At 63.9% G+C, this 56450-nt stretch carries 56 protein-coding genes and 1 tRNA gene (1 of these 57 only partly in view); 33 read left to right on the top strand and 24 right to left on the bottom strand.

The window, feature by feature from the left end; all coding sequences use genetic code 11:
• Positions 1-95: 95 nt before the first annotated feature.
• Positions 96-467, top strand: coding sequence for a phasin family protein (locus BMI87_RS08435; protein ID WP_165756948.1), 372 nt, complete (start codon positions 96-98; stop codon positions 465-467).
• Between the two features lie 130 nt (positions 468-597).
• Here BMI87_RS08435 and mnmA read toward each other — a convergent pair whose 3' ends face one another.
• A complete protein-coding gene (mnmA, locus tag BMI87_RS08430; protein ID WP_078520741.1) occupies positions 598-1734 on the bottom strand; it encodes a tRNA 2-thiouridine(34) synthase MnmA in 1137 nt (378 codons plus the stop codon).
• Positions 1735-1865: 131 nt separating this feature from the next.
• Between mnmA and BMI87_RS08425 the strand changes: the two genes are divergently transcribed.
• The 5 genes from BMI87_RS08425 to BMI87_RS22920 all read left to right on the top strand — a co-directional run bounded on the left by BMI87_RS08425 (position 1866) and on the right by BMI87_RS22920 (position 7489).
• Complete coding sequence (locus tag BMI87_RS08425) at positions 1866-2144, top strand: DUF1153 domain-containing protein (protein WP_078520740.1); 279 nt, start codon at positions 1866-1868, stop codon at positions 2142-2144.
• A 95-nt stretch (positions 2145-2239) separates the two neighbouring features.
• Positions 2240-2953: a response regulator transcription factor CtrA gene (gene ctrA / locus BMI87_RS08420; RefSeq protein WP_078520739.1), complete on the top strand. Its 714-nt coding sequence runs from the start codon at positions 2240-2242 to the stop codon at positions 2951-2953.
• Between the two features lie 90 nt (positions 2954-3043).
• A complete protein-coding gene (gene ligA / locus BMI87_RS08415; RefSeq protein WP_078520738.1) occupies positions 3044-5167 on the top strand; it encodes an NAD-dependent DNA ligase LigA in 2124 nt (707 codons plus the stop codon).
• The gene (gene recG / locus BMI87_RS08410) at positions 5164-7254 is read left to right on the top strand and encodes an ATP-dependent DNA helicase RecG (RefSeq protein WP_078521033.1); all 2091 of its coding nucleotides are present in this window, start codon (positions 5164-5166) and stop codon (positions 7252-7254) included. The genes ligA and recG overlap by 4 nt, the downstream gene beginning before the upstream one ends.
• A 112-nt stretch (positions 7255-7366) precedes the next feature.
• Positions 7367-7489, top strand: a complete 123-nt coding sequence (locus BMI87_RS22920) for a hypothetical protein (RefSeq protein ID WP_255266459.1) — start codon at positions 7367-7369, stop codon at positions 7487-7489.
• Between the two features lie 168 nt (positions 7490-7657).
• Here the strand turns inward: BMI87_RS22920 and BMI87_RS08405 are convergent, their stop codons facing one another.
• Positions 7658-8086: an iron-sulfur cluster assembly scaffold protein gene (locus BMI87_RS08405; RefSeq protein ID WP_078520737.1), complete on the bottom strand. Its 429-nt coding sequence runs from the start codon at positions 8084-8086 to the stop codon at positions 7658-7660.
• 61 nt (positions 8087-8147) lie between these two features.
• Between BMI87_RS08405 and hisI the strand changes: the two genes are divergently transcribed.
• Positions 8148-8510 (top strand): phosphoribosyl-AMP cyclohydrolase, encoded by a 363-nt coding sequence (gene hisI, locus BMI87_RS08400; protein WP_078520736.1) that lies wholly within the window; start codon positions 8148-8150, stop codon positions 8508-8510.
• Between the two features lie 28 nt (positions 8511-8538).
• On the opposite strand, the gene gluQRS is transcribed toward hisI, so the two are convergent.
• From gluQRS to BMI87_RS08375, 5 genes are all read right to left on the bottom strand, one after another.
• Positions 8539-9387 carry a tRNA glutamyl-Q(34) synthetase GluQRS gene (gene gluQRS, locus BMI87_RS08395; RefSeq protein ID WP_078520735.1) on the bottom strand — a complete coding sequence of 283 codons (849 nt, stop codon included), beginning with the start codon at positions 9385-9387 and terminating at the stop codon, positions 8539-8541.
• Positions 9388-9408: 21 nt separating this feature from the next.
• Positions 9409-9603 carry a hypothetical protein gene (locus BMI87_RS08390; protein ID WP_078520734.1) on the bottom strand — a complete coding sequence of 65 codons (195 nt, stop codon included), beginning with the start codon at positions 9601-9603 and terminating at the stop codon, positions 9409-9411.
• A complete protein-coding gene (trmFO, locus tag BMI87_RS08385; RefSeq protein ID WP_078520733.1) occupies positions 9600-10949 on the bottom strand; it encodes a methylenetetrahydrofolate--tRNA-(uracil(54)-C(5))-methyltransferase (FADH(2)-oxidizing) TrmFO in 1350 nt (449 codons plus the stop codon). Before trmFO ends, BMI87_RS08390 begins: the two co-directional genes overlap by 4 nt.
• A 52-nt stretch (positions 10950-11001) precedes the next feature.
• Positions 11002-11778 (bottom strand): hypothetical protein, encoded by a 777-nt coding sequence (locus tag BMI87_RS08380; protein WP_078520732.1) that lies wholly within the window; start codon positions 11776-11778, stop codon positions 11002-11004.
• Positions 11779-11975: 197 nt separating this feature from the next.
• A complete protein-coding gene (locus BMI87_RS08375) occupies positions 11976-13586 on the bottom strand; it encodes a BCCT family transporter (protein ID WP_078520731.1) in 1611 nt (536 codons plus the stop codon).
• Here BMI87_RS08375 and BMI87_RS22035 point away from each other — a divergent pair.
• Entirely contained in the window at positions 13585-13860 is a 276-nt protein-coding gene (locus tag BMI87_RS22035; RefSeq protein ID WP_146681538.1) for a hypothetical protein, read from the top strand. The genes BMI87_RS08375 and BMI87_RS22035 overlap by 2 nt on opposite strands.
• Before the next feature lie 50 nt (positions 13861-13910).
• Here BMI87_RS22035 and gyrA read toward each other — a convergent pair whose 3' ends face one another.
• From gyrA to BMI87_RS08350, 5 genes are all read right to left on the bottom strand, one after another.
• On the bottom strand, positions 13911-16727 hold the full coding sequence (gyrA, locus tag BMI87_RS08370; protein WP_078520730.1) for a DNA gyrase subunit A: 2817 nt from the start codon (positions 16725-16727) through the stop codon (positions 13911-13913).
• Between the two features lie 148 nt (positions 16728-16875).
• Positions 16876-18693, bottom strand: a complete 1818-nt coding sequence (gene typA / locus BMI87_RS08365; protein ID WP_078520729.1) for a translational GTPase TypA — start codon at positions 18691-18693, stop codon at positions 16876-16878.
• 98 nt (positions 18694-18791) lie between these two features.
• Complete coding sequence (locus tag BMI87_RS08360; protein WP_078520728.1) at positions 18792-19127, bottom strand: multidrug efflux SMR transporter; 336 nt, start codon at positions 19125-19127, stop codon at positions 18792-18794.
• Positions 19128-19145: 18 nt separating this feature from the next.
• Positions 19146-19811 carry a YitT family protein gene (locus BMI87_RS08355; RefSeq protein WP_246832668.1) on the bottom strand — a complete coding sequence of 222 codons (666 nt, stop codon included), beginning with the start codon at positions 19809-19811 and terminating at the stop codon, positions 19146-19148.
• 101 nt (positions 19812-19912) lie between these two features.
• Positions 19913-20515 (bottom strand): YitT family protein, encoded by a 603-nt coding sequence (locus tag BMI87_RS08350; protein ID WP_078520727.1) that lies wholly within the window; start codon positions 20513-20515, stop codon positions 19913-19915.
• A 441-nt stretch (positions 20516-20956) separates the two neighbouring features.
• Between BMI87_RS08350 and BMI87_RS08345 the strand changes: the two genes are divergently transcribed.
• Positions 20957-21178, top strand: a complete 222-nt coding sequence (locus tag BMI87_RS08345; protein WP_078520726.1) for a hypothetical protein — start codon at positions 20957-20959, stop codon at positions 21176-21178.
• A gap of 274 nt (positions 21179-21452) precedes the next feature.
• Here the strand turns inward: BMI87_RS08345 and BMI87_RS08340 are convergent, their stop codons facing one another.
• The 6 genes from BMI87_RS08340 to BMI87_RS08315 form a co-directional block, all read right to left on the bottom strand.
• Positions 21453-22667: an NADP-dependent isocitrate dehydrogenase gene (locus BMI87_RS08340; protein WP_078520725.1), complete on the bottom strand. Its 1215-nt coding sequence runs from the start codon at positions 22665-22667 to the stop codon at positions 21453-21455.
• 91 nt (positions 22668-22758) lie between these two features.
• Positions 22759-24963 carry an NADP-dependent isocitrate dehydrogenase gene (locus BMI87_RS08335; protein ID WP_078520724.1) on the bottom strand — a complete coding sequence of 735 codons (2205 nt, stop codon included), beginning with the start codon at positions 24961-24963 and terminating at the stop codon, positions 22759-22761.
• A 146-nt stretch (positions 24964-25109) separates the two neighbouring features.
• Positions 25110-25700 carry an HD family hydrolase gene (locus BMI87_RS08330; RefSeq protein ID WP_078520723.1) on the bottom strand — a complete coding sequence of 197 codons (591 nt, stop codon included), beginning with the start codon at positions 25698-25700 and terminating at the stop codon, positions 25110-25112.
• Positions 25697-26134 carry a hypothetical protein gene (locus tag BMI87_RS08325; RefSeq protein ID WP_078520722.1) on the bottom strand — a complete coding sequence of 146 codons (438 nt, stop codon included), beginning with the start codon at positions 26132-26134 and terminating at the stop codon, positions 25697-25699. Before BMI87_RS08325 ends, BMI87_RS08330 begins: the two co-directional genes overlap by 4 nt.
• Positions 26131-26394, bottom strand: coding sequence for a hypothetical protein (locus BMI87_RS08320; RefSeq protein ID WP_198453180.1), 264 nt, complete (start codon positions 26392-26394; stop codon positions 26131-26133). The genes BMI87_RS08325 and BMI87_RS08320 overlap by 4 nt, the downstream gene beginning before the upstream one ends.
• Positions 26394-27071 carry an alpha/beta hydrolase gene (locus BMI87_RS08315; RefSeq protein ID WP_078520721.1) on the bottom strand — a complete coding sequence of 226 codons (678 nt, stop codon included), beginning with the start codon at positions 27069-27071 and terminating at the stop codon, positions 26394-26396. Before BMI87_RS08315 ends, BMI87_RS08320 begins: the two co-directional genes overlap by 1 nt.
• A 255-nt stretch (positions 27072-27326) precedes the next feature.
• Between BMI87_RS08315 and BMI87_RS08310 the strand changes: the two genes are divergently transcribed.
• From BMI87_RS08310 to BMI87_RS08260, 11 genes are all read left to right on the top strand, one after another.
• Positions 27327-27785, top strand: a complete 459-nt coding sequence (locus tag BMI87_RS08310; protein ID WP_078520720.1) for an Rrf2 family transcriptional regulator — start codon at positions 27327-27329, stop codon at positions 27783-27785.
• A gap of 143 nt (positions 27786-27928) precedes the next feature.
• Positions 27929-28972, top strand: coding sequence for a cysteine desulfurase family protein (locus BMI87_RS08305; RefSeq protein WP_078520719.1), 1044 nt, complete (start codon positions 27929-27931; stop codon positions 28970-28972).
• Between the two features lie 18 nt (positions 28973-28990).
• Positions 28991-30511, top strand: a complete 1521-nt coding sequence (gene sufB, locus BMI87_RS08300; protein ID WP_078520718.1) for a Fe-S cluster assembly protein SufB — start codon at positions 28991-28993, stop codon at positions 30509-30511.
• Positions 30512-30610: 99 nt separating this feature from the next.
• Positions 30611-31144 carry a hypothetical protein gene (locus BMI87_RS08295; RefSeq protein WP_078520717.1) on the top strand — a complete coding sequence of 178 codons (534 nt, stop codon included), beginning with the start codon at positions 30611-30613 and terminating at the stop codon, positions 31142-31144.
• A 52-nt stretch (positions 31145-31196) separates the two neighbouring features.
• Positions 31197-31511, top strand: a complete 315-nt coding sequence (locus BMI87_RS08290; protein WP_078520716.1) for a heavy metal-binding domain-containing protein — start codon at positions 31197-31199, stop codon at positions 31509-31511.
• A 9-nt stretch (positions 31512-31520) separates the two neighbouring features.
• Positions 31521-32294, top strand: coding sequence for a Fe-S cluster assembly ATPase SufC (sufC, locus tag BMI87_RS08285; RefSeq protein WP_075774850.1), 774 nt, complete (start codon positions 31521-31523; stop codon positions 32292-32294).
• Positions 32294-33571 (top strand): Fe-S cluster assembly protein SufD, encoded by a 1278-nt coding sequence (sufD, locus tag BMI87_RS08280; RefSeq protein ID WP_078520715.1) that lies wholly within the window; start codon positions 32294-32296, stop codon positions 33569-33571. The genes sufC and sufD overlap by 1 nt, the downstream gene beginning before the upstream one ends.
• 9 nt (positions 33572-33580) lie before the next feature.
• Positions 33581-34072, top strand: coding sequence for a Yip1 family protein (locus BMI87_RS08275; RefSeq protein WP_078520714.1), 492 nt, complete (start codon positions 33581-33583; stop codon positions 34070-34072).
• Positions 34072-34665, top strand: coding sequence for a YIP1 family protein (locus BMI87_RS08270; protein WP_168175177.1), 594 nt, complete (start codon positions 34072-34074; stop codon positions 34663-34665). Before BMI87_RS08275 ends, BMI87_RS08270 begins: the two co-directional genes overlap by 1 nt.
• A gap of 8 nt (positions 34666-34673) precedes the next feature.
• On the top strand, positions 34674-35894 hold the full coding sequence (locus tag BMI87_RS08265; protein WP_078520712.1) for a cysteine desulfurase: 1221 nt from the start codon (positions 34674-34676) through the stop codon (positions 35892-35894).
• A gap of 86 nt (positions 35895-35980) precedes the next feature.
• On the top strand, positions 35981-37018 hold the full coding sequence (locus BMI87_RS08260; protein WP_078520711.1) for a patatin-like phospholipase family protein: 1038 nt from the start codon (positions 35981-35983) through the stop codon (positions 37016-37018).
• On the opposite strand, the gene BMI87_RS08255 is transcribed toward BMI87_RS08260, so the two are convergent.
• The 5 genes from BMI87_RS08255 to BMI87_RS08235 form a co-directional block, all read right to left on the bottom strand.
• Positions 37000-37701 carry a DUF502 domain-containing protein gene (locus BMI87_RS08255; protein WP_078520710.1) on the bottom strand — a complete coding sequence of 234 codons (702 nt, stop codon included), beginning with the start codon at positions 37699-37701 and terminating at the stop codon, positions 37000-37002. The genes BMI87_RS08260 and BMI87_RS08255 overlap by 19 nt on opposite strands.
• A 78-nt stretch (positions 37702-37779) precedes the next feature.
• Positions 37780-38700, bottom strand: coding sequence for a pseudouridine-5'-phosphate glycosidase (locus BMI87_RS08250; protein ID WP_078520709.1), 921 nt, complete (start codon positions 38698-38700; stop codon positions 37780-37782).
• Positions 38697-39599 (bottom strand): PfkB family carbohydrate kinase, encoded by a 903-nt coding sequence (locus BMI87_RS08245; RefSeq protein ID WP_078520708.1) that lies wholly within the window; start codon positions 39597-39599, stop codon positions 38697-38699. Before BMI87_RS08245 ends, BMI87_RS08250 begins: the two co-directional genes overlap by 4 nt.
• 51 nt (positions 39600-39650) lie before the next feature.
• On the bottom strand, positions 39651-40145 hold the full coding sequence (locus tag BMI87_RS08240; protein WP_232621596.1) for a disulfide bond formation protein B: 495 nt from the start codon (positions 40143-40145) through the stop codon (positions 39651-39653).
• Between the two features lie 8 nt (positions 40146-40153).
• Positions 40154-40732: a YqaA family protein gene (locus tag BMI87_RS08235; protein WP_078520707.1), complete on the bottom strand. Its 579-nt coding sequence runs from the start codon at positions 40730-40732 to the stop codon at positions 40154-40156.
• Positions 40733-40867: 135 nt separating this feature from the next.
• Here BMI87_RS08235 and BMI87_RS08230 point away from each other — a divergent pair, with 135 nt between their 5' ends.
• The 4 genes from BMI87_RS08230 (at position 40868) to BMI87_RS08215 (ending at position 45958) form a co-directional block, all read left to right on the top strand.
• On the top strand, positions 40868-41734 hold the full coding sequence (locus BMI87_RS08230; protein WP_078520706.1) for a neutral zinc metallopeptidase: 867 nt from the start codon (positions 40868-40870) through the stop codon (positions 41732-41734).
• Between the two features lie 46 nt (positions 41735-41780).
• Positions 41781-41864, top strand: a tRNA-Leu gene (locus BMI87_RS08225).
• A gap of 869 nt (positions 41865-42733) precedes the next feature.
• Complete coding sequence (locus BMI87_RS08220) at positions 42734-45010, top strand: Hint domain-containing protein (RefSeq protein WP_078520705.1); 2277 nt, start codon at positions 42734-42736, stop codon at positions 45008-45010.
• Positions 45011-45220: 210 nt separating this feature from the next.
• A complete protein-coding gene (locus BMI87_RS08215; RefSeq protein ID WP_078520704.1) occupies positions 45221-45958 on the top strand; it encodes a Hint domain-containing protein in 738 nt (245 codons plus the stop codon).
• Positions 45959-46045: 87 nt separating this feature from the next.
• Here the strand turns inward: BMI87_RS08215 and BMI87_RS22030 are convergent, their stop codons facing one another.
• Positions 46046-46291 carry a DUF1127 domain-containing protein gene (locus BMI87_RS22030; protein WP_246831909.1) on the bottom strand — a complete coding sequence of 82 codons (246 nt, stop codon included), beginning with the start codon at positions 46289-46291 and terminating at the stop codon, positions 46046-46048.
• Positions 46292-46321: 30 nt separating this feature from the next.
• On the opposite strand from BMI87_RS22030, the gene BMI87_RS08205 reads away from it, so the two are divergent.
• The 9 genes from BMI87_RS08205 to rpsB all read left to right on the top strand — a co-directional run.
• Complete coding sequence (locus BMI87_RS08205; RefSeq protein WP_078520702.1) at positions 46322-47740, top strand: PLP-dependent aminotransferase family protein; 1419 nt, start codon at positions 46322-46324, stop codon at positions 47738-47740.
• A 163-nt stretch (positions 47741-47903) separates the two neighbouring features.
• On the top strand, positions 47904-48800 hold the full coding sequence (locus BMI87_RS08200) for an ABC transporter permease (protein ID WP_078520701.1): 897 nt from the start codon (positions 47904-47906) through the stop codon (positions 48798-48800).
• 7 nt (positions 48801-48807) lie between these two features.
• Positions 48808-49617 carry an ABC transporter permease gene (locus BMI87_RS08195; protein WP_078520700.1) on the top strand — a complete coding sequence of 270 codons (810 nt, stop codon included), beginning with the start codon at positions 48808-48810 and terminating at the stop codon, positions 49615-49617.
• A gap of 11 nt (positions 49618-49628) precedes the next feature.
• Positions 49629-50705 (top strand): ABC transporter ATP-binding protein, encoded by a 1077-nt coding sequence (locus BMI87_RS08190; RefSeq protein WP_078521030.1) that lies wholly within the window; start codon positions 49629-49631, stop codon positions 50703-50705.
• A 218-nt stretch (positions 50706-50923) separates the two neighbouring features.
• Entirely contained in the window at positions 50924-52300 is a 1377-nt protein-coding gene (gene trkA, locus BMI87_RS08185) for a Trk system potassium transporter TrkA (RefSeq protein ID WP_078520699.1), read from the top strand.
• Between the two features lie 13 nt (positions 52301-52313).
• Positions 52314-53837: a TrkH family potassium uptake protein gene (locus BMI87_RS08180; RefSeq protein WP_078520698.1), complete on the top strand. Its 1524-nt coding sequence runs from the start codon at positions 52314-52316 to the stop codon at positions 53835-53837.
• A gap of 149 nt (positions 53838-53986) precedes the next feature.
• Positions 53987-54220 carry an RNA chaperone Hfq gene (hfq, locus tag BMI87_RS08175; RefSeq protein ID WP_078521029.1) on the top strand — a complete coding sequence of 78 codons (234 nt, stop codon included), beginning with the start codon at positions 53987-53989 and terminating at the stop codon, positions 54218-54220.
• A 33-nt stretch (positions 54221-54253) separates the two neighbouring features.
• Positions 54254-55540, top strand: a complete 1287-nt coding sequence (gene hflX / locus BMI87_RS08170; protein WP_078520697.1) for a GTPase HflX — start codon at positions 54254-54256, stop codon at positions 55538-55540.
• A gap of 336 nt (positions 55541-55876) precedes the next feature.
• A protein-coding gene (gene rpsB, locus BMI87_RS08165; RefSeq protein WP_078520696.1) for a 30S ribosomal protein S2 crosses the window boundary here: on the top strand, positions 55877-56450 show its 5' portion. The gene runs 194 nt beyond the window's last position; the window shows 574 of its 768 coding nt (coding positions 1-574); the start codon lies at positions 55877-55879; the stop codon falls past the right edge of the window.

Below are 56450 nucleotides of genomic sequence, written 5' to 3'. Positions count from 1 at the left end.
TGAGCCAAGCTTTTCGCGCTACGATTGTTCCAAATCAAACGCTGTGCGCCGTACCCATGCTAGTCTCGCGCCATCCAGTCACAAGGGAGGCTGACATGGCACAGAAGAAATCCGCACCCGGGATGAACATGGCTGGCTGCATGCCAGTGCCGGATATGGGGTCGGTAAGCTCGGTGATGGCGCCGCAGCTCAAGATGATGGAATCGATGATTGCGCAGAATATCGAGTTGCTCGAGTTTCTGAAGACCCGCTTCGAGCGCGATCAGGAGATGGTCACCCAGTTGGCGGAAACGCCCGATCCGATGCGCGCGATGAGCCTCTGGGGCGAATTCTGGCAGCGCACGGCCAGCGATTACACCGCCGAGATGACGAAGCTCGCGACCTCGATGACGGGGATTGCGGAACGCGCAGTGCGCTCGGCCACCGAAGAGGGCGAAGCGCTCGCCAAGGCGGTCGGAAAAAAGTGACGACTCGGGTCGGCAAGCACGGGGTGAGCCTCGGAGACGTGCCGGTCTGAGTGACCCGACAGATAGTTAGGCGCGGCAAGCCAGAGGGGCTCGCCGCGCGCAGTGCTGTCTGTGGGGCTGTTTGCGGGCGTTACTTCTTGTAGATCCAGCCGCCGCCGAAGATGCGGCTGTGTTCGGGCGCGTAGAACACGCAGGCCTGACCGGGGCTGACGCCTTCCTCCGGCACGACCAGCTCGACTTCAGCCTCGGTCTCCGAGATCGGCCGGATGATCGCTTCGCGCGGCGGACGGGTCGAGCGGACCTTGACCTTCAGGTGCCATTCCTTGCGCGAGGTGAAGGGCTCGTCGCCCAGCCAGTTGATCTCGCGCACCGGGATGGTTCGGGTGGAGAGCGCCTCTTTCGGGCCGACGACCACATGGCGGGTGTCCGGATCGAGCTTCACCACGTAAAGCGGGTCTTCGAGACCGCCGATACCGAGGCCCCGCCGCTGACCGATCGTGTAGTGGATCACGCCCCGATGCTGGCCGAGCACATTGCCCTCCATATCCACGATATCGCCGGGATCGGCCGCGCCGGGGCGCAGCTTCTCGATGACGCTCGCGTAATTCCCGTTCGGCACGAAGCAGATATCCTGACTGTCGGGCTTGTCGGCCACCGCCAGCCCGTATTTCGCCGCCAGCTCCCGCGTCGCATCCTTCGAGGGCAGGTGACCCAGCGGGAAGCGCAGGTAATCGAGCTGCTCGGGCGTGGTCGAAAACAGGAAATAGCTCTGGTCGCGGTTCGCATCGGCTGCGCAATGCAGCTCGGGCCCGGCCGCGCCGTCCTTGCGCTGGATGTAATGGCCCGTCGCCATGCAATCGGCATCGAGGTCCTTCGCCGTCTCCAGCAGGTCCTTGAACTTCACGCGCTCGTTGCAGCGGATGCAGGGCACCGGCGTCGCGCCGCCAAGATAGGCGTCGGCGAATTCGTCGATCACCGCCTCGCGGAAAGTGTTCTCGTAATCGAGCACGTAATGCGGAAAGCCCATTTCCTCGGCCACGCGGCGCGCGTCGTGGATGTCCTGCCCGGCGCAGCACGCGCCTTTCTTGGCCAGCGCCGCGCCATGGTCGTAAAGCTGCAGCGTCACGCCCACCACGTCATAGCCTTCCTCGGCCAGTTTGGCGGCCACGACCGAGCTATCGACGCCGCCCGACATGGCGACGACGACGCGGGTGTCCGCGGGCGGTTTGGCGAAACCGAGCGAATTGAGCGGCAAATCCTTGGGCATGATGAAGCGTCCTTTAACGAGACGTGCAACAATATAGGAAAATGCGACCCACTCTCAACCCCGCGTTTCACGCAGTGTTAAGGGCCCGCGCGCCAGTGTGGCCGGCGTGAAGAGCTTGAAGGGGTGAGCCCATGTATCTCAAGAAAGTCGATGGTCCGCGCGCGGTGACCCTCGCCGACGGCACGATCCTGACGCGCGCGGATCTGCCCTCTCCGAAAACCCGACGATGGGTGGCGAGCCGGAAAGCGGTGATCGTGCAGGCGGTCGCGCATGGGTTGATCGCCCGCGACGAGGTTCTGGAGCGCTATGCGCTCTCTGATGAGGAATTGGATCTCTGGATCGAGGGTGTCGAAAGGCACGGGATTCAAGGTCTTAAAGTCACCGCGATCCAGAAATTGAAACAACTTTAGATTGCGATGTAACGGAAACGTGACAAGGTAACCCGGTGTTAACCATTTGGTGTAAGTCTCGACCCCGATCGAGGGATTAATGCGGAGAACCCAGGATGCGGATTTTATTGGTGGAAGACGACCCGACGACGTCGCGCAGTATCGAATTGATGCTGACGCACGCGAATCTCAACGTCTACTGCACCGATCTGGGGGAGGAAGGAATCGATCTCGCGAAGCTCTACGATTACGATCTGATCCTGCTCGACCTCAATCTTCCCGACATGAACGGGCACGAGGTGCTACGGCAATTGCGTCTGGCCAGGATCGACACGCCGATCCTGATTCTCACCGGCGCGGACGACACCGAGAACAAGATCAAGGGATTCGGCTTCGGCGCCGATGACTACATGACCAAGCCGTTTCATCGCGAGGAATTGGTGGCGCGCATTCACGCGATCATCCGCCGGTCCAAAGGTCATGCCCAATCGATCATCCGCACCGGCAAGATCTCGGTCAATCTCGATGCGAAGACGGTCGAGGTCGATGGCAAGCCGGTGCATCTCACCGGCAAGGAATATCAGATGCTCGAACTGCTCAGCCTCCGGAAGGGCACGACCCTCACGAAGGAGATGTTCCTGAACCATCTGTATGGCGGCATGGATGAGCCCGAATTGAAGATCATCGACGTCTTCATCTGCAAACTGCGCAAGAAGCTCGCCGATGCCACCGAGGGTGAGAATTACATCGAAACCGTCTGGGGCCGCGGCTATGTGCTGCGCGATCCCGACCCGTCCGAGTTGGAGCGGCGCATCGCGATGGGTGCCTGACGTCCCGAAAGCCGATGATCTCCGTCGTCACGGCTCTTTACGCCCCCTCGGTGCTTGCCTAAACCAAGGTCAGCACGAGGGGGTCTTTTTATGTCCGAGCCAAGCCGCACCGAGATCGACGCGCTGAGCGAGGCCGAGGCCCGCGCTGAGCTGCCCGAGCTGATCGCGAAGATCGCGGCGGCCAATACCGCCTACCACACCCATGACGCACCCGAGATTTCGGATGCGGAGTACGACGCGCTCAAGCAGCGCCTCGCGGTGATCGAGGCGAAATTCCCCGCGCTGAAATCGGAGCAATCGCCCAGCGAACAGGTCGGCGGGCAGCTCGCCGAAGGCTTCGGCAAGATCACCCATGCGATCCGCATGATGAGCCTCGCCAACGCGTTCTCCGACGAGGACGTGACCGAATTCGATGAGAGCATCCGCAGCTTCCTCGGCCTGAAATCCGACGCGCCGCTCAACTACACGGCCGAGCCGAAGATCGACGGGCTCTCGCTGTCGATCCGCTACGAACACGGCAAGCTGATCCACGCGGCCACGCGCGGTGATGGCGCGGTCGGCGAAAACGTCACCGAAAATGCCCGCACCATCGACGATATTCCGACGTCGATCGCGGACGCGCCGGACGTGCTGGAAGTCCGCGGCGAGGTCTATATGAGCCACGCCGATTTCGAGGCGCTCAATACCCGCAACGAGGCCGCGGGCGAGAAGCGTTTCGCCAATCCGCGTAACGCCGCCGCCGGATCGCTCCGCCAGCTCGACCCGAAAGTCACCGCGTCGCGCCCGCTGAAATTCTTCGCCTATGCCTGGGGCGAGCTGTCCGCGCCACTGGCCGACACCCAGATCGACGCCATCGCGCGGCTGCAATCTCTCGGCTTTCAGACCAACCCGATGACTGAGCTGTGCGACGGCCCCGCCGATATGCTTAGCCATTACCGCGAGATCGAGGCCAAGCGCGCCACGCTCGGCTACGATATCGACGGCGTCGTCTACAAGGTGAACGACCTCGCGCTGCAGCGCCGCCTCGGGTTCCGCTCGACCACGCCGCGTTGGGCGATCGCGCATAAATTCCCCGCCGAGCTTGCGTGGACGCAGCTCGAAGGGATCGACATTCAGGTCGGTCGCACCGGGGCGCTCTCGCCGGTCGCGCGGCTGACGCCGGTGACCGTGGGCGGCGTCGTCGTGTCGAACGCGACGCTGCATAACGAGGATTACATCGCCGGGCGCGATTCCAAGGGCGCCGAGATCCGCGGCGGCAAGGATATCCGCATCGGCGATTGGGTGCAGGTCTATCGCGCGGGGGACGTGATCCCGAAGATCGCCGATGTGGACCTCACGCGTCGTCCCGACGATGCGGTGCCCTACGACTTTCCGACCCATTGCCCGCGCTGCGGATCCGAGGCGATCCGCGAAGAAGGCGATGCGGTGCGCCGCTGCACGGGCGGTCTGATCTGCCCCGCGCAAGCCGTGGAAAAGCTGAAACATTTCGTTTCCCGCGCGGCGTTCGACATCGAAGGGCTCGGCGCGAAACAGGTCGAGCAATTCTACGAGGATGGCTGGATCAAGGAGCCCGCCGACATCTTCACTCTGGAAGAGCGCTACGGGCAGGGCCTCCAGCAACTCAAGAACCGCGAGGGCTGGGGGGAGAAATCCGCGCGCAACCTCTTTGCCGCGATCGCCGAGAAACGCACGATCCCGCTGCAACGGCTGATCTTCGCGCTCGGCATCCGCCATGTCGGCGAAACCAGCGCCGGAATGCTCGCGACTCATTACGGCACGTGGGAGGCGTTCGAGACCGCGATGACCCAGGCCGAGTGCGGGCAGGGCCAGGAATGGGACGATCTGATCTCGATCGACGGGGTCGGCGAGACGCTCGCAACATCCGTCGTGACAACCTTCCAGCAAGAGGCCGAGCGCGCCTCGATCGACCGTCTCACCGCGCATCTAACTGTCGAGGAGGCCGAGAAGCCGAAATCCGACAGCCCGGTTTCGGGCCTCACCGTCGTCTTTACCGGCACGCTGGAGAAGATGACGCGGGCCGAGGCGAAGGCGCGGGCCGAGGCGCTTGGTGCCAAGGTTTCGGGCTCGGTCAGCGCGAAGACCGACCTGCTCGTGGCTGGCCCCGGCGCGGGCTCGAAAGCCAAGAAAGCGGCCGAATTGAACATCCGCGTCATCGACGAGGATGAATGGATCGCGCTCGCGGGGGGCGCATGAGCACGCGGCCCGCAGAGCTTTTCGAGCTTTTTGCCGAGCTCGACAGTCTTGCGGGCGTTGGCCCGAAAACGGCCAAACATTTCGAGGGGTTGGGGATCACCCGCCCGCGCGATGTCCTGTTCACCTTGCCCTATTCGGTGATCGACCGCCGCCCCGTCGCGACCGTGCAAGGCGTGCCCGCGGGCACTACCGTCACCGTCGAAGTGACCATCGGCGCTCATAGCCCCGCACGCAAACAAGGCGCACCCGATCGGGTTCTGTGCCATGACGCGCAGGGCGACATCACGCTGGTCTTCTTCCGGGCGCGCGGCGACTGGCTCGCGAAACAGATGCCCAACGGGGCGCGGCGGATCATTTCGGGCAAGCTCGAAATCTACGACGGGCAGGCGCAGATCGTGCATCCCGACTACATACTTCCGCCCGAAAATGCGGACGAGATGCCCCGGTTCGAGCCGGTCTATCCGCTCACCGCGGGCGTCACGCAAAAGCTGATGGCGAAGGCGGCGGAGGGGGCCTTGGCGCGCGCGCCCGACCTGCCGGAATGGATCGACGATGCGCTGAAGCGCCGCGAGGGTTGGCCGGATTGGCAGGACGCGGTGCGAGCGGCGCATCACCCTGAAAAGATTGACGATCTTTCGTCCACTGCGCCGGCACGCGCGCGTCTCGCCTATGACGAGCTTTTCGCCCACCAGATGACGCTCGCGCTCGCGCGGCGCCAGTCGCGGCGCAAGAAGGGGCGGGTGACGCGTGGCACGGGCAAGCTCTCGGCGCAGGTGCTGGCCAGCCTGCCTTACAAGCCGACCGGCGCACAGACCCGCGCGATTGCGGAGATCGCGGGCGATCTGGGATCCGAGCGGCGGATGAACCGGCTGCTGCAGGGCGATGTCGGCGCCGGCAAGACGCTGGTCGCCTTCATGGCGCTGCTGACCGCGGTCGAGGCTGGCGGGCAGGGCGTGATGATGGCGCCCACGGAAATTCTCGCGCGTCAGCATCTCGAAGGTCTGGCGCCGCTGGCCGAGGCGGCGGGCGTTCGGCTGGAGATCCTGACCGGGCGCGACAAGGGGGCGGAGCGGGCGCGTAAGCTCGCCGATCTGGCCTCGGGCGCGATCGGCATCCTCGTCGGCACCCATGCGGTTTTTCAGAAAGACGTGGAATTTCAGGATTTGCGGCTTTCCGTGATCGACGAACAGCATCGCTTCGGCGTCGCGCAGCGGATGGAGCTGGGCGCCAAGGGGCAGGCGGTCGACGTGCTGGTGATGACCGCCACACCGATCCCGCGCTCGCTCGCGCTGGCGCAATATGGCGACATGGATGTGAGCCTCTTGGACGAGAAGCCGCCGGGCCGGACGCCGGTCAAGACCGCGCTCGTCGCGATGGAGCGGATGGGCGAGGTGGTCGAACATCTGCGCAAAGCGGTGGCCGAGGGGCGGCAGGCCTATTGGGTCTGCCCGCTGGTCGAAGAGAGCGAGCGTGTCGATCTGAGCTCTGCGACCGACCGTTTTCTGGCGTTGCGCGCGGCGCTTGGCGACGATGTCGTGGGGCTGGTTCACGGCCAGATGCCGTCGGCCGAAAAAGACGCCGCGATGGCGGCCTTCGTGAAGGGGCAGACCCGCGTTCTGGTCGCGACGACGGTGATCGAGGTGGGCGTGAACGTGCCCAACGCGTCGATCATGGTGATCGAGCGGGCCGAGAGCTTCGGTCTCGCGCAGCTGCACCAGTTGCGCGGGCGGGTCGGGCGTGGGGCTGCTGCCTCGACCTGCCTGATGATCTACCAGACGCCCTTGAGCGAGACGGCCGAACGGCGCCTGTCGATCCTGCGCGAAAGCGAGGACGGGTTCCGCATCGCGGAGGAAGACCTCGCCATGCGCGGGGCGGGCGATGTGATCGGCACGGCGCAGTCTGGCCTGCCGCGGTTCCGCGTGGCTGACCTCGAACGCCAGGCCGGTCTGATGGCGGTGGCGCAGTCGGATGCGCGCAAGCTCCTGTCCGACGATCCCGAGTTGAGCGGCCCACGTGGACAGGCGGCGCGAGTGCTGCTGTGGCTGATGGAACAGGACCGCGCGATCCGTCTGATCGGCATCGGCTGAGCCCCGTTCGACTCACGTTCTCCCCTAGTGTTCTCAAATGTTCCTAAAAAGTTCTTTACACGCGACGTCAACTGTGAGAACAAAGTAGCAACAGAGGGAATGGAGGTGCCAGATGGCCAAGGAAATCAAGGAACTTCTCGACCGCAATCACAGCACGCTGCTGGCCGACGCCGTGGGGGGCATCGCGCTTTGCGCAAGCTTCATCATGGCGCTTTGGCTGCCGGGGCTCCTCTAAGCCCGACCTGTCTCATCGTTACTGCCTCGCGCTTTTTGGCTGCCGCACCTGTCCCAAACCTGCGGCTTCGCCTGTCCCCCAGGCCCGCCTGTCCGTAAAGCGCAACTTCAGCCGCCGCTCTTTCGAGTGGCGGCTTTTTTTATTGCGAGGAAGAGGGTGGTTAGCGGCTCAGCACTGCTCGAGCGCTTCGAGCGTCGCCTCGGGGGCGAGCAGGATCGAGCCATGCCGATTGGGGTAGTCGCGCGCGGCTTGCAGAACCTCATACTCGCCGAAAGGCGCATCGGGGACGGGGCCGCCTTTGAGCATCTCGGCCAGCTGATCGCGCAGCTTCGCGACCTCGTCGCGCGTGCGACCCACGGCCTGCGCCCCGAAGATCGCAGCTGAAGCCTGACCCAGCGCGCAGGCATGCACGGTCTGGCTATAGCCGGTCACGCGGCCGTCCGCGCAGGTCAGCGAGACCTCGACCGTGGAGCCGCACAGCGGCGCGCGCTTGCGCACGGTCACATCGGGCTCGGGGAGCGGATCGGTGCCCGGCATATCGGCGGCGAGCGCCAGAATACGCTGCGAATAGAGCTTGATCAGATCGGTGTCGCTCATCTCTTTCCCCTTCGGCCCGTCCGGCGTAGATAGGACCTGAGCCACAGGAAGGAAAGAGCCGATGCCATTCGATCCCGCCAGCTTGACCTATGACGCCAACGGTTTGATCCCCGCGATCGCGCAGGATGCGCTCTCGGGCGATATCCTGATGATGGCCTGGATGAACGCGGAAAGCGTCGCGAAGACACTTGAAACAGGACGCGTAACCTATTGGTCGCGCTCGCGGAAATCGTTCTGGGTGAAGGGCGAGACCTCGGGCCATGTGCAGCGCCTGCGCGAGATGCGGGTCGATTGCGACCGCGACACGCTTCTGGTGCTGGTCGAGCAGGAAGGCCCGGCTTGCCACACCAATCGCAGGTCGTGCTTCTACACCGCGATCCGCGATGGCGAAGAGGTCGAGATCCTCACGCCGATGGAAGATTGAGAGCGGCCCTTCGGGGAGGATATTTCCGTCAAGAGGAAGCGGGCAGCCCGACCATGCGGCGAATGTCGCCCGGGGTGGCCCCGTCCTCGCGGTATTTCGCGATGGCGCGGGCGTCGTCGCGCTTGGCGAGGCGCTTGCCATTCTCGTCGCGAATTAAGTCGTGATGGCAATAAGTTGGCGTCGGAAGTTCAAGCATCGCTTGAAGCAGAACATGGATCTGCGTGGCGTCGAACAGGTCCGCGCCGCGGGTGACATGAGTAATGGCTTGCGCGGCATCGTCGAGCACGACTGCGAGATGATAGGACGTGCCCATCTCGCGCCGCGCGAGCACGACATCGCCCACCTTGTCGATCAGATCGGCGCGGGAGACGTTATGCGTGCCTTTGTGCAGCGCGCAGATTTCCTCGAAACGGATATCGCGGGCGGCACGGATCATGTTCAGGCGTAGCGCGCTGTCGGGCAGCGGAGCCCCGGGGCGACGCGCGCCGCGCTCGCGGCAGGTGCCGGGGTAGATCAGACCGTCGGGCCCGTATTGCACGCCTTCCTGCGGTGCGGAGGCTGCCGCCTCGATATCACGCCGCGTGCAGGTGCAGGCAAAGAGAAGGTCTCTTTCCCAAAGTGTTTCAAGGGCTTCGCGATAGATGTTCAAGCGGTCCGATTGGCGGAGAACCGGCCCGTCCCAGGTCAGCCCAAGCCAGCGCAGATCGTCATAGATCTGCTCTTCCCAATGCGGTCGCGCGCGGCTTTGGTCGATATCTTCGATCCGCAGCAGGAACTGGCCGCCGGCCTTGCGTGCCATGTCATGCGCGAAGATCGCACTATAGGCATGGCCCAGATGCAGCGGGCCCGTTGGCGAGGGGGCGAAGCGTGTGATCATTGACGCGCGCACCCCGCCAAATCAGCCGCCCGCGCGGCGATCCGCATGCGCCTGATAGATCAGGATCCAGGCGAGCAGGATGAACATCGGATGCGTCAGCCCGCCAGAGAAGATGATCGCCGGAATCCAGATCACGAAGACGAGGATCGCGAGGAAGATGCGACCGATCAGCACGATTGAAAGCGGCGGCAGAAACAGGGCCAGAACGTAATTCATACAGTCTCTCCTTGCTGCGCCAGCCAGTCGCCGAAGACCGTCTTGGCGCGATCGGTATAGGCCTTGTAGCGGTCTTTGCGGCCACGCCGCCCGCCCTTGGCGTCGATCGGCGGGAAGAGCCCGAAATTGACGTTCATCGGTTGGAAAGTCTTCGCCTCGGCCCCGCCGGTGATGTGGGTGATCAACGCCCCCATCGCGGTTTCGGGTCCCGGCGGCGGCAGTTCGCGGCCTTGAAGTTCGGCAGCGGCCATACGACCGGCCAGCAACCCCATCGCGGCGCTCTCGACATAGCCTTCCACGCCGGTGATCTGGCCGGCGAAGCGCAGGTTCGGGTGCGATTTCAGACGCATCTGCGCATCGAGCAGCGTCGGCGAGTTGATGAACGTGTTGCGGTGGATGCCGCCGAGGCGCGCGAACTTGGCATCCTGAAGTCCCGGAATCATCCGGAAAACATCGGCTTGCGCGCCGTACTTCATCTTGGTCTGGAAACCCACGATATTGTAGATCGTGCCGAGCGCATTGTCGCGGCGCAACTGCACGACGGCCCAGGCCTTGGTCTGCGGATCGTGTTCATTGGTCAGACCGACCGGCTTCATCGGCCCGTGGCGCAGGGTCTCGCGGCCGCGTTCGGCCATCACCTCGATCGGCAGGCAGCCGTCGAAATAGCCCGCGGTTTCGCCCTCGTGGAACTCGGTCTTGTCGGCCTCGAGCAGCGCGTCGATGAAGGCTTCGTATTCGTCCTTCGTCATCGGGCAGTTGATATAGGCCGTGCGCTCCTCCTCGGTCTCTCCCTTGTCGTAGCGCGACTGACGCCACGCGACGGACATGTCGATCGTGTCGGCATAGACGATGGGTGCGATGGCGTCGAAGAAGGCCAGACGCTCTTCGCCGGTGGCTTGCAGGATCGCTTTGCCCAAGGATTCCGAGGTCAGCGGGCCGGTTGCGAAGATCCATTTTCCACTTGAAGGAAGCTCCGTAACTTCTTCCTCGGTAAAGGAAATATTTTCATGGGCGCGCAGCGCCTCGGTCACGGATTGCGAAAACGCCTCGCGGTCCACGGCCAGCGCACCGCCTGCGGGCAGACGGTGCTTGCGCGCGGTCTCCATGATCAACCCGTTCGCAGCGCCCATTTCCCAATGGAGCTGGCCCACGGCATTGCGCTCGTGATCGTCCGAGCGGAACGAATTCGAGCAGACCATCTCGGCATAGTTGCCCGTCTGGTGCGCAAAGGTTTCGACCTTGGGCCGCATTTCGTGCAGCACCACGCGGATTCCGGCATTCGCCGCTTGCCAGGCCGCTTCCGAGCCCGCCATGCCACCGCCGACGATATGAAGTTCTTCTGTCATGGCCGCTCATGTAGTGGTCAAAGCGGCAAAAGGGAAGGCCGATCGCAGATGCTCAGTCCAGGGCGAAGGTGCCGCGCGCAAATAGCCCGTCCAGCGGGCGGATCGGCGCGAAGTTCTGGTTGCGCACGCCGTGGCCGCGCGGGCCGAAGCGCAACTTGAGGCCGAGGGCGAGACGGGTCTCGTCGCGGCTGTTGGGGCGACCGGTGAAATGGGCGCGCTCGATGCGGGTGAAGAGCGTCGCGGGGCGGTCGCCCAGCCGGTGACGCAACCCGAGCGCGGCGGTTGTCTCGCGGGCGCTGAAAGCGAGTTCGGAGATGTCCACGACGGAAAGGTCTGCGGTCAGCGTTGTGCGCGGGCTGACGTCCCACCGTCCGGCAAGGCCTGCGAAGACGTAATCGTTGCTACCGGGTTTGACGGTGCCGAGCCCGGCGCGCGCCGAGACGCTGCCGCGCGCGCCAACAGCCCAGATCGCTTCGGCGCCGAGCGCATAGGCCGACTGGCTGGCGTGGCTGGTGTCGGAGACGGCGGCGAAGAGCCCGTATTTCGCGCGCTCCGTGGGCGCCATGTAGAGATGCGCCGCCAGATCGCCGCGCCAGCGCGGCCCGGCATCGTTTGCGCCGAGGTCGAGTTGCAGCCCATGCGCCGGGGTCAGGGCGAAATCGGCGCTCAGATCGGCGCGGGCGGCTCCGAAGTCGCCGGTGCTGTTCTGGATCGTCAGCTCGGCCCCGGTGAAGCCGAGCGCGCTTTGGGCGAGCGCGGGGTCAGCGCTGACGGCTGCGGCGAGACAGAAAACGACGCCCCGCAGGGCAGAGACAGGAGCGTGGCGCATGATCGGACCTCGTGACGCGGTAACTGAACAAGGCCGAACTTCGCCGGCTGCGCCTCGGACCCATGCTCCGTTGCGGCTTCGATCTCTTTTGGCAGGCGGGCGGGTCTTAAGGAAGGGTTAAACTTTCTAATGGGTTAATGGCCCGGAGCGTTTCCACTCCGGGCCGTTCGATTGGGTCTGACCTTGGGATCGCGCGCTCAGAAATCGTCCAGCTTGGGCCGCTTGCCGATCGAGACGTGGTCGATATCTTCCAGCGCGAAGCCCTTTATGATCGAGGGGATCATCATCGACACGAGGATGAAGATCGGCAGCCCCACGACCGTGATGACCTGCTGCAGCGCGGTCAGCCCCGCATCGCCCGCCAGCACGATCAGCATCGCCGCGACCAGCCCCTCAGCCGCGCCCCAGAAGACGCGCTGATGGACCGGGCCGGGGGTCGGCGTGCCGGTGCAGAGCATGTCGACCACCAGCGAGGCCGAGTCGGACGAGGTCGCGAAGAAGATCGCGACCACGATCACGGCGATGCCTTGGACGATATGGACGAAGGGGAAATGCTCGAAGAAGGCGAACATCGCCAGCGGCACGCTATCCGAGACGGCCTGAGACAATTGCCCCGCCTGATCGCCCATCGCATCGCGGGCGGCCTGACCGATGCCGTCGAACTCCATCGCCTGCCAGCCGAAGATCGCGAACCAGATCAAGGTGAAGAGCGAGGGCGCGAGAAGAACGCCGAAGACGAATTCGCGCACCGTGCGACCGCGCGAGATGCGGGCCACGAACAGGCCGATGAAGGGCGACCAGGTCACCGTCCAGGCCCAGTAGAACACGGTCCACGAACCCTGCCAGCCCCAGCCGGGCGTGTCGGGGTTTTCGTTGGCCAGCATGTCGTTCCAGAAGGCGAGATGCAGCAGGTTGTCGAAATAGAGCCCGAAGGTCTGAACGATCCCGCGCAGCAGGAACAGGGTCGAGCCGAAGATCAGCACGAAGACCATCAGGCCCACGGCCATGCCGATATTGATGTTCGACAGCAGCTTCACGCCCTTGTCGAGCCCCGCCACGATCGAGGTGATCGCACCGGCGGTCAGCACCGTCAGGATCGCGATCTTGACGAAGGTGCCGTCGCCGGTGCCCAGAAGCGCATCCAGACCGGCGGCGATCTGGCTGGAGCCGAGACCGAGCGAGACGGCGACGCCGAACAGCGTGCCGAGGATCGAGGCGATGTCGATGGCCTTGCCGATCGGCCCGTTGATGCCTTCCTTCAGCAGCGGATAGAACACCGAAGAGACCCGCACCGGCAGGTCGTAGCGGTTGATGAAATAGGCGAAGCCAAGCCCCGGGAGCGTGAAGATCGTCCAGGTATGCAGGCCGAGGTGATAGACCGCGATAGAGATCGCGTCTTTCGCGGCCTCGTCGGAATAGGGCTCGACGCCCGGCAGCGGTGGCTTGGAGAAATGGCTGATCGGCTCGGCCACGCCCCAGAACATCAGCACCGTGCCGATGCCGCCCGCGAAGAGCATCGTGAACCACGACAGGTTGCCGTATTCGGGGCGGCTGTCCTTGGGACCCAGCCGGATATGCCCGTGGCGCGACAATGCGGCCCAGATCAGAAACCCGAGCCAGATGTTGACGCCGAGGATGAAGAACCAGCCGAGATTGGTGACAATCCAAGAGCGGCCCGTGGCGAACGCATCGCCAATCGGGCCGGGGAAGATGACAAGCGCGAGCACGAAGAGGATCGTGAAGCCTGCTGATACGAAAAAAATGGTGGGGTCGGTTCGTAGGCCGAGCCTGTCTGCAAAGGCTTTCATGAAACTCTCCCTGTTTCTAATAGTGCAACCGCAACGGGTGGCTTCAGGGGTGGTTCCGCGCAGACGGGACATTGGAGAAAAGAAAAAATGGAAACGGCCCGGCGCGTGGCCGGGCCGCAACATCGGAATGCGTCTGCAATTAGAAGGTGGGTCGGTAGCGGAGCAGCTTCTTGTTCGAGCCTTTGCAGAGCGCCACGCGCAGGCCGATATTCCAGCCACCGACCCCATGCTGGAACAAGAAAAAAGCCCCCGTCCTTGCGGAGCGGGGGCTTGATTTCATTGCTTTTTGCGAAGCCGTTCCGAATTGGGAACAGCCTCGGCGGTTCAGCTTTCGCTATCCGGCGTGCCGCCGTCACCCGACGTGTCGGGCGCGTCCGGCGCATCGGTCGACCCTTCGGCGTCGGCGTCCAGATCGTCGTCATCGCCCTGATCGGCGATCCGCGCGACCGAGACCACGACCTCGCCCTTGGCGGTGTTGAACACACGCACGCCACCGGCAGAGCGCGAGCGGAAGGAGATGTCTTCCACCGGGCAGCGGATCGACTGACCCGTCGAGGTGGCGAGCATGATCTGATCGCTCATCTCGACCGGGAAGGAGGCCACCAGCGGGCCGCCCCGCATCGCCTTGTCGATCGCCGTCACGCCCTGACCGCCGCGACCGCGGGTCGGGTAGTCATGGCTCGACGAGATCTTGCCCGAACCTTTCGACGTGATCGTCAGGATCAGATCCTCGGCGGCGGACATCTCGGCATAGCGCTCGGTGCTCAGCTGCCCCTCGGCCACGGCTTCCTCGTCCTCGTCGGGCTCGACCTCGTCCTCGGTCACGCCCGCCATCAGGCGACGTTGCTTGAGATAGGCCGCGCGCTCTTCCGAAGTGGCCTCGAAGTGGCGGATGATCGACATCGAGACGACCTCGTCATCGCCCTTCAGCTTGATGCCACGCACGCCGACCGAGTTGCGCGAGTTGAACACGCGCACTTCCGGCACGGGGAAGCGGATCGCGCGACCGCTGGCCGTGACCAGCATCACGTCGTCGTCCTCGGAACAGATGCGCGCGTTGATCAGGCGCATGCCTTCATTCTCGTCCTCGAATTTCATCGCGATCTTGCCGTTGCGCATGACGTTGGTGAAATCCGACAGGCGGTTGCGGCGCACGGTGCCCTTGGAGGTCGCGAAGACCATCTGCAGGTCGTCCCATTCCGCCTCGTCGCGATCGACCGGCGTGATCGCCGCGATCGAGACGCCGGTGGGGATCGGCAGGATGTTGACGATCGCCTTGCCCTTGGACTGGCGCGAGCCGAGCGGCAGTTGCCAGCACTTCATCTTGTAGACCATGCCGCCGGTCGTGAAGAACAGAAGCTGCGTATGGGTGTTGGCGACGAACAGCGTGGTGACCGTGTCGTCATCCTTCAGCGCGCCACCTGACAGCCCCTTGCCGCCGCGCTTCTGCGAGCGGAAATCGGCGAGCGGCGTGCGCTTGATGTAGCCGCCCTGCGTGACGGTCACGACCATGTCTTCGCGCTCGATCAGGTCTTCGTCGGCCATGTCGCCGGCCCAGTCGATGATCTCGGTGCGGCGCGGCACGGCAAACAGCTCGCGCACTTCGCGCAGCTCGTCGGCGATGATCGCCATGATCCGCTCGCGCGAGGCGAGGATGGCGAGGTATTCGCGGATCTTCTCGGCCAGCTGGGCAAGCTCGTCCGTGACTTCCTTCACCCCGATCTGGGTCAGGCGCTGCAGGCGCAGATCGAGGATCGCGCGGGCCTGCGTCTCGGACAGGTTGTAGGTGCCGTCGTCGTTGACCGGATGCAGCGGATCGTCGATCAGCTTGAGATATTCGACGATGTCATGCGCGGGCCAGCGGCGCTCCATCAGGCGGGCGCGGGCCTCTGCCGCATCGGCCGAGGAGCGGATGGTGGCCACGACCTCGTCCACGTTCGACACCGCGACGGCCAGACCGCACAGCACATGGCTGCGCTCGCGCGCCTTGCGCAGTTCGAACGCGGTGCGGCGCGCCACGACTTCCTCGCGGAAGCTGATGAAATAGCTGAGGAATTGGCGCAGCGTCAGCTGCTCGGGGCGGCCGCCGTTCAGCGCCAGCATGTTGCAGCCGAACGAGGTCTGCATCGGCGTGAAGCGGTAAAGCTGGTTGAGCACCACATCCGGGGTCGCGTCGCGCTTCAGCTCGATCACGACGCGCACGCCGACGCGGTCGGATTCATCGGCAATGTTGGAGATGCCTTCGAGCTTCTTCTCGCGCACCAGATCGGCGATCTTCTCGATCATCGCCGCCTTGTTCACCTGATAGGGGATTTCGTCGAGGATGATCGCGAAGCGGTCCTTGCGGACTTCTTCCACGCGGGTCTTCGCCCGGATGATGACTGAGCCGCGCCCTTCAAGGTAGGCCTTGCGCGCGCCGCCACGGCCCATGATCTGGCCGCCGGTGGGGAAATCTGGGGCGGGGACGATCTCCATGATCGCCTCGTCCGACATGTCCGGGTTCTCGATCAGCGCCAGCGTCGCGTCGCAGACCTCGCCGAGGTTATGCGGCGGGATGTTGGTCGCCATGCCGACCGCGATACCGCCCGCGCCGTTGACCAGCATGTTCGGGAAGCGCGCCGGAAGCACCGTCGGCTCTTGCTGCTTGCCGTCGTAGTTGTCCTGGAAATCGACCGTGTCTTTCTCGATATCGGCGAGAATGTAATTGGCCGGTTTCGCCATGCGCACTTCGGTGTAGCGCATAGCAGCCGCGTTATCGCCATCCATCGAGCCGAAGTTGCCCTGACCGTCCAGAAGCGGCAGCGACATCGAGAAGGGCTGCGCCATCCGCACCAACGCGTCGTAGATCGCGGCGTCGCCATGCGGGTGATACTGACCCATCACGTCGCCGACCGGACGCGCCGATTTGCGATAGGGCTTGTCGAAGGTGTTCCCGGTCTCGTGCATCGCAAAGAGGATGCGCCGGTGAACGGGCTTCAGACCATCGCGCAGATCGGGGATCGCGCGGCTCACGATCACGCTCATCGCGTAATCGAGATAGGCGGTTTTCATCTCGTCCGCGATGGACACAGTGGGGCCGAGATAAGCGGGCCGCCCGGGGCCTTCTTCTTCGGTTTCCGGCGGTTCAGGAGTGTCGGTCACGCGCGCCTCGATATTCTAGATATTGTTGTGGAACCTTATAAAGGCCGCAAGCGGCGGGTGCAATCATGGAGAAGGCCCCGGCGGGTGCGCGGGGCCTTCTTCGTGACGTCAGCTAGCGGTGATCCGGTGCGGCGCGGGCCGCAAGCGATCACGCTTCGCGCGCGGCGCGCTTACGCTCGTGCGGATCGAGGTGCAGCTTGCGGAGGCGGATCGATTTCGGCGTGACCTCGACGAGTTCGTCATCGTTGATATAGGCGATGGCTTCCTCGAGCGACATCCGCGTCGGCGGGGTCAGGCGGACCGCTTCATCCGTGCCCGAGGCGCGGACGTTGGTCAGTTTCTTGCCCTTGAGCGGGTTCACTTCGAGATCGTTTTCGCGCGAATGCTCGCCGATGATCATGCCGGTATAGACCTGCTCCTGCGCGCCGATGAACAGCTTGCCGCGTTCTTCGAGGTTCCACAGCGCGTAAGCGACCGAGGTGCCGTTCTCCATCGAGATCAGCACGCCCTGACGGCGGCCGTCGATCGGGCCCTTGTAAGGTGTCCAGCCATGGAACAGGCGGTTGAGCACGCCCGAGCCGCGCGTGTCGGTCAGGAACTCGCCCTGATAGCCGATCATGCCGCGCGAGGGGACATGGGCCACGATGCGGGTCTTGCCACCCTCGGCGGGGCGCATCTCGGCCAGCTCGCCCTTGCGGTAGCCGGTCAGCTTCTCGATCACGACGCCGGAATATTCCTCATCCACGTCGATGATGACTTCCTCGATCGGCTCCATGCGCTGGCCGTCTTCCTCGCGGAAGATCACCTTCGGACGCGAGATCGACAGCTCGAACCCTTCGCGGCGCATGTTCTCGATCAGAACGCCCATCTGGAGTTCGCCACGGCCCGAGACCACGAAGGCGTCGCCGCCGGGGGTGTCCTCGACGCGGATCGCGACGTTGGTTTCGGCCTCTTTCATCAGGCGGTCGCGAATGATGCGCGACTGGACCTTCGAGCCGTCCTTACCGGCGAGCGGCGAGTCGTTGATGCCGAAGGTCACCGAGATCGTCGGCGGATCGATCGGCTGCGCGTCGATCGGGGTGTCGACTTCGGGCGCACAGAGCGTGTCGGCCACGGTCGCCTTGGTCATGCCCGCGACGGTGACGATGTCGCCGGCGACGGCTTCGTCGATCGGCTGCTGCGACAGACCACGGAAAGCGAGGATCTTGGTGCAGCGGAAGGCTTCGATGCGGTCGCCCTTGCGCGAGAGCGCCTTGAGCTGATCGCCGACTTTCAGCGTGCCCGCCTCGATGCGGCCCGTGAGGATGCGCCCGATGAACGGGTCGGCCGAGAGCGTGGTGGCCAGCATCTGGAAGGGCTCGTCGGCGCGGAATTCCTGCTTCGGCGGCTCGACATGCTTAAGGATCAGATCGAACAGCGCGTCGAGGTTCTCGCGCGGGCCGTCCAGCTCTTCGTCGCACCAGCCGCCGATGCCGGAAGCGTAGAGATGCGGGAAGTCGAGCTGCTCTTCATCGGCGTCGAGATTCGCGAAGAGGTCGAACACCTCGTCGAGCGCGCGATCGGGCTCGGCTGCGGGCTTGTCGACCTTGTTGAGCACGACGATCGGCTTCAGGCCGAGCGCGAGCGCCTTCGAGGTCACGAATTTGGTCTGCGGCATCGGGCCTTCGGCCGCGTCCACCAGCAGCACAACACCATCCACCATTGACAGGATACGCTCCACCTCGCCGCCGAAATCGGCGTGGCCGGGGGTGTCGACGATGTTGATGCGGGTGCCTTTCCACTCGACCGAGGTGGCCTTGGCGAGAATGGTGATGCCGCGTTCGCGTTCGATGTCGTTGCTGTCCATCGCGCGTTCGGCGACGGCTTGGTTTTCACGGAAAGCGCCCGATTGGCGCAGAAGCTGGTCCACGAGCGTCGTCTTGCCGTGGTCCACGTGAGCGATGATCGCAATGTTGCGAAGGTCCATGGGAGGTCGTCCTGTTCTTGAGTTGCCCCGCCCATAAAGGAAAGATCGCCTCTCGGCTAGCCCCCAGCGCGGCAATCGCGCCGCGATGCGGCATCACGTCAGTGGAAATGCGATTTCGAGAACAGGTTGATCACGATGATCCCCGTCAGAATCAGCGCGATCCCGATCAGGGCGGGCAAATCCAGCCGCTGATTGAACATCAGCCAGCCCACGCCCGCGATCAGCACCATGCCGATCCCGGACCACAGCGCATAGGTGATCCCGAGCGGCAGCACCTTCAGCACCAGCGTGAAGAAATAGAGCCCGCCGATGAAGCCTACCGCCACGCCCACCGTCGGCCAGAACCGCGAGAATTGCTGGCTCGCCTGCAGACAGGCCGAGCCGAAGGTCTCGAAGGCGACCGCTATGAGCAGGAAGAGGTAGGTGTTGAACATGTCCGGCAGTTTGCCGGATCACTCGGCGATATACCAGTCGCGTCGATGGTTCATCGCGACGATGAAGTTCAACACCAGCGCGCCCAGGAGCGAGTAGAGCACCAGCGGCGGCGCGAGGATGAAGCTCGCGATGACAAACAGGCACAGGTCATGGATCAGCTGCGTCCAGCCGGCGCGGAAGCCGAACTTGTCTTGCAGGATCACGGCGACGATGGAGACGCCGCCAAGGCTGCCCTTGTGGCGAAAGAGGCCAAGAAGGCCGACGCCTGCCGAGATGCCGAAGAGCACGGCGGCCACGGCGGGGTGGATTTCGGCGACATGCAGGACGGGTTTGAGCGCCTCGGCCATCAGCGACACGAGCGTGACGGTCACGAGGCTTTTCAGCGCGAAGCCTGCGCCGCGCGCGAAATAGGCGAAGGCGTAGAAGGGGATGTTGATCACGAAGAACACGACCCCGAAGCTGAACCCGGTGATATAGGACAGGATCAGCGCGGCGCCTGCGGTGCCCCCGGTCACGAGGCCTGCGGCGCGCAGCAGGTGAATCCCCAGCGCGGCCTGTGCGGCGGCCACGACAAGGCCCTGCAGATCCTCGAGCTTCGAGTAATGCGGACGGGTCGCCTCTTTGGCTGCGATCTGGTCGGCGGTGATATGTGCGTCAGTGGTCATGACCCAATAATAGGGCATAATAGCTGACCTACCAAATCGCTGGGCGCAGGTCGGCTTTGCATCGCGCGAAAGGGTCGGGGCAGGGCGTGCGGACCCGTTGCCCGCAGATCACGCCCGGATCAGGTGGCGATATAGCGGTCGCGGCGGTGGTTGATCAGGATGATCACGTTCAGAACCATCGCGCCCAGCAGCGACCACAGCACCTTGTCGAGCGGCAGCACGAAGAGCGCGAAGAGGAACACGCCGCAATCGAACAGGATCTGCGTGCGGCCCGCTTTGAAGCCGGTCTTGTCCTGCAGATAGAGCGCCACGATCCCCACGCCGCCAAGGCTCGCCCCGTGGCGGAACAGGGCCAGAAGGCCCGCGCCTGCGGTCACGCCCGCCAGCACGGCGGCAGCACCGGGGTGGAGGAGGGCGAAGCTCAGAAGGTGCGGGAATATTTCGGTAAATCCGGACAGGAGCGCGACCGAAAGCACCGTCTTCACCGTGAACCGCGCGCCCATCCGGCGGAAAGCCAGCCAGTAGAAGGGCAGGTTGAGCGTGAAGAAGATCGCGCCGAAGCTCCATCCGGTGACGTAAGACAGCACCAGCGACAGGCCCGCGATCTGCCCGGTGAACAGCCCCGCGCCATGCAGCAGCGACACCGACAGCGCCACCAGCAAAGTGCCGGTGAGAAGCCCTTGGGTGTCCTCGGGCAGGGTGTGGCGGTGCGGGTCTTGCATACGGGTATCGCTCATGGCGCTCAGATGCCACGCGGCAACGCCAAGCGCAAGAACTGAGGCGCATCGGCAACAGAGGTGCTCCAATACCCACGCATCACAGTCGCGTGAGTTGCCGCCGCTTTCGGGATCGGGCCAATTGGCGCCATTCGCAATGCCCAAAAACAAGAGGAGGGCCGCCATGATGTCATATCGCCAAGCCCTCGCATCGCAGTGCGAAACCCGTATCGGTTTTTCGGGCACCACGCGCGTCGCACGACGCCAGGACTGACCCTCCCGATACGCCCCGGGGCCTAGGCCCCACTCCCGCAAACTGACCCGATTTCCGCGTCCCGACCCTGTCGCGACGCATCCTGGCCGCGCTCTCGCGGTTCCCGTCGGGTCTTCTTTCACATCAGTAGAAGAAAGGCCGGTTGCGGGCGGGGTCCCGCGCCGGGACATGACATGATCCAGACTCTCCAGCGTCCGAGCGACGCGTTCACCATCGAAGCCACCATCGCCAAGTTCGGCGCAGGCAAAGTTCTCCGCGCGGCGCTGTTCGCGCTCATCGCGCGTGGCGGTAAACCGCGCCCGCTCGATGCGGGGCAGCTCAGCGACCACTTGCGCAGAGATATCGGGCTCGGGCCCGCCGAGCCTCCGCCAGAGCCGTGGAGCATGATGCGGTAAGCGAAAGGGCCGGGCCTGTGATGCGCCCGGCCCGACAAAGGAGATGAGGGACACGCCCGACCTCGGGTGGGCGCTTTGATCCGCCTGTGTGTGGGTGCTTTATCTCGCAAGCCCGTAAGTCGACGGTGCCTGCGATGTCGTCGCCGATGCGCCCTCCCGGGGGGAGGTCGGGCGCGGCCCGGGGCTGGTCGCCCCGTGCCAGTTGGACTGCAGCCGCCTCGCCAAATGAAAAAGGCGGGGATACCCCCGCCTTCCTCAACCCGTTTCGCGCGCTTTACAGCGACAGCGACTTGTTCAGGTATTCGTCGATCTTCTCGAGGAAGCCCATCGTGGTCAGCCATTTCTGATCGGGGCCGACGAGCAGCGCGAGGTCCTTGGTCATGTGACCGTCCTCGACCGCCTGCACGCAGACCTTTTCGAGCGTTTCCGCGAAAGTCTGGAGCTGCGCGTTGCCGTCCAGCTTGGCGCGGTGCTTCAGGCCACCGGTCCAGGCGAAGATCGAGGCGATGGAGTTCGTCGAGGTCTCCTTGCCCTGCTGGTGCTGGCGATAGTGACGCGTCACCGTGCCGTGGGCGGCCTCGGCTTCCACCGTCTTGCCATCGGGCGTCATCAGGATCGAGGTCATCAGGCCCAGCGAGCCGAAGCCCTGCGCGACCGTATCCGACTGCACGTCGCCATCGTAGTTCTTGCAGGCCCAGACATAGCCGCCCGACCATTTCAGCGAGCTCGCCACCATGTCGTCGATCAGGCGGTGCTCGTACCAGATGCCCGCGTCCTTGAACTTCTCGGCGAATTCTTCCTCGAAGACCTCCTGAAACAGATCCTTGAAGCGCCCGTCATAGGCCTTGAGGATCGTGTTCTTGGTCGAGAGGTAGACCGGCCAGCCCTTCAGCAGGCCGTAGTTCAGCGAGGCCCGCGCGAAGTCGATGATCGACTTGTCGAGGTTGTACATGCCCATCACGACGCCCGCGTCGGGGGCCTGGAACACTTCCTTCTCGATCACTTCGCCGTCGTCGCCCACGAATTTCAGCGTGATCGTGCCCTTGCCGGGGAAGCGGAAATCCGTGGCCTTGTACTGGTCGCCATAGGCGTGACGGCCCACGACGATCGGCTTGGTCCAGCCCGGAACGAGGCGCGGGACGTTCTTGCAGATGATCGGCTCGCGGAAGATGACGCCGCCGAGGATGTTGCGGATCGTGCCGTTGGGCGAGCGATACATGCGCTTGAGGTTGAATTCCTCCATGCGCGCCTCGTCCGGGGTGATCGTCGCGCATTTGACGCCGACGCCGTATTGCTTGATCGCCTCGGCCGCATCGACGGTGATCTGGTCATCGGTCGCGTCGCGGCTCTCGATGCCGAGGTCGTAATATTTCAGGTCGATATCGAGATAGGGCAGGATCAGCTTCTGCTTGATGAAGTCCCAGATGATGCGGGTCATCTCGTCGCCGTCGAGTTCGACGACGGGGTTGTCTACCTTGATCTTGGTCATGCGCGTTCCTTCCAAAATTCACGGGTTTGTGTTCCGGGGAGGCCGGGAATCGAAAGGGGCGGCCCGCGCCGCCCCCTCTGTCTCAGTGCTCTCAGCCGATGATGGCGTTGAGCGTTTCGCTCGGGCGCATCACCGCCGAGAGCTTTTTCGGATCGGCGTGGTAGTAGCCGCCGATATCGGCGGGCTTGCCCTGAACCTCTGCCAGTTCGGCCACGATCTTCGCTTCGCCATCGGCCAGCGCCTTGGCGATGGGGGCGAATTCGGCGGCCAGCTCGGCATCGCTCGATTGTGCCGCCAGCGCGTCGGCCCAGTAGCGGGCGAACCAGTAGTGGCTGGCGCGGTTGTCGGGCTCGCCGACTTTGCGCGAGGGCGAGCGATCGTTGTCGAGAATGCCCTGCGTCGCGGTCTCGACGGTTTCGCCCAGCACGCGCGCCTTGGCGTTGTCGGTCTGGTCGGCGAAGAACTTGAAGCTCTCGCCCAAGGCGCAGAATTCGCCAAGCGAGTCCCAACGCAGGTGGTTTTCTTCCACCAGCTGCTGGACGTGCTTGGGTGCCGAGCCGCCCGCGCCGGTCTCGAACAGACCGCCGCCCTGCATCAGCTTCACGATCGAGAGCATCTTGGCCGAAGTGGCCAGCTCGAGGATCGGGAACAGGTCGGTCAGGTAGTCGCGCAGCACGTTGCCGGTGATCGCGATGGTGTTCTCGCCCTTGGTGATGGTCTCGAGCGAGGCGATCGTCGCCTCACGCGGGGCCATGATCTCGAACTTGTCGGCGACGCCTTTGGCCTCAAGGATCGGCTTCACGAAGGAGATCAGCTCCGCGTCATGGGCGCGGGTCTCGTCGAGCCAGAAGATCGCGCGGTAGCCGGTCGCTTTCTGACGGTCGATGGCGAGGTTCACCCAGTCTTCGATCGGCGCCTTGCGGGCCGAAGCCGAACGCCAGATGTCGCCCTTCTTCACGTCATGCGAATGCAGAACCGTGCCGTCGTCCAGAACCATCTTTACGGTGCCGTCGGCCGGGATCTCGAAGGTGGTCGGGTGCGAGCCGTATTCTTCGGCTTTCTGCGCCATCAGGCCGATGTTCTGAACGGTGCCCGCGGTGGCGGGGTTCAGTTTGCCGTTGGCTTTGAAATACTCGATCGTCGCATCATAGACCGGCGCATAGGAGCTGTCCGGGATCACGCAGACGCAGTCGTGTTCCTTGTTGTCCGGGCCCCAGCCTTTGCCGCCGGCGCGGATCAGCGCGGGCATCGAGGCGTCGATGATGACGTCGGAGGGCACGTGCAGGTTGGTGATGCCCTTGTCCGAGTTCACCATATACATCGGCGGACGCTGGTCGCGGACTTCCTCGATCGCGGCGAGGATCTCCGGCTCGCCTTTCACGCGCTCCAGCAGGTCGCCCATGCCCGAGGCCGGATCGACGCCGAGCGATTTCATCTTGTCACCGTATTTCTCGAAGACCGGCTTGAGCCATTCCTTCACCGCATGACCGAAGATGATCGGGTCGGAGACCTTCATCATCGTCGCTTTCATATGCAGCGAGAACAGGACGCCTTCGTCCTTGGTCTTCTTGATTTCCTCGGCGAGGAACGCGTCGAGCTTGTCAGCGGACATGTAGGTCGCGTCGACCACGGTGCCTTCGGGGTAGCTCACGCCGTCCTTCAGAACGGTCTCGCCATCGGCACCTTCCAGAACGATCTTCGCGGTGGATGCCTTCGGCAGGGTCGCCGAGAGTTCGTTCGAGAAGAAATCGCCCTCCGACATGGTGGCCACGCGGGTCTTGCTGTCGGCGGTCCACTCGCCCATGCGGTGCGGGTTGTTCTGCGCGAATTTCTTCACGGCGGCGGCAGCGCGGCGGTCGGAGTTGCCCTCGCGCAGCACCGGGTTCACGGCCGAGCCCTTGATCGAGTCGTATTTCGCGCGGACGGCTTTTTCCTCATCCGTCTTCGGCTCTTCCGGGTAGTCGGGCAGGGCGTAGCCCTGGCCCTGCAGCTCGCGCACGGCAGCGACCAGCTGCGGCACCGAAGCCGAGATGTTCGGCAGTTTGATGACGTTGGCCTGCGGCGTTTTCACGTAATCGCCGAGCCATGCCAGATCGTCCGACTGGCGCTGCTCTTCGGTGAGCGCTTCGGGGAAGGTGGCGAGGATACGGCCCGCGAGCGAGATATCCTTGGTGCCCACCGAAATCCCGGCCGCTTGCGCGAATTTGCGCACGATCGGCAGCAGCGATGCGCTCGCCAGTTCCGGGGCCTCGTCGACCTTGGTGTAAATGATGTCAGGAGTGTTCTTGTCGCTCATGGCACAGCCCTCTTCGGTTGAAGCCTCGGTTTGCTGCCTCTTACCCGATTCAGATGCGCTTGGCTAGACGGTATGCGATTGTATACGGAGGTTCCGTGAAATCCCCGAAGAACCCGGCGGAATAGGGGGCGAGGGCCGAGTGTGGCTTAGCTGCGTGCGGCGAACCAGCCTTCGACCCGATCCCGTACCCAGTCCCACACCGCAGGCGCGCCGCGGGCGATCTTGGTGCCGATGCGCTCTTCGAGTTGGGTGAAGCTGACATCGTAATCGATCCACGAGCCACCGCCCGACTGGTGGTTGAGCAGCACAGGCTGCACCCGGTCGAGCGATTTCGCGAAGATCGCGTCGGGGGTCTCGTTGGCCTCGAATTCCTGCCAGAGCGCCAGCATCGCTGCCCCCTGATCCCCGGGCAGCAGCCCGAAAATACGCTCCGCGGCGGCGGCTTCTGCTTTCAAGATGTCTTCCGCGCCATGCGCCGTGCCGCCCTTGGAATGGATCGGCACATCGCCCACGTCGATCTCGACCAGATCGTGCAGCAGGAGCATGCGGATCACCCGGTCGATCGAGACGCCTTCGGGCGCCTGCTCGGCCAGCGTCAGCGCATAGAGCGCGAGCGACCAGCTATGCTCGCCCGAATTCTCGGGGCGCGAGGCGTCGTGGATCGGCGTCGCACGGGTCACCGATTTCAGTTTCTCGGCTTCGGCGAGGAAGGTGAATTGCTGATCGAGCCGGGTCATGTACGTCTCCAGAGCCGGGGCAGAAGCAGAAGCAGCGCCACGAAGGCGAAGAGACCGCCGGCGCGCCAGCTCATCGCGCGGTCGGTATAGCCGGAACAGTCGAGGTTCGGCGCCGCGAAGGCGTAGAACAGAACCGTGGCGAGGATCGAGAAGACGACGATGCCCATCCCCAGAACCGGCGGGATCGCGCGGTTCGCGGCCGCGAGCAACAACCCGGTCCAACCCAGCCAGAGCGGGGCCACCACAAGGATCAGATGCATCGGGTTCGCGAGGAGTTCGCCGAGGCCCATGACCAGCGCCGCGCCGCGCGACGACGCGCCGCTCCACTCTCCATCGCAAATCATGTGGCTTGCATGAAAGGCTGTCGCGATGATCAGCGACAGGGCGAGGGAGAGGGCTGCCGCGAAGAGGACGCGCGCGGCCCCCGGGCTCATGACCCGGTCCCGGAATCCGGTGTCTTCGCCGCTGCCTGCGCCCGCTTTTCCAATTCCACCAGCTTGCGCTCGAAGAATTCGCGGCCGCGCTGCTCGGCCATATGCAGGCGACAGGCCGTGATATAGGCCTCCTGCAGCGAGGGCGACGACGTGCCGATATAGTTGCTCACCTCCATGAAGAGGCGTTCGTCGTCGTATTTGCGCATCGCCTCCATCGTGTCGGTGGCGAGCTTTTCAGCAAGTTCGTCGATCAGCGCCATTAGCGCGTGCCCTCCGTCAGGCGGCGGCGGACATAGGTCTGAACCGTGTCGATCATCGGCTGCATATGGGTTTCATCGTTCTTGAAGAAGTGATCCGCGCCTTCGATGACCTCATGGGTGATCGTGATGCCCTTCTGCTCCTGCAGCTTGGAGACCAGTTGCTCGGTCTCTTTGGGCTGCGCGATCCGGTCGTTCGTGCCGTTGATGATCAGACCCGAGGACGGGCAGGGCGCGAGGAAGGAGTAGTCGTAATTGCCGGGGCCGGGCGACGAGGGGCCGGGCGGGGCAACGGAGATGAAGCCGGTGATCTCGGGACGGCGCATCAGAAGCTGCATGCCGATCCACGCGCCGAAGGAATGGCCCGCGACCCAGCAATGCTTCGAATTGGGGTTCATCGTCTGCAGGTAGTCCAGCGCCGAGGCGGCATCGGACAATTCGCCCACGCCCTGATCGTATTCGCCTTGGCTGCGGCCCACGCCCCGGAAGTTGAAGCGCAGAACGGTGAAGCCCATTTTGTAGAAGGCGTAATGCAGGTTATAGACGACGCGGTTGTTCATCGTGCCGCCGAACTGCGGATCGGGGTGCAGAATGATCGCGATCGGCGCGTCGGGTGCGGGCTGCGGGTGGTAGCGCCCCTCGAGGCGACCTTCGGGACCGGGAAAAATGACTTCGGGCATCGTCTCTCGTTTTTATTGCGCCAGCTCAGGGTTCCTTGGGCGCCTGCGCTCCTGCCTTTCTTGACGGGTCGGCGCGGCTGGCCTAGGAGAAAGCCTCCCCCGGCGCCATGCCGGGAGATCGGGCATTGGTGGAGGTAATCGGCCCTCGCGCTTGCGTCAATGCTTTAGCAATGATTCACTCCTGCGCGGGCGGTGTTTTCGAGCCGATTTTCGGCTAAATACGGGTTCGGATGGGTCTCGGGCCGAGGAGGGTGCATGAAACTGTCGACGAAAGGCCGTTACGCGATGGTCGCGCTGGTTGATCTGGCGCTGGCGGGCGAAGGCAGCCGGACCTCTCTGGCGGCGCTGTCCGAGCGTCAGGATATCTCGCTGCCCTATCTGGAACAGCTCTTCGTGCGGCTGCGCCGGGCGGGGCTGGTGAATTCGGTGCGCGGTCCGGGTGGCGGCTACCGGCTGGCGCGCTGCCCGTCGGAGATCCGCATCTCGGAGATTTTCGAGGCCGTGGACGAGACCGTCTCGGCGATGCATGTCGGCGCTGGCGCGTCAGGGGCGATTTCGGGCTCGCGGGCGCAGTCGATGGCGAACCGGTTGTGGGAGAGCCTCTCGGCGCAGGTCTTCGTCTTCCTGCATCAGACGACGCTGGACGATGTGGTGAAGAACCGCATGAAACCCTGTCCCGCCGTGCCGAGCCTGTTTTCGGTCGTCGACGAATAATCCCAACCGCCGGGGCGTGATGGCCTCTCGCGGACGCTCCGCGGGGGATATTTTTGCCAAGTCGAAGGCGCGCCCTTTCTTCTGGGGCGCGGCTGCCCTATCCCCGCCGCAGGTATCCGACATTTAACCAAGCGGAGCGTATCATGGCGCGCAGCTATCTCGACTGGAACGCGACAACGCCGCTGAGGGCAGAGGCCCGTCAGGCGATGATCGAAGCGATGGATGTGGTCGGCAACCCGTCCTCCGTCCATTCCGAAGGGCGCGCGGCGAAGGCGCTGATGGAGCGCGCGCGCTCTCAGGTCGCGGCCGCTTTGGGCGCCGAGGGGCAGGATGTGATCTTCACGTCCGGCGCGACCGAGGCGGCGGCGCTGGCGCTGAGCGGGCGCGAGGTGCATTGCGCGGGCGTCGAGCATGACGCGATCCGCAGCTGGTGTATCGAGGATCTGCCCGTGGACCGGGCAGGGCGGATCACCGTCACCGATCCCGCAAACTCGGCCCTGCAACTGGCCAATTCCGAGACCGGCGTGGTCCAAGATCTGCCCGAGGGGCTGTATCTGAGCGATCTCACCCAAGGCTTCGGCAAGATCCCGTTTGCGTTCAACTGGCTCGGCACCACCTGTGGCATCGTCTCGGCGCATAAGCTGGGCGGGCCGAAGGGCGTCGGCGCGCTGATCGTCAAGCGCGGCACGGATATCGCGGCGCAGCTCAAAGGCGGCGGACAGGAGATGGGTCGGCGGGCCGGCACGGAGAACCTGATCGGCATCGCGGGCTTCGGTGCGGCAGCCGAAGCTGCCTCGCGTGATCTTGAGGGCGGAATCTGGCGCGAGATCGAAAAACTTAGAAACATTCTAGAAAACGCCATTGCGGATCGGGCAAGCGAGACTATTTTTGTCGGGAATGAATCGCACAGGCTTCCGAACACCTCCTGCTTCATCACGCCCGGCTGGAAGGGCGAGACGCAGGTGATGCAGATGGACCTGGGCGGGTTCGCGGTTTCCGCAGGCTCCGCCTGTTCGAGCGGGAAGGTCAAAAGCTCTGCTGCGCTGGTCGCAATGGGCTTTTCGGAAACCGAGGCGGGATCGGCCTTGCGGGTCTCGCTGGGGCCGCAGAGCCGCGAAGAAGATGTCATGCGTTTCGCCGAACACTGGCTGAAATGCGAAGCGAAACACCGCGCACGGCGCGGGTAAGAGATGGGAGAGCCGGATATGGCGGGCGTTGATCAGGTGGAAGTACGTGAGGGCGTCGATCGCGAGACGGTCGAGACCGTCCAGAATATGGGCACCTACAAATACGGCTGGAACACCGATATCGAGATGGAATACGCGCCCAAAGGCGTGAACACGGATATCGTCCGCCTCATCTCGGACAAGAACAAAGAGCCCGAGTGGATGACCGAATGGCGTCTGCAGGCGTTCTCGCGTTGGGAAGATATGCCCAAGCCGAACTGGGCGCTGCTGAAGGTTCCGGAAATCGATTTTCAGGACCAGTATTACTACGCGCGTCCGAAAAGCATGGTCGAAAAGCCCAAGTCGCTCGACGAGGTCGATCCCAAGCTGCTCGCCACCTATGAGAAGCTCGGCATTCCGCTGAAGGAACAGATGATCCTCGCGGGCGTCGAAGGCGCGGAAGACATCAATCTCGACGATCGCCAGATCGCGGTCGACGCGGTGTTCGATAGCGTCTCCGTCGGCACCACCTTCAAGGACAAGCTGGCCGAGGCGGGCGTGATCTTCTGCTCGATCTCGGAAGCGATCCAGGAACACCCGGAGCTGGTGAAGAAATATCTCGGCTCGGTCGTGCCGCAGGCGGATAACTTCTACGCCGCACTGAACTCGGCCGTGTTCTCGGACGGCTCCTTCGTCTACGTGCCGCCGGGCGTGCGCTGCCCGATGGAACTCTCGACCTATTTCCGCATCAACGCGGAGAATACCGGGCAGTTCGAACGCACCCTCATCATCGCCGACAAGGGCTCTTACGTGTCCTATCTCGAAGGCTGCACCGCGCCCAAGCGCGACACCGCGCAGCTGCACGCGGCCGTGGTCGAGATCATCGTCGAGGAAGACGCCGAGGTGAAATATTCCACGGTGCAGAACTGGTTCCCGGGCGATGAAGACGGCAAGGGCGGCATCTACAACTTCGTCACCAAACGCGCCGATTGCCGTGGCGACCGCGCCAAGGTGATGTGGACGCAGGTTGAGACCGGCTCCGCGATCACGTGGAAATACCCGTCCTGCATCCTGCGCGGCAACGAGAGCCAGGGCGAGTTCTACTCGATCGCCATCGCGAATAACTGGCAGCAGGCCGATACCGGCACCAAGATGATCCATCTTGGCAAGGACACCCGCTCGCGGATCGTGTCCAAGGGGATCTCCGCCGGTCAGGCGCAGAACACCTATCGCGGTCTCGTCTCGATGCACCCGAAAGCGACCGACTCGCGCAACTACACGCAATGTGACTCGCTGCTGATCGGCGACAAATGTGGCGCGCACACGGTTCCCTATATCGAGGTGAAGAACAACTCGAGCCGGGTCGAGCACGAGGCCACCACCTCGAAGGTGGATGACGACCAGCTGTTCTACTGCCGCGCCCGCGGGATGGACGAGGAAGAGGCCGTGGCGCTTGTCGTGAACGGGTTCTGCCGCGAAGTCCTTCAGGCGCTGCCGATGGAATTCGCGATGGAAGCTCAAAGCCTTGTGGCGATCTCGCTGGAGGGGAGCGTCGGGTGATCTTCACGCGCGCAAATATCGAAATTGCCGAGGATCTGCCGCATTTCGGGCATAATCCTTATGCATGTCTTAACCTGTCCAAATGGATAGGTGAGGGCCATGACGGTATCGAGCGCCAGTTTCAACGACCGCCTCGCGCGGATCGAGCAAACGCGGAAAAAGGCGAAGGGCCGGATTCAGCTGCATATCGGGGATCAGGAAGCCTGGGTGGCCAACGATGCCGAGATGTTGCGACAGGTCATCGCCAAACCGCGTCACTCGCGGTTCGCTGTGCTGAAGGTCGTGCCGGCGCTGATGGTCGGGGTCTTGGGAATGGTGATCGTGACGGCGCTCAAGATGCGCTTTCTGACGCCGGAACTGGCCGAGAAGGTCGGCTCCAACCCGGATCTGGTCCTCGTGGTTGCGGCGGTGCTGACGGCCTTCGGGCTGGGCATGGTGCTGCGGCTCGCCTCGGTGAAACTGATGGCGGTGCAATTGCTGGGCGTCGCGCTGGCCTTCGTTGGGCTGCACAATATCGCCTTCTGGGAACCGGACATGGCGGCGCTCGCCTTCACGCCCGACTGGGTGGAGCAGCAGACCGCGCAATTCGAGCCGCGCACCCTGCGCTACGCCGAGACCACCATCCGCTTCTGACCCTTCGCGCGCCCGCCGCGGCCCGCACGGGTCGCCAAACGGGAGAGCGCGCATGATCGTCACCACCACTCCTTCCATCGAGGGTCGCCCGATCGCGACCTACCATGGCATCGTCGTGGGCGAAGCCATCATGGGGGCCAATGTCGTCCGCGATATCTTCGCGCAGGTCACCGATATCATCGGCGGCCGCTCCGGCGCTTACGAATCCAAATTGCAAGACGCGCGCGCCACGGCGCTCGGCGAGCTTGAAGACCGCGCCCGCGAGCTGGGCGCGAATGCCGTTGTCGGCGTCGATCTCGACTACGAGGTCGTCGGCCAATCCATGCTTATGGTGTCGGCCTCCGGCACCGCTGTAACCGTATCCTGAGGAAGAACCATGCTTGATATCAAGAACCTGCACGTCAAACTGGAAGAAGAGGACAAGCAGATCCTCAAGGGCGTCAACCTGAGCGTCGAGTCCGGGAAGGTCCATGCGATCATGGGGCCGAACGGCTCGGGTAAGTCCACGCTGTCCTATGTTCTCTCGGGCCGCGATGGCTACGAGGTCACCGAAGGCGAAGCGCATCTCAACGACACCGACCTGCTGGATTCCGAGCCCGAAGAGCGCGCGGCGGCAGGCCTGTTCCTCGCGTTCCAGTACCCGGTGGAAATCCCCGGCGTCGGCAACATGACCTTCTTGCGCACCGCGCTCAACGCACAGCGCAAGGCGCGCGGCGAGGAGGAAATCTCGGCTGGCGACTTCCTGAAACTGGTGCGCGGCAAAGCGAAGTCACTCAAGATCGACGCAGACATGCTCAAGCGTCCGGTCAATGTCGGCTTCTCGGGCGGTGAGAAAAAGCGTAACGAAATCCTGCAGATGGCGATCCTCGAGCCGAAGATGTGCATCCTCGACGAGACCGATTCCGGCCTCGATGTCGACGCGATGCGTCTGGTGGCCGAAGGCGTGAACGCGCTGCGCGACGAGGGCCGTTCCTTCCTCGTGATCACCCACTACCAGCGCCTGCTCGACCACATCAAACCCGATGTCGTCCACATCATGGCGGATGGCCGCATCATCGAGACCGGCGGGCCGGAACTGGCCCTCGAAGTCGAGAAGAACGGCTATGCCGACCTGCTCGCGAAACACGGGATCTCGGAGGTGATGGCGTAATGTCGGCAGTCGAGAAAATGACCCCCGCCGAGACGCGGCTGGCGCGCGTTTCTCTGCCCGACGGGTTCGGGCCGCAACGCCGCGCCGCGCTGGACCGTCTGAACGCGATGGGCCTGCCGGGCCGTCGCGACGAATACTGGCGCTGGACCAACCCGACCGATTTCATCGCGCCCGATCCGGTGCCCGCAGCGCCGTTCAGCGATGACGAGCCGGAGATCTTCGGCGGGATCGATCGTCTGAAGATCGTGTTCCGCGACGGCGTGTTCGATCCTGAGGCCTCCGACGATCTGTCGATGTCCGGCGTCGAGATCCTGCGTCTGGCCGATGCGCCCGATGTGAGCTGGGCCAGCAGCCTCTATGGCACGCTGGAGGCCAACGGTCAGGACCCGGTGAAACGTCCCTTCGCGGCGCTCAACACGGCGTCCGCCACTGATGGCGTGCTGATCCGCGTGACTGGCGCCGCCGAGAAACCTGTGAGCCTGATTTACACCCATGAATCAGAGACTTCCGACCCGATCCTGCATCACCTCGTGAAGCTCGAAGAGGGCGCGGAAATCACGGTCCTGGAGAACGGCCCGGCGGGCGCGCGCTTCAACAAGCTGATGGAAGTGGACGTCGCCAAGGGCGCGCGTTTCCACCACATCCGCGTGCAGGGCCGCGATCATGAGCGTCGGGCGATCACCTCGATCTTCACCCGCGTCGCGGAAGAAGGTCTGTTCAAGAGCTTTACGCTGACCTCGAACGGGGTGCTAACGCGCAATGAATGCGTGATCGACATCGTGGGCGACGACGCGAACGCACACGTTGCGGGCGCGGCGCTTGGCGATGGCAAGACCGGCAAGTTCCACCACGACGACACCGTCTTCATCACCCACGGGGCCGAGCGCGGCGAGAGCCGTCAGGTCTTCAAGAAGGTGCTGAAGAACGGCGCCGAGGGCATTTTCCAGGGCAAAATCCTCGTGAAGCCGGGCGCGCAGAAGACCGATGGCTACCAGATCAGCCAGTCGCTGCTGCTCGACGAGAACAGCCAGTTCCTCGCCAAGCCGGAACTCGAGATCTACGCCGATGACGTGCAGTGCTCGCACGGCTCGACCACCGGCGCGATCGACGAGACCGCGCTCTTCTACCTGCGTTCGCGCGGCGTGCCGGAAGAGGAAGCGACCGCGCTTCTGGTTCTGAGCTTCGTGGCCGATGCCATTGAAGAGATTGAGGAAGAGCGGTTCCGCGATGCGATCCTGACCCGGTTGGAAGGGTGGCTCGCACGCCATCGCGGCTGAGGCGCAGCGATGTCCGCCACCGACGATATCCGGCGCAGCTATCGGCGTCCGCGCGTGGTGATGCGCGAGCATCTCGCGCGCCCGGCCTCCGAGCCGCGCGCGCTGGTCTTCCTGCTTGCGGCGCTGACCGTGATCTTCATCGCGCAATGGCCGCGGCTGTCGCGGATCGCGCATGAGATGCCCGACCAGCCGATGGTCGGGCTGATGATGGGCACGGTGCTGGCGCTGCTCGCGACCGTGCCCGTCTTCTACGCGATTGCGGCATTGAGCCACCTTGTTCTCCGGCTCCTCGGCGGGCAGGGAAGCTGGTATGGTGCGCGCGTCGCGCTGTTCTGGTCGCTTCTGGCGGTCTCGCCGCTGATGCTGCTGCAAGGGCTCGTGGCAGGGTTCATCGGGCGCGGGGCGGAACTTTCGCTCGTTTCCGCGCTTGTGACCGTGGCCTTCGTCCTGCTATGGGGCGCGGCGTTGCGCGTGGTAGAATTCGAAGGAAAAACAAACTGATGCAGCCCGATCTTAAAGAATGGCTTATCCGTAGCTTCACCGATCCGAAATCGGTTGCGCGCGATTTGATCGGGCTGAATCTGAACGCCAATGCGCGGCTCATGGCGATGGTGCTGGTGGTCGTGATGACCGCAATCCTCGGCACGCTCGCGCAGCTGGTCTTCAGCTTCATCACCAAGGTGGATATCGGCACGGTGACGCCGCCGCTGACCGTGGTGGGGCTGCAGGGCGCGCTTCTGGTCTATGGCGCCTTCGCCATGTCTTTCGTCGGTCAACGCTTTGGCGGGCATGGGAAATTCCCGGATGCGCTGCTGCTTCTGACCTGGATCGAATTCGTTCTGATGATCGGTCAGATGATCCAGGTCGTGCTGATGGTCTTCTTCCCGATCTCGGCCACGCTGATGTCGGTGCTGCTGGTGGCGCTGATGTTCTACTTGCTGGTGCAGTTCACGATGGTTCTGCACGGGTTCGAAAATCCCGTGGCGACCGGCTTCGGGGTTATCCTGACCTTTCTGGGCTCGGCGATGATCGCGGGGATCGTGCTGGTGTCGACCGGCCTCGTGCAAATGCCCGCAGACCCCGCGTCACTCTGAGGTGCTCGATGTATGATATCGAAAAAATTCGCGCGGATTTCCCGATCCTGACGCGAGAAGTGAACGGCAAGCCCTTGGTTTACCTCGATAACGGGGCCTCGGCGCAAAAGCCGCGCGTCGTGATCGACGCGATGACGCAGATGTATGAGCACGACTATTCCAATGTGCATCGCGGGCTCCATACGCTGTCCAATATCGCCACCGAGAAATACGAGAGCGTGCGCGGGATCGTCGCGCGCTTCCTGCATGTCGCCGATGAAGAGCAGATCGTGTTCACCACCGGCTCGACCGAGGGGATCAACCTCGTCAGCTACGCCTGGGGCGCGCCGAACCTCGAGCCGGGCGACGAGATCATCCTGTCGGTGATGGAGCACCACGCCAATATCGTGCCGTGGCATTTCCTGCGCGAGCGGCAGGGCGTGAAGCTGGTCTGGGTGGAGCCCGAGGCCGACGGTTCGCTGCCGCCCGAGAAGGTGCTGGAGGCGATCACGCCGCGCACCAAGCTGATCGCGATTACCCATATGTCGAACGTGCTGGGCACCCGGGTCGATGTGAAACCCATCGCGCAGGCCGCGCGGGCGCGTGGGATCGCGACGCTGGTGGATGGCTCGCAGGCGGCGGTGCATGGCCCCGTCGATGTCGACGATCTGGGCTGCGACTTCTACGTCATCACCGGACATAAGCTTTATGGGCCAAGCGGTTCCGGGGCACTCTTCATCCATCGCGACCGGATGGCTGAGATGCGTCCCTTCCTTGGCGGCGGCGATATGATCGACACCGTCACCCGCGACACGGTGATCTACAACACGCCGCCGATGAAGTTCGAGGCGGGCACGCCCGGCATCGTGCAGCAGATCGGCATGGGGGTCGCGCTCGATTACCTCATGGGGATCGGGATGGAGAATATCGCCGAGCATGAGCGCGATCTGCGCGACTACACTGCCGCGAAGCTGAGCGGGCTGAACTGGCTCAATCAGCAGGGCACCGCCGCGGATAAGGGCGCGATTTTCTCGCTCACGCTGAACGGCCCGGCTCATCCGCATGACATCTCGACCATCCTCGACAAGCGGGGCGTGGCGGTGCGTGCGGGGCAGCATTGCACCGGGCCGCTGATGGAATGGCTTGGTGTTACGGCCACGGCGCGCGCGTCTTTCGGGATGTACAACACCCGCGAAGAGGCCGATGCGCTGATTTCTGCGCTCGAATTGTGCCACGATCTGCTAGGCTAAGGGTGCCACTCGGCGAGGGGACTTGCTTTTGCTGCGATGCAGCATAACTCTGCGGCAGGGAGGCAGGCAGCGAAAGGGCCGAGCCGATGAACCGCAAGAGCATTAACCTCGCATTGCAAGGTGGGGGCGCGCATGGCGCGTTCACCTGGGGCGTTCTCGACCGTTTTCTGGATGAAGAGTGGCTGGACTATGCGGCGATCTCGGGCACCTCTGCCGGGGCGCTGAACGGGGCTGCGTTCAAGGCAGGCTATGCCCGTGGCGGTCGCCAAGGGGCGCGCGCGTCCCTGGATGAGCTTTGGAGCCAGTTCGCCGAAAGCGTCGATCTGCGGCTCGAGCGGCTGATGCCTGCGCAATTGCCCGGCACCGAGGCGTTGACGCGCTGGTTCGACGCCTTCACGCCCGCGGCCTTCATCGACGGCATGTCGCGGGTCTTCTCGCCCTATGACGCGGGGCCGTTCTACGTCAATCCGCTGGCCTCGGTGGTCGAGCGGTTTCGCTATCGCGATGTCTGCGCCGAAGAGGGGCCGCGGCTGCACGTCTCGGCCACAAATGTGCGCACCGGCAAGATTCGGGTCTTCACCGGTGAAGAGATCACGGCGGATGCGATCCTCGCCTCCGCCTGTCTGCCGGAGATTTTTCAGGCGGTCGAGATCGATGACCCTAAGACCGGCCGGACCGAGGCGTATTGGGATGGCGGCTATACCGGCAATCCGCCGCTGTTTCCGCTGTTCGAACCGGCCTATCCGCGCGACGTGGTGGTGATTTCGATCAATCCGCTCTGGCGCGACGAGATCCCGAAAACGCCCGCGCAGATCGACGAGCGGGTCAACGAGATCAGCTTCAACTCCTCGCTGTTACGCGAATTGCGAGCGATCAATTTCGTACATCGGCTGATCCGGGAAGACCGGCTCCCCGAAGGGGCGATGAAGGATGTGCTGATCCATATGATCGCCGATGACGACGTCATGGGCGAATTGAGCGCGAAATCGAAAATCCTGCCCGAATGGGGGATGCTCGCGAAGTTGAAACTGGCGGGCCGGGCGGCGGCGGATCGTTGGCTCGACGCCCATGCCGACAAGATCGGCAAAGAGGCGTCGACCGATCTTCAGGCCTTGTTCGACTGAAGTTTCACCTTGGTTTTCTTCGCGGGTTTCGCTTCTTTCGGCTGCGGGTAAACCAGACCGGCGGAGATGATCAGCTTCGCCGCATCCTCGACCGACATGTCGAGATAGGTCACCTGCGATTGCGGGACGAAGAGCAGAAAGCCCGAGGTCGGGTTCGGCGTCGTCGGCAGGAAGACCGAGATCAGCGGGTCGTCGTCTTCGGCCTTGGCCGCGATTTCGCCCTTCGCGGTCGAGGAGACGAAGGCGACCGCTTTCAGGCCCTCGCGCGGATATTCGATCATGCAGGCGCGGTCGAACTTGCCTTCGGACTGGCTCAGCACCGTTTCCGCGATCTGCTTGAGCCCGCTATAGACCGTGCGCACGAAGGGCAGCCGATCGACGATGCTCTCGCCGAAGCGCAGCATCGTGCGCCCGAAGAAGCCCTTGGCGAGCCAGCCGACGATCACGGTGAAGACGAGGAAGATGATGACGCCGAGCCCGCGCACATTGACGCCGATATAGCGTTCGGGGCGCAGTTCGGGCGGCACCAGCGGCAGCACCCAGCCATCGACCCAGCCGGCCATCGTCCACATGAGCCAGATCGTCAGACCGATCGGCGCGACGACGATCAACCCGGTTAAGAAGGAGGCGCGCAGCGCGGCAAAGCGCGAGCGGCGGCGCGGATGGGGGTCGTCTTTGGTCATGATCTGGATGCGCCCTCTCGTGGCGATGCGTTGCCTGCTATCTAGGCAGCGCCGCCACGATGGGCAATGGGCCGCGTATCAGGCGGACCGCGCTGTGATGATTTCGCCCGCGATTGCGGCAGCCAGACGGGCGTTGTTCAGAACGAGGGCGATATTGGCCTCGAGCGAGCGGCCTTCGGTCAGCTCGAAAATGCGCGACAGCAGGAAGGGCGTGACCGCCTTGGCGGCGATGCCCTGCGCCTCGGCCTCTTGCAGCGCCTGTTCGATGACCGGAACGATTTCCTCGCGGGCGATTTCGGCGCTCTCGGGGATCGGGTTCGCGATCAGCTGGCCGCCCGGCAGGCCGAGCGACGCGCGCGCCAATTGCGACTTGGCGATCTCGGCGGCGCTGTCTGCGCGCAGCGGCGCGGGCAGGCCGGAATTGCGCGACCAGAAGGCGGGGAAGGCGTCTTGCCCATAGGCGATGACGGGCACGCCGTGGGTCTCCAGCACTTCGAGCGTCTTCGGCAGATCGAGGATCGCCTTGGCGCCCGCCGCGACCACGCTGACCGGGGTCTGCGCCAGTTCCAGAAGGTCGGCGGAGATATCGAAGCTGTCTTCCGCGCCGCGATGGACACCGCCGATCCCGCCGGTGGCGAAAACGTCGATGCCCGCGAGGTTCGCGCAGATCATGGTCGCGGCGACCGTCGTGGCGCCGGTCGCGCCCTTCGCAAGGCAGACCGCAAGATCGGCGCGGCTGACCTTCATCGCGTCCTTGGTTTGCGCGAGCGCCTCCAGCTCCTCGGGCTCGAGCCCGATATGGATCTTGCCGCCCATCACCGCGATCGTGGCCGGCACCGCGCCCGCCTTGCGGATCTCGGCCTCGACCGCCTGCGCGGTCTCGAGGTTCTGCGGATAGGGCATCCCGTGGGTGATGATCGTCGATTCCAGCGCGACGATGGGACGGTTTTCGGCTTTCGCGTCAGCGACTTCGGCGGCGAAGGTGAGGGGGGCGCTCATGTGGCGAGTTCTCCGGAAACATAGCGAGCGGCGGCGGTCAGGGCGCTCTCGAGCGCCTCCATGCGGTCCGCACCGCGCTGTTCGGCCACGAGATGCGCGGCCATGAAAGTATCGCCCGCGCCGGTCACGCGGGTCACGAGGACAGGGGGCGGGGCCGAGGCGATGACGTTGCCTGCCGCAGCGCTGCCGTCGGCGGCCGCCTTGCCGCCATCGGTCACCAGCACGCGCTGCGCCCCGCGTTCCAGCAGGGTCTCGGCGGCATGTTCAGCGCTGTCGAAACTGCCCTGACACAGGATGCCCGCCTCTTCGAGATTGACGTAAAGCGTCGCCGCCGGATGGGCCAGCAGCGGCGTCAGCCGTTCCGCCTTGCCGGGGCTCGCGGGGGCCACACGCAGATCGGCCTTGGCGAAAAGCGGGGAATGGGCGATCTGGCTGAGAAGCGCCTCGGTGAGATTGCCGTCGAGCGCGATGGCGCCGGTCCAGGGCTCGTTTTCCGTGCCGAGCCGCCCATCCGCGAGCGGTGCGAGGATCTTCTCGCCCGCCGCTTCCAGCGAATGCGCATCCGCGATGGCCGCAATCAGCCCGTTCGCGCCCTCGATCGCCATATAGCGGTCGGTCGGCAGATCGTCGGAGCGGTAGAGATAGTTGCAGTCGACGCCCAGCACCTCGGCGGACTGGATAAGGTCGTTGCCCTGACTGTCGCGCCCCAGCGCGGTCAGCACCGCAGGCTTCAGCCCATAGCGGCGCAACGTCATCGCGATATTCATCGCAACGCCACCGGGCAGCCGCTCGATCCGCCCCGGCACGTCGGAGCCTTCATGCATATGCACCGAGGCGCGGCCGATGATGTCCCACAGGACCGAACCGATGCACAGAATATCAGGTCTGGATTCGCTCATGCGCGGTTCTTGGCGCGGTTTCCCGGGCGGAGCAAGGGGCTTTGCCCCCGCTCAGGCGCGGCGCGATTTCAGGAAAGCCCAGAGCCAGATGCCTGCCAGCACGAGCGAGCCGACCGCGTTGAGGTTCGCCATGGTGATGCCGAAGATGTCCCACGGAATCTCGTCGCAGCGCACGAGCGGGGCCTCGTTGATCTGCTTGAGCAGGTCGGCGGCGGAGACGGTGGTGTCGACGGCGCTCGAGGTGCAGTCGGTGGGGCCCTCGAAGATCTTCCGCTCGACGCCCGAGTGATAGAAGCCGATGACCGAGGTGGTCAGCGCGGCCAGCATCCCGAGAAGGGCAGTCCAGCCGGGCAGGCGGAAGGTGAGGATCACGATCCCTATGATTGCGGCGGCCAGATGCGGCCAGCGTTGCAGCAGGCACAGATGGCAGGGCGCGTAGCCGAACGCCTGAAAGACGAAGGCGCCGGCCAGCACGAAGGCGGAACCTGCGGCTGCGAAGCCCACGAGGCTGCGGAAGGAGGTCAGGGTTTGCATGCGATCTTGCATCGGGGGCCTCAGAGATATTTCAGAAGATAGAACCCGCCGATCAGCAGGATGACGAAGATGGTGAAGAGCGGGCCGAGCCAGCGCTCGATGAAGGTTTTGATCGGTTCGCCGAATTTCCACAAGAGGCCCGCGACCACGAAGAAGCGTAGCGCCCGGGCGACAAAGGAGACGCCGAGGAAGAGCACCGGGCTCAGGTTCGTGGCGCCGGCGAAGATCGTGATCACCTTATAGGGGAAGGGCGTGACACCCGCGATCAGCACGGCCCATCCGCCCATTTCGTTGAACCGGGCGGCGAGCGAGTTGAAGTCGTCGGCCTTGCCGTAGAAATCCAGCACCGGCTTGCCGATCGCATCCATGAAACCATAGCCGATCAGATAGCCCAGACAGCCGCCCGCGACCGACGACAGGGTCGCCACCAACGCGATGCGCCATGCCGCCCAGGGCCGCGCGAGGATCATCGGGATCATCAGCACGTCGGGCGGGATCGGGAAGACCGAGGCTTCGATGAAGGCGACAGCGGCGAGATACCACATCGCATGCGGGTGGCTCGCGCGGGCCATCGTCCAGTCGTAGATGCGGCGGATCATGGCGGCATCCTTTTCCTTGCTGCTCGGTTCGCTTCATCTCCTGCGCGGGCCGCGAGGTCAAGTCACGCGCGTTGCACCTTTGCTTTTCCCGGCCTCACGCTAGACTTCACGTAAAAGCGAGGGAGGCATTCGCGAATGCAATGGCGAGGGCGGCGCGGCAGCCGCAATATCGAAGACCGGCGCGGCCAGCGCAGGGCAGGGGGCGGCGCGATCCGTCTGGGTGGCGGTGGCCTGGGCGTCGTCGCGATCGTCGTGGTGGCCTATTTCCTCGGGATCGATCTGACGCCGCTGCTTGACGGCGGGTCGGGCGGCTCGGGGCAGGTGGTCACCCAATCAGGTGAGCTGAGCGATCGCGAGAAGGCGATGGGCGATTTCGTCTCGGTGACGCTGGCCGATACCGAAGAGGTCTGGCAGGGCGTGTTCCAATCCGACCTCGGGCGGCAATACGATCCGGCGGTGCTGGTACTCTATAGTGGCATCACGCAATCGCCCTGCGGCAATGCGAGCGGCGCGACGGGGCCGTTCTACTGTCCGGGCGATCAGAAGATTTATCTCGACACCGCGTTTTTCGACACACTGAGCCAGCAGCTCGGTGCGCGGGGCGATTTCGCCGCCGCTTATGTGGTCGCGCATGAGGTGGCCCATCACGTGCAGGATGAGCTGGGGATTCTCAGTAAGGTTAATGAAGTGCGCGCGCAAAGCTCCGAGGCTCAGTCCAACGCGCTCTCGGTGCGGATCGAGTTGCAGGCCGACTGCTTCTCGGGGATCTGGGCGCGCCGGGCCGAGGATCAGATCGGCGCGATCGAGCCGGGCGACATCTCCGAGGCGATGAACGCCGCCGCGCAAATCGGCGACGATACGCTGCAGCGCGAAGCGGGCAGGGTACCGATGCCCGACAGCTTCACCCATGGCAGTTCCGCCCAGCGGCAGCGCTGGTTCGAGCGGGGCTATCAGAGCGGAGATCTCAAGCAATGCGACACGTTTTCAACGCGTAACCTCTAAGCGTACTTGCCTCGGGCGCGGCTGCGCGCTAGAGGGTTCGAACTGGGCCCGAGTGGCGGAATGGTAGACGCAGCGGATTCAAAATCCGCCGCAGCAATGCGTGTCGGTTCGAATCCGACCTCGGGCACCAGACCTTCCGAAAATGACAGATCCATGCGCCGACGGTGATCCGACCGGCGCGTTTTGCGCATGTCCTGCGCGGGTGTTTTCCGTGCCCGGGGGGCTCTGTCCAAATCGGGCGAAATTGGGGCAGAACCCGGCATCGTGAAACGTGGTTATCAAAAGATGATTCGGAGAAATCTCGTTTCGTTCTCAGAACAAACGGGCATCGGATGCCGGATTGCCGCGCAAATGAGGACAATTGGGACATATTCGCGGCAGAAATATGGTCGCGATTTAGGCCGCTCCGGGAAACAAATCGATCAAGGTATTGTCGCTAAATTGAAGACAGTTTTTCGCCTTTTAAGACAGGCCATACAATCGCCACACAACCCTTAGTTTAAATGCGGCAAAACTTTGGCAAGTTTTCCGACAAAAAGATAGGTCGATCTTTTGCAAAATAGAAACGTCGTTTGAAAACAGGTACTTCGCGATTCGGATTATTGGTGCTCGTTTTTCAAGCAATCCCCCGAAATGAGGCAAGAAAGCGGCAAATTCCCCTTTTCTTTGTGGCGATCAGAAGGGCAAATTGAGGCCAAGCCCTGCTGGGGGGCTTTTGGCCATGGGGGTGGCCGAAGAGAAGAGTTGTCGAAAGAGAGCTCGCCCGGCGCTGCCAAGGGGACCGATCCATAACGGCCTCGACCTTTAGGGCAAAGGAGACGCGGAGCGATCTGCGGCGACTTTGCTGGCAGCGCCCGCGCGCGCTGACGCTGGCCAATTCTTCTCGACATTCACGTTCGGACTTCGGGTCCGGCCACGTCATGGCGCTGCCGCTTTGCGCCAAAGGGAAGACACGGCGCGGGGCCACGGAGCCAAGCGGACGGTAAAGGAGAGTTGGGGATGACTTATTATTACTATCATCACGACGACGATGATTGCGACAAGAACTCCGATCCGAACGCTGTCAACGACAGCGCGAACGTGAAGTACAACACCGCGCAGACGATCGCCGTGCTCTCGAATGACAGCGATCCCGACAGCGATCCGCTCAAGGTGACCTGGGCGAGCGATCCGGCGCATGGCTCGGTCACGGTGAATGCCGATGGCACGATCACCTACACGCCCGATCCCAACTATTCCGGCACCGACAGCTTCACCTACCAGATCTATGACGGGCAGGGCGGCTACGACACCGCGACCGTCACGATCGACGTGAGCGCGCCCGACGGCATCGTCGAAGGCACCTCCGGCGGCGATCTGATCGACGACGAATATACCGGCGATCCCGAAGGCGACATGGTCGACAATAACGACGCGATCCTGCCGGGGGCGGCGCCGAACGACGACTACATCATCGCGGGCGACGGCAATGACACGGTCTATGCCGGTCAGGGCGACGACTCCGTCGAGGGCGGCAATGGCAATGACCTGATCTTTGGCGAGGGCGGCAACGACACGCTCGAAGGCGATGACGGCAACGACACGATCTATGGCGACAACGATCCCGCGGGTGGTCCGGCCTGCGATCCGGTCTCGGAGACTGTGGACTGGAGTCATTTCCAGACCGATTGCGGCGAGGTGAAGGACCAGACCGTCGATCTGGGCGAGACCAAGGTCCATTTCGACTTCCAGTCGCAGGATTACGGGGCGAAGGCGACGCTGACCACCGCCGCACAATATACCGAAGCGGGTGAGAACTTCGACAGCTGTTCGGCGCTGCAACTCTATGGTGCGGGCGGCGATTGCGGTGATGGCGTCTCGCCGACCTCGACGACCGTTCTGACCTTCTCCTCGGACAACAGCGATTACACCGGCGAAGTTCAGGGGCTCAGCTTCCGGATCAACGATCTCGACCGCTCCGACAGCTATGACGATCACGTTGATATCGTGACGCTTTCCGCGGTCGATGCCGATGGTAACCCGGTCGACATCACGATCGACCCCGAGGGCAACCAGACCGTCACCGACAATGGCGACGGAACCTATACGATCACCGGTGGCGATCAGGATACCGGCTATCTGAATCAGGACGACAAGATCGGTTCGGTCAAGGTCACGATCAACGATCCGACCGCGAAGCTGACCATCGCCTACTCGAACGGTGGCGATACGGATCAGGCGATCTCGATCACCGACATGACCTATGACACCTGCCCGGTGGAAGACGATCCGGGCGAGCCCGGCGATGACAGCATCATGGGCGGTCTGGGCGATGACGTGCTCTACGGTCAGCAGGGCGAGGATACGCTGGAAGGCGGCGCGGGGTCCGACAGCCTCGACGGTGGCGAGGGCAACGATACGCTCGATGGTGGCGCGGATGCCGACACCGTCTATGGCGGCGACGATCGCGACCTGTTCATCGTCGGCTCGTCGACCGACGGGATCGGCGACACGCTGGACGGCGGCGAGGGCGGCGACGATTACGACACGCTCGACCTGCAGGGTGCAGGCCCGCTGCGCGTCCATTCGACGGTCACCGATTACGATCCGGTCTCGGGTGTCAGCACCTATGCCGGGACGGTCGATTTCCTCGATGGCAGCGGCAATGTCACCGGCACGCTCGAATTCTCCAACATGGAGGATGTCATTCCCTGCTTCACGCCGGGCACGCTGATCGCGACGCCGCGTGGCGAAGTTCCGGCCGAGACGCTGCGCGAAGGCGACAAGGTCCTGACCCGCGATAACGGCATTCAGGTGGTTCGCTGGGCGGGCCGCGCCGAGATGAGCCGCGAGCGTCTGATGCACGCGCCGCATCTCAAGCCGGTGCTGATCCGCAAAGGCTCGCTGGGCAACGATCTGCCCGAGCGCGACATGATGGTCTCGCCGAACCACCGGATGCTCGTCGCAAACGACAAGACCGCGCTCTATTTCGAAGAGCATGAGGTTCTCGTCGCGGCCAAGCATCTCGTCGCCAATCAGGGCGTCGACACGGTGGAGACGCTGGGCACCAGCTACCTGCACTTCATGTTCGACCGCCACGAAGTGCTGCTCGCCAACGGTTCCTGGACCGAAAGCTTCCAGCCCGGTGATCAGACACTGGGCGGCATGGGCAACTCGCAGCGTCAGGAAATCTTCGAGATCTTCCCCGACCTGCAGACCGCAAAGGGCCGCGATGCCTATCATGCGGCGCGCAAGACGCTGAAGAAGCACGAAGCGAACGTGCTCCTGATGAGTTAAGTCGCGCGCCCTATCGGGGCCGTGCCCAAGCGAAAATAGCGACCGCGTCCGGGCTTTCCCCGGGCGCGGCGCTTTTTGTGTTGTTTCCACAGCTCGAACGCTTCGTTTCCGCTACTCCACACGTAGAAGTGGTAAAACACGTTTTCGCCTTAGAGTTTTGTCGCTATCGTGGCATTCTGGATCTCGACTGTTGGGAGGCAGGAGGATCGGATGACGCGGAGCATGCGCGCAACGGATATCGCGGAGATTTTGGCGCAATCGCCAGCCCAGGGGCTGCGCTGCACCGCGATGGCGCGCACCGAGGCGTTGCGTCTGGAATTCGACAGCCATGACGAGACCGATGGCCATATCAGCGGCTATGACGCGGCGGGAGAGACGGTGTTTTCCGGCTCCATCGCGGCGTTTCGCGCGGCCATTCCCTGCGTGACACCCGAGACGCGCGTGGCGACCGAGGCCGGTGGCGTCGCGGCGGGCGATCTGCGGCCCGGCACCCGGCTCGTGACCCGGGATTCCGGCGTTCAGGTGCTGCGCTGGATCGGATCGCGGGTCTTCACCGAAGCCGATCTCGCGCTCAATCCGCTGTTGCGCCCGGTGTGCATCCGCGCGGGCGCGCTTGGCGAAGGGCATCCCGCGCAGGATCTGCGCGTCTCGCCCAATCACCGGTTGCTTGCGCCGTTGCGCGGAAATGTCGTTATGGCACAGGAGCTTGTCGGGTTGGACGGGGTGGAGGTCGATCACGCGGAGGGCGGCGTGCGCTATCTCCAGCTGCTGCTCGACGCGCCGGAGATGCTGCTTTGCGAAGGTTTGTGGGTCGAGAGTTTCCGGCCCGAGACCGCCATGCTGGCAGGTTTCGATGCGGCGCAGCGGGCGGAGTTGCTGTCGCTACGTCCCGATCTTTCGCGGCGCGATGCGGGGGCCGCACCCGCCGAGATGCAGTCCAGCGAGTGAGCTTCCACTAAACGGCAAAAAAAGAGCCGGGCGCGAGGCCCGGCTAAAATACGATTCCGGTCAGGGGAATTGCCCGGATCGTTCGCGTCACAGGAAGCGGCGCCCTTCTTGCCGGGCAATCTCCCGACTGATTCCGATATCTTCGAGCAAATGGTCATCGAGTTTCCCCAGCGCCATCCGCGAACGGCGCGCTTCGAGGACGCGCGCAACGCGCGCGATCAGGCTCAGACGGCCATGACGGGCGGGAACGGGACGGGTCCGCGACAGGGTAAACATTGCGATGCCTTTCTGTATTGATACAATGTGATCTTTGTTGCTATAGAAGGGATACAATGACTCCTTTTTGGCAACCAGAGAAATATTGTGACTGATACAAGCTGGTCTCCCGAACTCGCCCATATCTCCGGCCCGAAATATCTCGCGCTGGTCCGCGCGCTGCGCGAAGGCATCCGCCGCGGTGATCTCAAGCCGGGAACTAAACTGCCTACTGTCAGGGACTTGGCGTGGTCTTTGGGGGTCACGCCCGGCACCGTCGCGCGGGGGTATCAGATCGCCACGCAGGAAGGGTTGCTGGAGGCCAAGGTGGGGCGCGGCACCTTTGTATCGACACAAACCCAGCGACTCGGTCCTCGAGAGCCGCTTTATCGCCATACCGGAGAGGATATCGACGCCACCCCGGACGATCTGGTCAATCTCAGATCGCCACAATTGCCCGATGTCGGCCAGACAAAAGCGTTACAATGGGCGATGACCGAAGCCGCGCGCGACATCGGCAAGACCTATCTGCAATATCCGGGCCTGCGCCGCGACGCTTATTGCCGCGAGGCGGTGATGGACTGGTTCCCGAAGGATTGCTCGCTCGCGTCGGAGCTCAATTCCGACGATCTCGTGCTGACCCATGGCGGGCAGAACGGGATCAACCTCGTGATGCAGACCTGCCTGCGCGGCGACCGGCCCGGCGTCTATATCGAGGAGCTGGCCTATCCCGGTTTCCGGCACGCGGCGCGGCTGAACCGCGCCGAGGTCCATCCGGTCGCGATCGACGCGCAGGGTATGATCCCCGATGCACTCGACGCGGCGTGCCGCAAACATGGCGGCCAGATCGTCTGCATCACGCCCGATGCGCAGAACCCGACGGCGGGGCGGATGGATGCCGCGCGCCGTGAAGCGCTGGCCGAGGTCGCGCGCCGCCACGATCTGCAGATCATCGAGGACGATTGCTACACCGCGCCGGTCACGGGCTTGCCGAGCTTCCGCGTCATCGCGCCGGAGCGCAGCTGGCATGTCACCTCGCTGTCGAAGACGATCTCGGCGGGCATGCGTTTCGGCATTGTCGCAGCCCCCGAGGGCATGGGCGAGGTGGGGCGGCTGGCCGCTCAGCACAGTTTCTTCGGCCTCGCGCGTCCGATCACCGACATGGTTGCGCTACTGTTCGAGAGCGGCGAGGCGATGCGCCTGCGTTACGCCGCGCAGGAGGAGATGGGGCGGCGGCTGCAGATGACGGTGCAATCGCTGGCGGGTCAGGACTTCAACTGGCTGCCGGGGCTGAGCTTCCTCTGGCTGAAACTGCCGATGGGCTGGCGCGGATCGACCTTCGCGCGCATGGCCGAGATGGAAGGCGTGTTGCTGCGCTCGGCCGACGAATATGTGGTGCAGGACGGGCAGGCCCCCAACGCGGTGCGCATCGCGATGGCGGGCTCGGTGCCGGAGGAGCGTTTCCGCACGGCTTTGCGCACGCTGACGGGGCTGCTGGAGCGGATGCCCGACGATCTGCCGGTCTGAGGGCCGAAGCCTCACGCAGCGCCGCCGCAGCGCGCTGCACAAATTTACGGCACCTGCCTTGCCCTTACGCGAGTAGGGGCGCTTGCCCTCTTTTCACGCCCGCGCCCTTGTGCTTTCGTGACATCCAACGACGCCCGAGACGGGTGCAAATCGGGAGAGATGGATGGCGGGTAAAGGGGAGAGCTGGCTGCGCAGCGAGTCCGCGCAGGGCTATGCGTTGATCTCGCCGCCCTTCCTATATGCCGTTCTTTTGCTGGCCGCGCCGCTGGTCACGATCCTTGCCTATTCCTTCTTCCAGGACGGCTATCTGACGGTGGTGCACGAGTTCACCCTGCAGAATTACATCGCCACATGGACCGATCCGATCTTTCGCGTGATTCTGGTCCGCTCGCTTTTCGTAGCGGGGCTGGTGACGCTGATCACGGTCGCGCTGGCCTTCCCGATTGCCTATTATCTGAGCTTCGGTCTGGCACCGAACCAGAAGGCGCGGTGGATCTTCCTGATCACGATTCCCTTCTGGACCTCCTATCTGATCCGCGTGTTCCTGTGGAAGGTGATCCTTGGCTATAACGGCGTGATCAACTCGGCGCTGGAAAGTATCGGGATCATCGGGCCGAACGGGCTGATCGCGGACCCGCTGCAGATGCTGAACTCCGTGGGGGCGATCGCGCTGACGCTGGCCCATGCCTATGCGCCATTCGCGATCCTGCCGATCTTCGTGAGTCTCGAGAAGATCGACCGCTCGCTGCTGGAGGCCGGCCAAGACTTGGGCGAGAGCCGCTGGCGCACCTTCCTGCGTGTGACGCTGCCCTTGGCGATGCCGGGCGTGGTGGCGGCGACCTTGATCGTCTTCATCCCGACGGTGGGCGATTACGTCACGCCCGAGCTGATCGGAGGCGGCAAGATGCCGATGGTGGCGAACCTCATTCAGGCGCAGATGCTGCCTCTGGACAACCGTCCGATGGGCTCGGCCATCGCGGTCAGCTCGCTTCTGGTGGTCGCTGCGCTGTCGCTGGTGTTCCTGTGGCTCAATCGCCGTTTCCTGAAGGTCGGAAAGTGAGCCGCGCATGAAAATCCCGTCCCTCAAGATCTACGCGATCGCTTATCTGATCTTCCTCTACGCGCCGATCTTCCTGCTGCCGCTCTTCGCCTTCAACGACGGCACGATCATCGCCTTTCCGCTGAAGGGCTTCACGACCGACTGGTTCGCGAAGATGGCCGAGAATGACACTCTACGCCACGCGCTGTCGAATTCGCTGATCATCGCACTGACTTCGTCCGCCGGCGCCACGATCCTTGCGATTTTCGCCGCCCGCGCCTCGACGCGCTACCGCTTCAAGGGCAAGGGCGGGATCATGGGGTTGATCCTGCTGCCGATGGTGCTGCCCGATATCCTGATGGGGATGTCGCTGCTTCTGGTGATGCTCGAAGTGCTGAAAGTGAACCTGTCGATCGCGACGGTGATTTTGGGCCATGTGATCATTTCGCTGCCCTATGCGATCGCGGTGCTGCAAACGGCCTTTGCGACGCTGGATCAGTCGCTGGAAGAGGCGGCGGTCGATCTGGGTGAAACCCGCATGTCGACCTTTCGGCTGATCGTTCTGCCGCTGGTGATGCCCGGTATCATCTCGGCCTTCCTGATTTCCTTCACGATCTCGCTCGACGAGTTCATCGTGGCCTTCTTCCTCGCGGGCAACCAGCCCACGCTGCCCACCTATATCTTTTCCCAGCTGCGTTTCCCGTCGGCGATCCCGGTCATCATGGCGCTTGGCACCTGCCTCGTCGCGGCCTCGATCCTGCTTCTGAGCGTGGCCGAATTCTTCCGCCGGCGCGGGATCAAACGGACCGGCGCCAAGGATACCGGAGGTTTCCTGTGACCGATAAACCGATGATCGCCTTTCAGGACGTTCATAAATATTACGGCGATTATCACGCGCTGCGCGGCATCACCGCCGAGATACGCGCGGGCGAGTTCTTCTCGCTACTCGGTCCGTCGGGCTGTGGCAAGACTACGCTTCTGCGCACCATCGCGGGGTTCGAGGAGATTTCCTCAGGCGCGGTGCTGATCGACGGCAAGACGATGGTGGGCGTGCCGCCGAACAAGCGGCCCACCAATATGGTGTTCCAGTCCTACGCGATCTTCCCGCATCTGAGCGTGGCCGAGAATGTGGGTTTCGGCCTGCGCCGCGATCCGCGCTCGAAATCGGAGAAGGCCAAGCTGGTCGAGGAATCGCTCGAGATGGTGGGGCTTTCGGGCTACGGCACCCGCGCGGCCCATGCGCTCTCGGGCGGGCAGCGGCAGCGTGTGGCGCTGGCCCGTGCGCTGATCCTGAAACCCAAGGTTTTGCTGCTCGACGAGCCGCTCTCCGCGCTCGACCGCAAGATCCGCGAGCAGATGCAGGTCGAGTTGATCAAGCTGCAGCGCGAGGTCGGGATCACCTTCGTGTTGGTCACCCACGATCAGGAAGAGGCGCTGGTCATGTCGGACCGGATCGCGGTGATGTTCGAGGGCGAGATCGCCCAGCTCGCCGATCCCGAAGTGCTCTATGGCCGCCCCAATTCGCGCCGCGTGGCCGATTTCATCGGGGTGATGAACTTCCTGCCCGCCTCGGTGACGGACGGACCGGGCGACGCGGTGACGGCCGAGGTCGCAGGACTCGGTCGGCTCGAAGTCGCGCCGAGCCAGATTTCGAGCGCGCCTGCTGGCGATGGGGCGGCGGTGGGCTTCCGGCCGGAAACCTTAACTCTCCTTTACGAAGGTCAACAGGCCTCGGATCGCGAAGCACCCGGCACGATCGACGAAGTCGTCTATTACGGCGACATGACCTATTACGACGTGCGCCTCGACGGGACCGAAAAGCCGGTCCGCATTTCGATGCGCAACGTCTTCGGAAGGCCCGTGCTGGAGGTCGGCACACGCACCCGCGTCGCATGGTCGCCCGGGGCGCTGGTTCTGTTCCGGTGAAGCGGGCAGGGGGCGCTGCCCCCGTTGCCGGAGGGCGACAGTCGATCAACAAAGAGGGGGCGCTGCCCCCGCTCCCTTCGGGAGCCCACCGGGATATTTTCATCAAGGAGAAGGGGCTTAGGTTTCTGGGCGCGACGTGCGCCTTGCACGTTTGCCATTTGACCACCCCCGGCAACGCGGCCTAGATAGGGGCCAAGTGAGGCGCGGAGGCATTTGCCATGAAGGTCATCATCTGCGGTGCGGGTCAGGTCGGTTGGCAGATCGCGCGCCATCTGGCGGGCGAACGCAACGACGTCACGGTGGTCGATTCCAATCCCGAACTGGTGCGGCGCGCGGCCGACACGCTCGACGTCCAGGGCGTGGTGGGGTTCGCCTCGCATCCCGATATTCTCGAGCAGGCCGGGGCGCGCGACTGCGATCTGATGATCGCCGCGACCCATTCCGACGAGGTCAATATGGTGACCTGTCAGGTCGCGATGTCGGTCTTCGGGATCACGCGCAAGATCGCCCGCATCCGGGCGCAGAGCTATCTGCAGCCGCAATATTCCGATCTTTATCGCCGCGATCACCTGCCGATCGACGTGATCATCTCGCCGGAGCGCGAGGTGGCCGAGGCCGCGCTGCGCCGCTTGGCGGCGCCCTCGACCTTCGACACGGAAAGCTTCCTCGACGAGCAGTTGCAGCTGCTGGGGATCGAGCTGGACGCCGATTGCCCGGTGCTCGACACGCCGCTGCGCCAGCTCACCGATCTGTTCTCGACGCTGCGCGCGGTCGTGGTGGGCATTCGCCGCGAGGGGCGGCTGTTCGCGCCCGAGCCGGGCGATCAGCTGTTCGCGGGCGATCAGATCTATGTCTTCGCCCATGTCGAGGACGTGAACCGGACGCTCGATATCTTCGGCAAATCCACCCAGAAGCAGGAACGCATCGTCATCATCGGTGGCGGGAATGTGGGTCTCAGCGTGGCCAAGGCGCTCGAAGCGCGGACCGAGCGGGTGCGCGCCAAGATCATCGAACGCTCGCGCGCGCAGGCCGAGAAGGCCGCCGATGCGCTGGACCGGACGATCGTGCTCAATGGCGACGGGATGAGCTCGGAACTGCTGGAGGAGGCGAATATCGCCACCGCCGATGCGGTTCTGGCAATCACCGATGACGACAAGACCAACATCCTTGTCTCGGTGCGCGCCAAGCAGGCGGGCTGCCGGATGGCGATCTGTCTGATCAACGACCCGACGCTCGCGCCTTTGCTGTCGGCGCTCGATATCGACGCCTATATCAACCCGCGCGCGACGACCGTGTCGTCGATCCTGCGCCATATCCGGCATGGTCGGGTGCGCGCGATCTACTCGATCGGGGATGCCGAGGGCGAGGCGATCGAGGCGCAGGTGATGGGCACGTCGCCGATGTCGGGCAAGGCGGTGCGCGATGTCGATTTCCCCGAAGGCGTGCTGATCGGCGCGATCCGCAAGGGCGACAAGATCGTCAAACCCACCGGCAATACCCGCATCGAAGAAGGCGATATCGTGGTCCTGTTCGCGCTGACCTCCGACGTGCCCGAAGTGGAGCGCCTGTTGCAGGTCTCCATCGACTTCTTCTAAGGGCCGGTCCCCGATGGAACGCATGATCAAGGCCTTGCCGTTGCCGATCCTCCTGATGGGAGTTTCGGCGCTGGCGATGTATGTGCCCGCGATCCATGCGCTTTTGACCCACCATCACCATACGGCGCGGTCCTTCTTCTATTCGGCCACGCTGTTTCTATTTGCGACGGCGCTGATCGGCTTGGCGAACGGGTCGAACCCGCGACCTGCGCGGGCAGGGCGGGCGAGCCTTCTGATCATGCTCGCCGCCTTCACCGTGCTGCCGCTGATGCTGGCGGTGCCGTTCTATGTCGCGGTGCGCGACACCTCGTTCTTCAACAGCTGGTGGGAGATGGTTTCGGCCTTCACGACCACCGGCGGCACGCTCTACGAGCCCACCCGGCTGGTCGGGTCGGTCCATCTGTGGCGCGGGCTCGTCGCGTGGATGGGCGGCTTCTTCATCCTCGTGATGGCGATCGCGGTGCTCGCGCCGATGCGGCTGGGTGGGTTCGAGGTGTTCTTCTCGGGCGGTCCCTCGGGCGCGCCGGCCGCCGCGGCCCCGGCAGCCGATGGCGGGGCGGAGATGTCAGAGCGCATTGCCCATTACGCGGTTTCGCTCGCGCCGATCTATACCGGGCTGACGGTCCTGTTGTGGGTCTGTCTGCTGATGGCGGGGGACCGGTCGCTGACGGCGCTGATCCATGCGATGTCCACGCTGTCGACCTCGGGGATTTCGCCGGTGGGCGGGATGGCCAATGCGCGTTCGGGGATGGCAGGCGAGATGGTGATCTTCGTGTTCTTCCTGCCCGCGCTGTCGCGCAGGCTCTGGCCGGGCGGGGGCGAGCTGCGCGCCTCGCCGAAACTGATCGACGATCCCGAGCTGCGTCTGGCCGCGGCGCTGGTGATCCTCGTGCCGCTGTTTCTCTTCATCCGCCACTGGATCGCGGCGCTGGAAGTGCGCACGCCGGGCGATTTCGGCGCGATCTTCAAATCGATCTGGGGCTCGCTCTTCACCTCGCTGTCCTTCCTGACCACGACCGGCTTCGAATCGTCGGCGTGGCATGACGCGCGCGACTGGTCGGGACTGGGCACGCCGGGCCTGATCCTCGCGGGGCTTGCGATCATCGGCGGCGGGGTCGCGACGACGGCGGGCGGGGTGCGGCTGCTGCGGGTTTATGCCCTGCTGCGCCACGGCGAGCGCGAACTCGACAAGCTGATCTACCCGAACTCCATCGCGGGCGGCGGCATGATGGCGCGCCGGTTGCGCCGGGAGGGCGCCTATATCAGCTGGATCGTGTTCATGCTGTTCGCGATCTCGATCGGCGGGGTGATGATGGCGGTTTCGCTGTTCGGCCTGTCTTTCGAACCGGCGACGATTCTGACGATCGCGGCGCTGTCGAATACCGGTCCGCTGGCGGGGATCGCGGCAGATGTGCCGCTGAGCTGGGCCCATCTGAGCGAGCCCATCAAGGCTATATTCGCCTTCGCCATGGTGCTTGGGCGGCTCGAGACGCTGGCCATCATCGCGCTCTTCAACCCCGAGTTCTGGCGCTCCTGAATCCCGGATTTGATACGCAAATTCTGGCTCAGGGCCTAACAAACTGTTTTTTGGGCTGGAATCTCCCGCTCTGCACTGCATACTTGAATCAAATGGGTGTCTTTGACGCAGGCGCCCGGACGCGAGACACGAACAAGGGCAAGAACAATATGGCTGGCGATAGACAGAACCTGCAGGACGCATTCCTCAATCACGTTCGCAAAACGAAGGTTCCGGTCACGATATTCCTGATCAACGGGGTGAAGCTGCAAGGCGTCATCACCTGGTTTGACAACTTCTGCGTGCTTCTGCGCCGCGATGGGCAATCTCAGCTTGTCTACAAGCATGCGATCTCGACGATCATGCCGGGACAGCCTATTTCGCTTTACGAAGGCGACGACTAAGCGTCGCGGCACGCGGCTTTAGCGATACATATCTTGAGCGAAACGACCTCTACCGAGACGCCCGACACGCGGGCCTACGTGATCCATCCCGACATTCCGTCGCGAGAGGGCCAACGCCACTTGCCCCAATTCGCGCTGTCCGAAGCGGTCTCGCTGGCCGCGGCCCTGCCGCATCTGCAGGTCATCGGCGAGGAGATCGTCAAGCTGCGCAAGCCCGAGCCGGGCAAGCTGTTCGGTCAGGGCAAGCTCGCCGAGATCAAGGCGCGGCTGGAAGCGAACGAGATCGATCTCGTCTTCATCGACGGGCCGGTGACGCCCGTGCAGCAGCGTAACCTCGAGAAGGAATGGGGGGTGAAGCTCCTCGACCGGACCGGGTTGATCCTCGAGATCTTCGCCGACCGTGCGCGCACCCGTGAAGGTGTGTTGCAGGTGGAACTGGCAGCGCTCAGCTATCAGCGCACGCGGCTGGTGCGCGCCTGGACCCACCTCGAGCGTCAGCGCGGCGGGCTCGGTTTCGTCGGCGGCCCCGGCGAGACCCAGATCGAGGCCGACCGTCGCGCCATCGACGAGCAGATCGTGCGCCTGCGCCGCCAGCTTGCGAAGGTCGTGAAGACCCGTGAGCTGCACCGGGCCGCGCGCCGCAAGGTGCCGTTCCCGATCGTGGCGCTGGTGGGCTATACCAATGCCGGGAAGTCCACGCTGTTCAACCGCGTGACCGGGGCGGAAGTGCTGGCGAAGGATATGCTCTTCGCCACGCTCGACCCGACGATGCGCGGGCTGGAACTGCCGACCGGGCGCAAGGTGATCCTGTCCGACACGGTGGGGTTCATCTCGGACCTGCCGACCCAGCTTGTCGCGGCTTTCCGCGCGACGCTGGAAGAGGTGCTCGAAGCCGATCTGATCTTGCATGTGCGTGACATCTCGCATCCCGAGACCGAAGAGCAGGCGGAGGATGTGAACGACATTCTCGCCAAGCTGGGCGTTGCCAAGGAAGTGCCGCTGATCGAGGTCTGGAACAAGATGGATGCGGTCCCGCCCGATCAGCGCCGCGCGCTGACGGTGCAGGAGGCGCGCGAGCCCGATCTGCAGGCGATCTCCGCGCTGACCGGCGACGGGCTCGACGCGCTTCTGACGGCGATCGACGAGAAGCTCTCCGAAGAACGCTACCACGAGGAAATCACGCTCCGCTTTGCGGATGGGCGCAAGCGCGCCTGGCTGCACGAACAGAACGTGATCCGCGGCGAGACCCAGACCGAAGAGGGCTGGACCTTCGAGGTCGAATGGACCGGCAGCCAGCGCAATCGGTTCCGGGCGCTTTAGGCTGGGTCGACCGGGGCAGGGGCGCTGCCCCTCTTCGCTGACTTCGCCGGCCCTCCGCTTACGCTTCGGGCGTTCGGCGGGCGTCCTTCCATCGGAAGGCCGCTGAACCCGCCTCACCCCCGGGATATTTTTGCCAAGCCGAAGCAGGCGCGCGCCTTGGTTTTCCCGGGGACGCCCGTGACTGGTAGGGGTTGCCAAGCCCGCGCGATGGGTCTATATCGCGCGCACTTCACAGGCGGAGGCGGGCCGATGGGGGAGACATCCTCAAAGGTCCACCGGTTGGGGCATCTGCCCTGAGACCCTCCGCTCAGGCGCAAACCGGAAAAGGAATTGGACATGGCGCTTCCTGAATTCTCCCTGCGTCAGCTCTTGGAAGCTGGCGTTCACTTTGGCCACCAGACGCAGCGTTGGAACCCCCGTATGGGTCAGTACATCTATGGCGAGCGTAACGGCATCCACATCATCGATCTGACCCAGACCGTTCCGATGCTCGACCAGGCTCTGCAGGTCATCCGCGACACCGTCGCGAAAAACGGCCGCGTTCTCTTCGTCGGCACCAAGCGTCAGGCAGCTCGCCCGATCGCTGAAGCCGCTGAGAAATGCGCACAGTATTACATGAACCACCGCTGGCTCGGCGGTACGCTGACCAACTGGAAGACCGTCTCCCAGTCGATCAAGCGTCTCAACGAGATCGACGAGAAGCTTGAGCAGGGCGCTGAAGGCCTGACCAAGAAAGAGCGTCTCGGCATGGAGCGTGACCAGGCGAAGCTTCAGGCGTCGCTCGGTGGTATCCGCGAAATGGGCGGTCTGCCGGACCTGCTGTTCGTGATCGACGTGAACAAGGAAGACCTCGCCATCGCGGAAGCCAAGAAGCTCGGCATCCCGGTCGTGGCCGTGGTCGACACCAACT

The sequence above is a fragment of the Thioclava sp. F28-4 genome (assembly GCF_002020045.1).
Lineage (GTDB): Bacteria > Pseudomonadota > Alphaproteobacteria > Rhodobacterales > Rhodobacteraceae > Thioclava > Thioclava sediminum.
Note: the sequence above shows the minus strand (reverse complement) of the source record. Positions and strands in the feature narration are given on the sequence as shown.

Coding starts and splice junctions, on each gene's coding strand:
- BMI87_RS08290 (WP_078520716.1), top strand. CDS start 31,197: ATGATCGTCACCACCACTCCTTCCATCGAGGGTCGCCCGATCGCGACC.
- BMI87_RS08360 (WP_078520728.1), bottom strand. CDS start 19,127: ATGTTCAACACCTACCTCTTCCTGCTCATAGCGGTCGCCTTCGAGACC.
- hfq (WP_078521029.1), top strand. CDS start 53,987: ATGGCTGGCGATAGACAGAACCTGCAGGACGCATTCCTCAATCACGTT.
- BMI87_RS08405 (WP_078520737.1), bottom strand. CDS start 8,086: ATGAGCGACACCGATCTGATCAAGCTCTATTCGCAGCGTATTCTGGCG.
- BMI87_RS08295 (WP_078520717.1), top strand. CDS start 30,611: ATGACGGTATCGAGCGCCAGTTTCAACGACCGCCTCGCGCGGATCGAG.
- BMI87_RS08310 (WP_078520720.1), top strand. CDS start 27,327: ATGAAACTGTCGACGAAAGGCCGTTACGCGATGGTCGCGCTGGTTGAT.
- BMI87_RS22920 (WP_255266459.1), top strand. CDS start 7,367: ATGGCCAAGGAAATCAAGGAACTTCTCGACCGCAATCACAGCACGCTG.
- sufD (WP_078520715.1), top strand. CDS start 32,294: ATGTCGGCAGTCGAGAAAATGACCCCCGCCGAGACGCGGCTGGCGCGC.
- typA (WP_078520729.1), bottom strand. CDS start 18,693: ATGGACCTTCGCAACATTGCGATCATCGCTCACGTGGACCACGGCAAG.
- BMI87_RS08235 (WP_078520707.1), bottom strand. CDS start 40,732: ATGATCCGCCGCATCTACGACTGGACGATGGCCCGCGCGAGCCACCCG.
- BMI87_RS08320 (WP_198453180.1), bottom strand. CDS start 26,394: ATGGCGCTGATCGACGAACTTGCTGAAAAGCTCGCCACCGACACGATG.
- BMI87_RS08230 (WP_078520706.1), top strand. CDS start 40,868: ATGCAATGGCGAGGGCGGCGCGGCAGCCGCAATATCGAAGACCGGCGC.
- BMI87_RS08305 (WP_078520719.1), top strand. CDS start 27,929: ATGGCGCGCAGCTATCTCGACTGGAACGCGACAACGCCGCTGAGGGCA.
- BMI87_RS08345 (WP_078520726.1), top strand. CDS start 20,957: ATGATCCAGACTCTCCAGCGTCCGAGCGACGCGTTCACCATCGAAGCC.
- BMI87_RS08275 (WP_078520714.1), top strand. CDS start 33,581: ATGTCCGCCACCGACGATATCCGGCGCAGCTATCGGCGTCCGCGCGTG.
- BMI87_RS08425 (WP_078520740.1), top strand. CDS start 1,866: ATGTATCTCAAGAAAGTCGATGGTCCGCGCGCGGTGACCCTCGCCGAC.
- recG (WP_078521033.1), top strand. CDS start 5,164: ATGAGCACGCGGCCCGCAGAGCTTTTCGAGCTTTTTGCCGAGCTCGAC.
- BMI87_RS08250 (WP_078520709.1), bottom strand. CDS start 38,700: ATGAGCGCCCCCCTCACCTTCGCCGCCGAAGTCGCTGACGCGAAAGCC.
- BMI87_RS08330 (WP_078520723.1), bottom strand. CDS start 25,700: ATGACCCGGCTCGATCAGCAATTCACCTTCCTCGCCGAAGCCGAGAAA.
- BMI87_RS08375 (WP_078520731.1), bottom strand. CDS start 13,586: ATGAAAGCCTTTGCAGACAGGCTCGGCCTACGAACCGACCCCACCATT.
- ligA (WP_078520738.1), top strand. CDS start 3,044: ATGTCCGAGCCAAGCCGCACCGAGATCGACGCGCTGAGCGAGGCCGAG.
- BMI87_RS08315 (WP_078520721.1), bottom strand. CDS start 27,071: ATGCCCGAAGTCATTTTTCCCGGTCCCGAAGGTCGCCTCGAGGGGCGC.
- BMI87_RS08180 (WP_078520698.1), top strand. CDS start 52,314: ATGGAACGCATGATCAAGGCCTTGCCGTTGCCGATCCTCCTGATGGGA.
- BMI87_RS08355 (WP_246832668.1), bottom strand. CDS start 19,811: ATGCCCTATTATTGGGTCATGACCACTGACGCACATATCACCGCCGAC.
- hisI (WP_078520736.1), top strand. CDS start 8,148: ATGCCATTCGATCCCGCCAGCTTGACCTATGACGCCAACGGTTTGATC.
- BMI87_RS08240 (WP_232621596.1), bottom strand. CDS start 40,145: ATGCAAGATCGCATGCAAACCCTGACCTCCTTCCGCAGCCTCGTGGGC.
- BMI87_RS08435 (WP_165756948.1), top strand. CDS start 96: ATGGCACAGAAGAAATCCGCACCCGGGATGAACATGGCTGGCTGCATG.
- BMI87_RS08340 (WP_078520725.1), bottom strand. CDS start 22,667: ATGACCAAGATCAAGGTAGACAACCCCGTCGTCGAACTCGACGGCGAC.
- BMI87_RS08325 (WP_078520722.1), bottom strand. CDS start 26,134: ATGAGCCCGGGGGCCGCGCGCGTCCTCTTCGCGGCAGCCCTCTCCCTC.
- BMI87_RS08270 (WP_168175177.1), top strand. CDS start 34,072: ATGCAGCCCGATCTTAAAGAATGGCTTATCCGTAGCTTCACCGATCCG.
- BMI87_RS08380 (WP_078520732.1), bottom strand. CDS start 11,778: ATGCGCCACGCTCCTGTCTCTGCCCTGCGGGGCGTCGTTTTCTGTCTC.
- BMI87_RS08220 (WP_078520705.1), top strand. CDS start 42,734: ATGACTTATTATTACTATCATCACGACGACGATGATTGCGACAAGAAC.
- BMI87_RS08255 (WP_078520710.1), bottom strand. CDS start 37,701: ATGACCAAAGACGACCCCCATCCGCGCCGCCGCTCGCGCTTTGCCGCG.
- BMI87_RS08190 (WP_078521030.1), top strand. CDS start 49,629: ATGATCGCCTTTCAGGACGTTCATAAATATTACGGCGATTATCACGCG.
- BMI87_RS08265 (WP_078520712.1), top strand. CDS start 34,674: ATGTATGATATCGAAAAAATTCGCGCGGATTTCCCGATCCTGACGCGA.
- trmFO (WP_078520733.1), bottom strand. CDS start 10,949: ATGACAGAAGAACTTCATATCGTCGGCGGTGGCATGGCGGGCTCGGAA.
- mnmA (WP_078520741.1), bottom strand. CDS start 1,734: ATGCCCAAGGATTTGCCGCTCAATTCGCTCGGTTTCGCCAAACCGCCC.
- BMI87_RS08350 (WP_078520727.1), bottom strand. CDS start 20,515: ATGCAAGACCCGCACCGCCACACCCTGCCCGAGGACACCCAAGGGCTT.
- BMI87_RS08390 (WP_078520734.1), bottom strand. CDS start 9,603: ATGAATTACGTTCTGGCCCTGTTTCTGCCGCCGCTTTCAATCGTGCTG.
- sufB (WP_078520718.1), top strand. CDS start 28,991: ATGGCGGGCGTTGATCAGGTGGAAGTACGTGAGGGCGTCGATCGCGAG.
- gluQRS (WP_078520735.1), bottom strand. CDS start 9,387: ATGATCACACGCTTCGCCCCCTCGCCAACGGGCCCGCTGCATCTGGGC.
- BMI87_RS08195 (WP_078520700.1), top strand. CDS start 48,808: ATGAAAATCCCGTCCCTCAAGATCTACGCGATCGCTTATCTGATCTTC.
- BMI87_RS08200 (WP_078520701.1), top strand. CDS start 47,904: ATGGCGGGTAAAGGGGAGAGCTGGCTGCGCAGCGAGTCCGCGCAGGGC.
- sufC (WP_075774850.1), top strand. CDS start 31,521: ATGCTTGATATCAAGAACCTGCACGTCAAACTGGAAGAAGAGGACAAG.
- BMI87_RS08245 (WP_078520708.1), bottom strand. CDS start 39,599: ATGAGCGAATCCAGACCTGATATTCTGTGCATCGGTTCGGTCCTGTGG.
- BMI87_RS08215 (WP_078520704.1), top strand. CDS start 45,221: ATGACGCGGAGCATGCGCGCAACGGATATCGCGGAGATTTTGGCGCAA.
- BMI87_RS22035 (WP_146681538.1), top strand. CDS start 13,585: ATGAAACTCTCCCTGTTTCTAATAGTGCAACCGCAACGGGTGGCTTCA.
- BMI87_RS08335 (WP_078520724.1), bottom strand. CDS start 24,963: ATGAGCGACAAGAACACTCCTGACATCATTTACACCAAGGTCGACGAG.
- ctrA (WP_078520739.1), top strand. CDS start 2,240: ATGCGGATTTTATTGGTGGAAGACGACCCGACGACGTCGCGCAGTATC.
- trkA (WP_078520699.1), top strand. CDS start 50,924: ATGAAGGTCATCATCTGCGGTGCGGGTCAGGTCGGTTGGCAGATCGCG.
- BMI87_RS08260 (WP_078520711.1), top strand. CDS start 35,981: ATGAACCGCAAGAGCATTAACCTCGCATTGCAAGGTGGGGGCGCGCAT.